Below are 47039 nucleotides of genomic sequence, written 5' to 3'. Positions count from 1 at the left end.
AATCCGCATCAATATCGAGAGTAAAAAAAACTCCATAAACTGTTAATTAAACCCATTGAAGATTTATTACCGACTAACCCAGATGAACGAGTGATTTTTGTTCCCACAGATGCTTTATTTTATCTACCTTTTGCTGCTTTGGTAGATGAAGAAGGAAAATTCTTAATTGAAAAACATACAATTTTAATGTCTCCTGCCATTACTGTGTTAGAAACAACTCACAAAAAACGGCAAAATTTATCTTCTTCTGCCCAAGATATTGTGATTGTGGGTAATCCGCAAATGCCGAAACTTGCACCGAGTCCAGGGGAAGAACCTAAACCGTTAGCCCCCCTTCACTATGCTGAAAAAGAAGCGATTGAGATTGCTAAAATGTTCAATACTTCGGCTTTAATTGGAGCCAATGCAACAGAATCAACGGTAGTTGAACGCTTGAAAACTGCTCGAATTATTCATTTTGCTACTCACGGATTTGTTGATAATATTCAACCTTTAAATAGTGGCGTAGCGTTAACTCCTGGGGGTTCGGAGGATGGATTATTAACGGCGGATGAAATTTTTGACTTAAAATTAAATGCAGAATTAGTGGTTTTAAGTGCCTGTGACACTGGACTTGGACAGTTAACCGGGGATGGGATGATTGGGTTATCTCGTTCGTTTTTGAATGCAGGAGTTCCGAGTTTAGTGATGTCGTTATGGGCTGTAGATGATCGAACAACCTCTCAATTGATGGTACAATTTTATCAGAACTTACAGACGACACCCAACAAAGCCCAAGCGTTACGACAAGCGATGTTAACGATGAAAAATCAATATCCTGATCCTTATTATTGGGCGGCGTTTACTTTAATAGGTGAAGCAGAATAGCAGAGAATGAAGATCGGTAAAGGGGGTAGATAAATCCCCGGGGGTTAAAACCCCTTTAACCGACTGTAGGGGTCAACGGCCGTTGACCCCTACGGGGATTTTAATCCCCGCAATCGTCGGTTAATTGCGGGGGTACATAAATCCCCGGGGGTTAAAACCCCTTTAACCGACTGTAGGGGTCAACGGCCGTTGACCCCTACGGGGATTTTAATCCCCGCAATCGTCGGTTAATTGCGGGGGTAGATAAATCCCCAGGGGTTAAAACCCCCGGCTAATAGCGCAAGTCGGTTAAAACCGACTCTGGATTATTTTGAAATTGGTAATATTTTTTAGATTAATATAACTTATCTAGGAGCGCAAGCATTGCGCCCAAAGAAGCAAATCAACAGATTATGTAGGGGCGCTACGTCCAAGCGCCCCTCGCTGCGGAAAAGATGAGGAGATTTTTTGGGCGATCGCAGAACAATTAAGGATTTAAGCGTTTAGCTACTTCTGGATTATAAAGTCTCAGATAATTCCAGTAATTGCCAAAGACGTGCTCGACATACCCTTTAGTTTCTGGAAAAGGGATTTTTTCGTGAAATTCATCGGGATCGTTCCAGCCAAATCGCTTTAACCAGTCGGCAACACTACCGGGACCAGCATTGTAACTGGCGACTGCCAACATAGAGTTATTTTGATATTCTCGATGGGTATAGTCTAAGTACCAAGTCCCGAATTTAATGTTGTCTTCTGGTTTTTCTAGGTTATATTCTTTAACGTTGATTTTGCTGGCAATCCATTCCCCAGTTTCGGGCATCACTTGCATTAGTCCGGTCGCCCCAACCCAGGATTTAATTTTGGGCATAAATCGAGATTCTTGGCGGATTAAGGCTGTCACCAGTAGGGGGTTGAGTTGTCGCTGGTTTGACCAGTTGAGAATTATATCCTGATAGGGAAATGGATAAAGGGCTTCTCCATAGAGGGTGGTTTTTCTGAGTTCCTGATATTGGGCAATTTCTTCCGGTTTAGTTCGCTGCGATAAACTAGAAAGCATGAACATCCCATCTAAGTTGTCGCCGATGCCGATCCGGATTACGCCATCGGTAAATTGTTCGGGAACAGTGGGGTTGATGCGGTTCTTAAATTCTTTTTGCCACAAAGTCCAGGCGTCTTGATCCAGACCGAGTTGATAGAGTTCATGTAAGACTTTAGACCCCGCAGGTAAAATCGATCGCTGATGGGGTTTGACCACTTCGGGGTTGTGCGATCGCACATTGGTAAAATCTCCCACATCCCAACCCAAATTCACCGCCGATCTCCAGGCATAGTAAGAATCTGGATATTTGGCTAAGACATATTCAAAAGCGGTTTTCGCTTCTTGGGCTTTGCCCAGGCGCTGCGCCCATTTTCCCACCCAGAAGCTCGCTTTGGGCGCGAGTTCGCTGTTTGGGTTTTCTTTGCCCAAAGCCACACCCCATTTCCAAGCACCGGCATAGTCACCGGCTTTGGCCAGGTTTTGGGCTTTTTGCCAACGCAATTCTGCCGCTTGGTTGGAGTTGCTATATTGGGTTAACACCGATTCTCGCGCTTGTTCCGCCGATTGACTGCTGCCCAGTTGCTCTAGTCGGTTGGCTCGGTCTAACAAGGCTTCCGCTGCCCGTTGGGGAAATTTAGCAATGACTTGATCTAAATAAGGAATGGCTTCTTTGGGCTCCAGGAGTCTAGCCAGTCGCAATAGCCCTAGGGCGTTGTCTTCACTGTCGGGGAATTCGGCGTTTAATTTTTTATATTCGGCGATCGCCTCTTTTTCTTTATTTCCCAGCCACAGTCCCCGCGCTGCCCGGTAAGCATTTTGCGGGGTGCGCGTGGCTTGGCGATAGGCGGCGCCACCTTTGCCATATTCTTGTTTTTCCCAATAGGCAAATCCAATCACTTCCCACTCTTCGGGGGTGAGCCTGGAGGCATATTTGCTGGTTAATTGATCCAGATAATTGACAATATCCGGCAAGTGCAGACCATATTGAGCAATCAAAAGTCGTAAGCTTTTATCCAGTTCCGGGGATAAGGATGGCTGTTTTAATAACTGAACCGCCATTTCTACGGTGCGCGGGTGACTGGGAAACTCGGCGATCGCTTGTTGCCAATATTCGGGATTAGTCTGACCTAGTTTATACAAGGCTTCGGCCACAACCGGCGAATTAGGATAATCTTTGACTAGGGTTTGCCAAGTTTTCTGGGCTGACTGACTGTTGCCGATCATTTCATAAGCAATGGCTCGTTGCTTCAAAATATAGGGGGCTAAAATTTGGTAACTTTTTTCTAGTTCATCCAGATATTTGAGTGCCGCTTCTCCTTGACCCAGTTGGATCTGGTCAACGGCAAGTAAATACCTAGCCCGACTGCGATCGAGTGAGTGGCCATTAGCCGCGATGCTGGCGAGTTCTGGCGATCTGTCTTGGGGCGACCACAGGGCTAGTTTCAGCACCGCCGAGTCTGCATCATGGATTTTCAAACTCTCAACTTTATGCTGCCCAAATCCTGTCCATTTAACCGTAGGCATCGCTGCGCCCAGTAATAGAGCGCCAACTCCTAGTCCAATTAATACAGATATCTTATTTTTCTTGTTATTCACAATTGGGTGATTGTTCTTTTCTGTTGCCATATTAATAATATTTTAGAGTCTAGATTTTCTTTTGAGGTACACGACCGCTCTCTAAAACTTACAGTACCAAGCTACTGAACCCTAATCAGGAGAAGCATCGCCAGCGTCTCCTCTGGGTCAAAACCTAGGACAAGCCTAGGACAACCCTCGTAAAACCCTCGTAAGATCCTTATAAAACTCTAGTAAAAGTCTAGTCAAACTCTAGTCAAACTTAAATAAAACTCTAGTAAAACCATAATTGTTTCCTCTGATTCCCATAGGGGGGTTCCAGTATTATCCCTGGAGACTAGGGCATACACCATTTCGGGAGGATGGTTGCTTAAATCCGATATTCTCCAGGCTCTATTTCTGCTTCCATCGGTGCTAACCGATGCCACCAGCCCGTTGCTATTTAATTGCTCACAATTGCTCAATATGAAAGAAAAAAAATTAGCTGTTTAAGGAGGTTATTTATGAAAAATAAACATTGGAATCGGCATCGGATAAATATTCAAAAAATCCAGAGTACCACTGGTTCATGCATAGTGATAGGGTTAATTTATTTTGGGGGCTTAATTATGAAAAAACATCCCCAGATTAATTCAGTGTATGCCAACCAGGGAAACGTTATATTATGGTTACAAAGTAATTCTGTCAATTTTTCCCAAGCAGCATTGGCGTCCGCACCGGAATCCCTGGAACCATCGTTATCAATATCAGAATCAATATCCGAATCAGAATCAGAATCTGATTTCAGCGAGGCTTCAGCGGATATCGAGGATTCAATTGATGCAAGTCCAGGGGATAGAATTATTAGATGGTTAAGTAATAATCAGAATAATTTATATTTGTTTATAGTTTATATGATTATATTATTTACTTGTGTGAATCTGGGAATATTGTTAATATTAGCTAGATTAAGCCGACTGAAAAACCATCAAAGAATAGCGATCGATCCACTGACTTTGGAAACGTTAACCGAATTAAAAAATTTGTTGGTGGAAACTCAAAATAGCTTATTCTGGCTACAAGACTATTTGGAAAATGAGACGAACAAAGCCAGTCAAAGTCGTGAGTCTTATGCCTCCGGCAGGCTCACGGAAACAGGTTGGAGTAGTTTTTCCCGCAGTATCCGAGATTCACAGGTTTTTGAACCGGATACAAGCCCCAGTTTATTGACTCAAAATCAAACAGAAGACTCGCTGATCAACTCCGAAAGTCAGTCGATTTCTAATTCTATGCGGGCTGGGGAGTTGTTGGAACAAGCCAATGCGCTGCTGGTAAAAGGTCTTTATGCCCAGGCGATCGCCAAAATTGAACAAAGTATTACCCTGAATCCTGGGTCGGGTCAAGCGTGGTTGAACCGAGGCTGTGCGCTATTTTATCTGAAAGAATATGAGATGGCGATCGCTTCTTATGACCAAGCTTTGCATCAAGGGGGAGACTGCCCCGATGCTTGGTATAACCGGGCTGGGGCGTTGGTGCAATTACAGCAATACACTGAGGCGATCGCCAGCTATGAACGGGCTACTCAAATAAATCCCAACTATTTAGCCGCGTGGCATGACCGAGGTTTGATATTAATGAGTTTGCAACGCTACTCCGAGGCGTTAACTTGTTTTAAGCTGGGGATTCAGTTAAAACCCAATTCCCCAGAATTTCGGGTTCACCTAGGTCAGGCGTTTAGCAAACTCGGTGAATATCCAGAGGCGATCGCCGCTTATGAACAAGCGATTCACCTCCAGCCCGACTATACCCCGGCTTGGGTGCAATTTGGCTGTGTCCTCGCGGCGATGCAACGGCACTCCGAGGCCGTCGCCGCCTACGATCGCGCCCTCAAACTAAGTCCCGATGATGCGATGGTTTGGAATTATCTCGGCATTGCCCTGGGCAACCTGGGAAACTACCCCGAAGCCTTAGCCGCATATAATCAAGCTTTGACATTAAAACCCAATTGGCCAATGGTGCAGTCAATAGTACAAAATAATCGGGCGGCTATGTTGATGAAACTACAGCGTTATTCCGAGGCGATCGCCGCTTGCGATCGGGCGATCGCCCTGGAACCGGATCAACCGGCTATTTGGTATAACAAAGCCTGTTGTTATGGTATTCAAGGAGATGTGGATCGGGCGATCGAAAACCTGCAACAGGCCATTTGCCGCCATCAAGCAACCTACTTAGACCTCGCCAAAGCTGACGCAGATTTTGACCCCATTCGCCAAGACCCGCGTTTTCAGCGGATAATACAACACAATGAGCAATCATCTTTCCTGCAATAGATTGGTTGTTCGTTATTCGTTATTCGTTATTCGTTATTCGTTATTCGTGTTAGGCAACTAGCAAATAACCAACAACCAATAACAAACAACCATATAAGTCCTGTGATTTCTCAATAGGTAAAATCAACATGACCCATAAGACTCATAAAAATTATCTGGTGAAAATGCTCTTGTATCCCGCCAGCCTTGGGTTGGTCACTGGGATCCTTTCGATTGCCACCGTCAGTGTCAATGCCAACCCAGAGTCGGTCACCCCACCCCCCCCACCAAAACCGCTTAACAGCAACAGTACAAGCACTTCGCCGCCGGCTACCCCGAAGGGTTCAATGACTGAACCCTTCATTAACTCTAATTCTACCTCCCCCGTCACTCCCAATGCGGCGCACTCAACCCAGGCAAACCCTGCCTCGGCTACTGCTGCGGCTGAGGCTTCACCGCAACCAGGACCAGAAGCCGTTCCCACTCAAACCCTTTCTCCAGAAACGGCTGCGGCAGAAACAGCACCAACCCCAACCACAGAACAACAGCAACTAGAAAGTTTAATTAGAACGGAAGTGAATCAGGCATTAGACCGCCGTAACAGCTTTTTTTATGCTTTGTTTGGGGCGATCCTGATTATGATTGGCGGCACTTGGCTTTTTCTGTGGCTATTACGTCAGAATTTAACCAAAATTGTGATTGGTGAACTCCAGCAAAAAATTAGTGGCCAGTTGAAGGCCGAAATTGGCGAGCAAATTAAAGCGGAAATTTCCGCAGAATTTGTGGAAAACTTGGCACAACAAAGGAATAGTTCTGCCTTGGCGATCGCCCAACCGCCCGCCAAAGCTATAGATAATAGCACGCAAATTAATGAACTCATTTCCATGGCCGTTGCTACCAACAATCTTTTGCAAGAAACTCGCAGCGCTTTAGAAGAATCCCGGAAATTACACGATCGGATTAATCAGCCAATTCAAGAAATTTTTGGCATTTATTTCAAGCAAGCTACTGAACTATTGCAGCAAGGTGAATATGAAGAAGCAATTGAGATGTATGACAAGACCTTGCAAACCAATCCCGATTTCTATGAAGCTTGGTTAGGAAGAGGCATTGCTTTCACTAGACTAAAACAATATGAAACCGCGATCGGTTGTTATAATAAAGCCCTCCAACTCAATTCGGAGCATCCCGAACCCTGGTATGAAAAAGCTCGTTGTTATGCCATCAAAAAAGACATTGATTTAGTCATTGATAACTTACAACGAGCCATTAATATTAACCCCAAAATTCGCAAAATCGTCCAGCAAGACCCTGACTTTGAAATCATTCTCGATCACGAAATGTTCACTCAAAGCAGTTAAAATAAGAATTGGCTATTAGTTATTGGTTATTGATGCTCGGTGGGCGAACCGCCAAATAACTAATAGCTATTAATTAATATTTGATAGCTATTAACTAATAGCTAATAACTAATATAAATCAATCAGGAGGTTAATATTTATGCGACCAGTACCCATTCCCCCAGGACCCGGACAAGAATCAGTTTGGGATTACCCGCGTCCCGCTCGTTGGGAAGACTTTGATAAGCATATTCAAGTGATTTTTAATGATGTGGTTATTGCGGACAGCCACCGCGCCAAAAGAGTCTTGGAAACCAGTCATCCGCCGGTCTATTATATCCCCCGTGAAGATATTAAAATCGAGCATTTAGCGGAAACCGATCGCCAAAGTTGGTGTGAGTGGAAAGGCTTGTGTGTGTATTGCGATGTGCAGGTGGGCGATCGGCGATCGCCCTCTGCCGCATGGCGCTATGTTAAACCCACGGCTAATTTTTTACCCATTCAAGAATGCTATGCCTTTTATGCCAGTTTAATGGATGCTTGTTATGTGGATGGTGAGCGAGTTCAGCCCCAACCCGGTGATTTCTATGGTGGCTGGATTACCAGCAATATTGTTGGCCCATTTAAAGGCAGCAAAGGCACAATGGGTTGGTAAATTTGGTTATTTGTTGTTAGTTATTGGGCAGGGATTCTTTGGTTGTTGCCCCCCTTTGACCGCCATCGGGTTGTTAGTTATTGCCCCCCCTTTGAAGGGGGGGTTGGGAGGTGAGTCCATAATTTCTGATATCGGTTGCGCTGGCGATCGGTCAGATTTGGCTCCCTCAGTTTTTGGTTATATTTATTAAATAAATTTTCATATCTTTCGGCTAACTATTTCTGATTGGCTAGTAAAGCTTCCTGGATCTCTATTTGTTGTTTATACTCCTCTGATAAAAAAGCAAATTGATGTCAAATTGATGCTTTTTTCGGGTAAATTATAATCATTTTTTAATTCTTTGGTTGGAGCAGATTCATCAAATTTATCAAGATCAACTATTTTGTCAAATAAATTATGATGATAACGCCGCAATTTGATAAATAAGCTTCTTTCAGAGAGAGAAACCGATGCTATTGGTTGAGCGATCGCCGATGCTTTTTTGTCCTTTGAGAAATTGAACCCTGGTAATCATCTAAATTTTTTTTCATATTATCTATACTCCAAGGTGTATTTTTTAGATCCAAATTAATTTTTCAGTTTAAATAAAGTACAGCAAAAGCATTTCTTTGAGATTTCTAGGATTTTCAATTATTTTCCCAAAAATCAGGATAACTTGCAGTTATGAATTGCTCAACGGCTCTGCCATCTTGAGGCAACTTGGCACAAATTACTCTTGACAGGCTCTGTGGATGCGGAAATCTGATTTTTTCAATGAAATTTTTATCACTCTATAGCTATAGATATATATCCTACGGAGAATTTAGGCAAGTTATCTCAGAAAATCTTTATATTTGTGGCTATCTGATTGGTTGTTGATTATTAGTTATTGGTTACTTTTTATTTAATCAAGCATCACCAATAACCAATAACTAATAATCAATTACGAAAAAGGTTTAACTGTCCATAACCAAAACCAATTTACCCGTTATGGAACCTTGCTCTAACAAAGTATGTGCCTGTGCTGCTTCTGCTAAGGGGAAAGTCTTGGTTAACTGAATTTTTAACGATCCTTTGTCGATCATGCGGGCACAATCTCGTAACATGGTCGCCTGATCTTGCTGGTAGTGAACATTATTTTCCAACATGGGGGTCAGCATCAGTTCTATGCTCATCCGCAGATTGCGATTTCTGGCAACAGTCCAGTTGGTGCTCGGATCCGGGGACAAAATTGTTACGATATCGCCATAAATTTTGACAGCGGGAAAGGTTTTTTCAAATAGTTCACCACCTACGGTGTCAAAGGCGATATCTACTCCTTCGCCGTGGGTCCATTCTAAGACCGCTTCGACAAAATCTTTCTGTTTGTAGTTGATGGCTAGGTCTGCCCCCATGTTGCGGACAAAGGCGGCTTTTTCCTCGGAGGAAACGGTGGTGCAGACTTCAGCCCCTTTGAGTTTGGCGAGTTGGATGGCAACGTGACCGACGCCCCCTGCCCCGGCATGAATTAAGACTTTTTGACCGGCATCGATTCGGGCGCGATCGTAGAGGGATTCCCAGGCGGTGATTAGGACTAAGGGCGCAGCGGCAGCTTGGGCAAAGCTGACGGTGGTCGGTTTTTTGGCGACAAACCGTTCATCGACTACGGCATATTCGGCATAGTTACCTTTTGACCCACCGAGTCCACCTTGGCAGAAGTAGATTTCGTCCCCGACTTGGAACCGTTCCACCGCTTCCCCAACGGCTTCGACGACTCCGGCCCCGTCACAGCCTAGAATAGTTGGGGTTTGGTCGGGGTAAAAGGTGCCGCGTTTGCGGAGTTTGGTGTCAATGGGGTTGATTCCGGCGGCATAGAGGCGCACTAATAGGTCGGTGTCTTTTTCTATTGTGGGGCGGGGCACTTCTTGCAGTTGCAGCACTTCTGGCCCCCCCGCTTCGGTCATTACCACAGCTTTCATGGTTGGTTGTTTCTTTTTTGCCATAGTTGTTTCTGGGGCTGGCTGATTTATGAGTTTATGGTACATTCATCAGCGATCGCCTCTGCGAGATTTTTTTTAGATATTTATTTTGAGGTATTTGTGTAGGGTGTCGCCCTTCGCCTGGCTCAGGGTAAGAGGTGTCGCCCTTCGGCAGGCTCAGGGTAAGAGGTGTCGGGTTTACAGCGCTTTTCTATTGAATAAACCACAAACACCTGTAGGGGCGAAGCATTCCGGCAGACAAATTATGACTTAGAATATTAACTGTAGGGGCGAATGGCCATTCGCCCCTACGCTTGGGCGCAGGCCTGATCGTGGTTTAGTAATCTGAAAACCGCTGTACAATTACACCTACATTTAATGAAAGTTTTGATTTCTGGCTTTGAGAATTAAATGAGATAAGATTTTGGCAATATTCCAAGCATCATCAATGCCTCGGTGGTGGGTTCCTTCTAAGGGGATATTGAGCATTTCTAGGGCTTGACTCATGCCTACCTCTTTGGGCAAATCATAAATAATGGCGAATAAGTTTTTGACATTGATATGTCGCGGGTTAAAGGGATATTTAACCCCAAAGGCTTGACATTGTTTGGTGAATTGGGTGCGATCGTATTCGCCGTAACTAGCCCAAATCCGGTCAGGGGCATGATATTTTTTCTGGAGAATTTGGCAAGCTTCCGCAAAGGGGATTCCTTGGTTGACTTGGGCTGGAGTTATGGTGGTTAATTGGGTGCAAAATTCACTGACCGTTGAGCGAGTGGGTTGGACTAAGATGCTATCTTTTTCTAAAGGTTGACCGGAAGTAATTTCTAGGGTGGCAATGCCAATTTCTATGATTTCACTTTCTTGTCCTGGGGGAATTTTTCCTGACCAACAAGTTACTTCAATGTCAATTACTAGGATGCGATCGCGTTTGATAGACATAATTAAGGCAGATTCCCTGCGACTAAAATATAAAAAAATTTATACCATTTGCCAAAATTTATGCATCAATAAGTATTGATATTGTAGGGTGGGCAAAATTACACGATCATATATGGTAGGGTAGGTAAAGGTTTTTGCCCACCCTACGAATTTTATGGGCTGATTTGCCACCCAATCCAGAACCCAATAAATCGGGTTTATTTGTGGCATTTCACCGTTAACTTTAATATTTACAACAGAAACCCGGTTTCTGAACTTCTCCCACTTGAACCAAGCGATCGCCCACACTTTGAGCAATAATTTCTGATAAAATCACGGGGACGGCATTGCCCAACTGACGCATAGATTCTGTCCAAGAACCTGCGATTAAATAATCATCGGGAAATGTTTGTAATCGAGCACTTTCTCTGACGGTAAAATATCGCAGTGAACCATCGGGGAGTCGCAGCATATTTTCACCACCAGGTACACCATGATCTCCCGCTTTGAGAGTTTTTGCCGGTTCATCAATTAAGCTACCCGTATGTCCGGGGTATGATTTCGCCCCCAGTCGCAAATCGTGATTAAAAATATTTGCTTTGTTCCCTTCTATTGTGGGATCGGGCAAATCACTAATGGCATCTCGGACTGTTTGCCAAGGACGGATCAACCGATCGCTAAAAAGCGGTGGAGATACTCTAATTTGCTCAATTTTTCGCTGATATTTTTCCGGTGGCTGTGGTCTTTTTGACCGAGGAATTTGGTGTTTTTCCCAATAGTCACCTGTAACCCATTGACTGCGTAATAATTCCTCATGGGAATGCGTCGGTTCGGGAAACGACCATTCAATTCCTAAATCACTTCTGAATCCCACAATAAATAGTCTTTCCCTGGTTTGGGGTACTCCATAATTTGCCGCATTGAGCGATCGCCATACCACATTATAAGTAAGCTCTTGACTAATGCCTCTTTTATGGATATTCTCTAATCTGGCTAAATGTTCTTGCCAAGATTCATCTTGCCCCCACATCGTGATAGGATAGGTTAATTGTAATAAAATATAGGCGAAATATTCCGCAAATGATTTTCTTAAAATTCCCTTGACATTTTCAAAAACGAATCCATCAGGTTTTAGTTCGCGAACTGCCCGGATTGCTTCAGGAAACATATCTCGGCGATCGGAATTGCCATGATGTTTTCCCCCGATAGAAAAAGGCTGACACGGTGGCCCGCCAGTAACTAAATGAATGGGACGGTTAATCTGGGCATAATCAAATGTTCTCACATCATCAGGATAAATTTGCCCATTGGCAATTAAGTGAATGTGATGGTTTTGGTTTCTGGTTAATGTTGCCAAAGCATGAGGATTCCATTCAATCAGAGTATGGTGGTTAAACCCGGCTTTACCAAAGCCTAAAGTCATCCCTCCTGCCCCGGCAAATAGTTCAACGACGTTGAAAAGTTTTTCGCTCATCAATTCCTCACTTTAAACTGGTACAGTAATTCTCAATTTTTATTAAAATATCATAAATGTTTGGGGATTGACCTCGGAGCCGTTTTGCCCAATTTCTGCCCGGATGAATTACGTCCCATTCCGATTTAGCTTGCTCATATCGTCCTTTTCCTGGGTCATGGTTCCCAAAACCGTCAATTACAGAATTCCACAAAGGCTTGTATAATCGGATCAATGCGGCTTCAACCGTGCCAATTAAATTACTTTCCTGGTCATTCAAAACCATAAATCGGCAGCTAAAGTCAGACAAAATTAAGTTTTCTCCTTGTTCAATACTCCGAGAATGTTCTCTGAGTCGAGCATATAAAGCCGGAGAATTATTATCTGTGATCCGACCTTAACGCCAACCAGCCGGAACAGCTTTTCCTATATAAATTGGTAAAATAAATTTCTCTCTATTTTGATCGGCGATCGCTTGATAAATTGGATGATTACCCGACAAATATAACCCATAAATTCCCGTACCATTGAATTGCTTTGTCGGAGGCAGGGGTTGCACGGGAGTTTCTTGAAAAAACGTGATTGACTCTTCAATTAACTTCTGAAAAGCCGGAGAGCGAAAAATATGATTTTCTAAATCAAAATTTTCATCCATAAATAAATAGTCTGTGAAAAAAAACAATAAACCGGGTTTCTGCATTCACGAATTTTAGCCAAGGTTTATTAAAGAAACCCGGTTTCTGAATTTCTGGTTTCTGATTTACTTTAATCTAGCTCTAATTTCTGCCCAAATAATTTATCTTGTAATTCGGCTTTGATTCGACCCATAATTGAGGTTTCATCGAGGGATTCAATAATCCGACTCACCACCGCTTTTGGTCCATCAGGCCCCCAGGATGCCCCATTCGCGAGATAGGCTTTTGTGACTTGACCGATACCGTAGGAGGACACCCCAGCTACTCCGGCTTGGGTGATGGCCACGGAAAGATAGGGGGCTAAGGAGGCGCCACCTGTGGCGGGGGCAGCAATGCCCAATAAGCCTTTGAGGGAGGATAGTCCCAGGTTGGCTAGGAGTTCGCTGGCGGTGATGCCACCCATGCTGAGGGCGATTTTTTGCAGCAGGTTGATGGCGCCCTGTTGGGTCATGGGAATGCCGTAAAGTCGGGATAAGGTGAGGATGGTGGTGACATCGATCGCCGCCCCACTGAGAAGATCGATGATGGTGACGGGGTTGAGGGCTACGGCTAGGGCTTTGGCGATCGCGGCATTCCAGATAACTCGGTTGGCGGCGGTTTCCCGAATTTTCATTTTTCTTTCGACTAATTGCTCATTCACTTCTCCCGCATACAGCATGGTATTTAAGGCGACCAAAGATTTACCTTCTCGGTCTAATATTTCTAATATTTTTAACTTTAATTCCTCAATTTGTGGCTGTCCCCGTTCCATTTTTACCCCAAAAGTGCCATCGGGTCTTTTAACCGCCGTGGCGACTAAAGGTGCGGCGGCAGCCATGACAATTTCATCGGGAGATAAGATTTCGCGGACTCGGCGATCGCGAATAGTTTCATAAATCGCTAATCGGTCAGCTTCCGGGTATTGGTCGATTTTATTAAAGACTAATAACATCGGTTTTCCCGCATCTCTGAGTTGGGAAAGGGCGCGATATTCGACTTTGGTAATATCCCCCGCACAAGCAAATAAAATTAAATCTGCTTTCGCGGCTAAGTTCCGTGCTAAAGTTTCGCGAGTTTCTCCGTCTACTTCATCAATTCCCGGAGTATCAATCAATTCTATTTGAGAATTCCCCACGCCAGAAAGGGTTAATTGAGTAATATTGCCGCGATCGCCAGAAAATCGATCTAGTCGCCAATTCACTCCTTGAATAGTGCGTGTCACCCCATGAATTGGCCCTGTTTCAAAGATATTTTCCCCGACTAAAGCATTCAGTAAAGAAGATTTTCCCCGTCCCACCATGCCAAATACTGCAATCTGAACTACGGTGCGTTCTAATTTATCCAGCATGGTTTCTAAGCCGCTAATTTCTGACTCTAACCCCTCCCGTTCTTTGGGGGTTAAATCAAGATGAATGACTAATTCTCTTAGGGAGTCTTTCGCTTGTTTATAGTTCAGGTCGGCTTGAATATCCGCAAAAGTTAAAATGGCTTCTTCCAGTTCCCGGTCTTCTGGATTTGTTTGGCCATTAATTGCACTATCAGAAAGTGGTTCAGAATTAGACATAGGATTCGTTTTTATATCTCCCCAAACCTCCCGATCGCTTGATAAGCTTAGAGATTTGTTTCTGGATTACAGGAAATTGGTATAATTTATTATAGCGTTTGATCGAGCAATTTAACCAATTGCCGTTAAAATCGTTGTATTTGCCTAGATGTAGTAGGGGCAAAGCATTCGCGCCTAAAACCATTGTATTTTTCGTATAAATATATCCGCGAATGCTTCGCCCTTCGGACTATATTTATATACAGCATAAAACCGTTGTATTTGCGTATATGTAGAGGCAAAGCATATAGCCTTTGGCATGGCGAAAGCTTACCGGAACGAAAACGATTGTATTTGTCGTAGAGGTATATCCGCGAATGCTTCGCCAGGACGGGTATATTTATATACAGCATAAAACCGTTGTATTTGTCGTAGAGGTATATCCGCGAATGCTTCGCCAGGACGGGTATATTTATATGTATATTTATATTATTTATATTATTTATATCCATTAGATATCCCAATTTGCTATTCCCTGGAAAAATCGGGCAATTTCTGACCCTTGAGGTTGCCCTGATCGCTCAAGTTATTTTAAAATGAAAGTAAATTACTCAAATTATATTGGAGAAATAATTATGAGCAGCGATCGCCTGCTAGAAATTATGCTAAAAGCCATTCATCTAGAAGTTGAATCGCGACTTCACCAAGCTTTACATCAGCGAATTTATCAAAGAAATATCGACCCAAAAACCAAACCTTGTCCTCTAGATATTCCTGGAAAAATTTACCGATATCGGGGAAATAAATCAGAAGCAACGCTGTTAAAATCAGCCAATATTGCCGAAATTTTGGTTGATTCGTCAATTCCCGAAAAAATTTTGATTCGGGGGGTGCAGGGTTCGGGTAAAACTACGTTACTTTTACAGTTAGCCAAGGAATTGCTCAACCGGGCAATGAACAATTCAGGTGTACCATTGCCAATTTTACTGGATATTTCCTCTTGGCAAAATAACCAACCGGCGATCGCCTCTTGGATTCTGTCTATGCTCAAACTAAAATATCACCTAAATCGGCAAACGGCCAAAAATTTACTTAAACCGGATCAAGTGATTATTTTATTTGATGGATTAGATGAACTAGACGACCATGCAGCGGATAAATTTATCCAACAAATAAATCACTTTTTATGCCATCATTGGTCAGGAAGCTTAGTGATTTGTGCGGGACTAAACCCGCAGCAAACTCAGCTATCTATTGTTAATATTGATCGTTGCATCGACTTACAGCCCCTCACCCTAAACTCGGTTTATCATTATTTAGTCCAAAGTGACTGTGAATATTTATGGAATGGCATTCACCCAAATCCTAATTTAACTCAAATTGCCGAAATACCACTATTTTTAAATTTAATCATTATCGCCGCTAGAGAAATTAATCTCCCAGAATGGCAAGCGGGTAAAAATCAGTCAGAAAGACTTAGCTATCTTTGGGATGCTTATGTAAGAACAGGTCTAAAAATTATGCATAAAAGTGATAATCACACCGAGGAAAAGTTATCAAAAAAAGATATGTTTCGATCGCTTTCTTGGTTAGCGCAAAAATCTCTTAACCAAAAGCAACCGGAATTTTATCATTTAGAAGATAGCTGGCTAGAAAACCCGTTAGAAAAAATTCTCAGTATCTTAATTATGGCGTTAATTGCTGGGGGAATTGCCGGGGTAATTTTTTGGGTAATCTTCGATCGCACCTTTGGATTTGTCTTTGGGGCAAGTCTGGGAGGCATCATGGGAGTCATTGCCGGGATTTTTAGGCAATATTTAATTCCCCCAAAACCGGCTTTTTCTTTTACTCAACAAAACTGCATCATAGCCGCAGTAGGAACCCTGGTATCTGCGGTAATTTGTGGCGTAATTTCCGGGAATATATTTGGGCAAATTTTAGGCAAAGATTCGGGACTAATTTATGGATTGCTATTTGCCGTCAATGGTGGGTTAATTTTTGCCCTTGTAAGCTTGTTTACCGGAGGATTTTCATCAACCGAATCACAGCTACTTTACCAAATTAGAGGCGGCGATCGCCCCGCAAAACAATGGCTAAAAAATTTACTGCCATACGGCACAATTACTCTGCCAATGGGCATATTTTGGTTATGGATTCTATGGATATTACAAGGGAAAAACTTTCAAGGGTGGCAACTGTGCATTGGTGGTATGGTCATCGGTATTTTATTAGCGATCGCCTTTGGGGGAATCGCAGAAATTCACCAATTTTCCCTACATCTAATTCTTTGGTTTAACCGGCGCATTCCTTGGCAATATCGGCAATTGCTCAACGATGGCAAAACCTGTTTATTTCTCCAACAAATTAAAGGAATCCCCAGCGGTCGTCAGCGGAGTTATAACCATTTTGCTTATCGCTTCATTCATCCACTTTTCTCTCAGCACCTTGCCCATAAACTGATGACCAATCAAAGAAAATAAGCCGCCAGTCTATTGCCATTCGACGATGTGCTTGCTGCGTTTAGAGCCAAAATATAGCAAAATTGTAGCAAAATCGTAACAAAATCTCCCTAAGCCTTGCAGATAGGGAGTTTCACTTTTTAAAAGTATAAAAACCGTAACAAAATCGTAGCATGGTGCGGGACAAAAAAATACCGCAAGGGCTGAAACCCTTGCGGTGTATATGGCTCAGGCGTGATTTGAACACGCGACCAAGGGCTTATGAGTCCCCTGCTCTACCACTGAGCTACTGAGCCTTGTTTTTTAGAACCTTAACTATACTAGCACATTTTTTCTAAATGTCTAGAGTTTTGCCAAAAATTTTTTAATTTTTTTTCAATCGCCTAAAATCCTATCCGGTTAATAGTTTCAGCCTTTACCAACCGCGATCGCCCCCCGGAAAACCTGGGATCCGAAACCAGATCAGATGTATTCGCCTTGATTGTGGGTCTGACCCCGCAACATGACATTCTTCGGTTTTGCACCAGAATCTGGTATCTTTGGGGACTGGTAGATGCAAAACCGTAAATTTTTAGATAAACTAAATTAATCTAAATAGATTGCCTAACAGTCCTCAAATTTTCATCCATGATATGAGATTCATGCAATTAAACTTAACAAATCTGATTGATTTAAACGATAGGGAATTTCTGGAGATTTGCCGAACGAACCCAAATTATAAATTTGAGCGCACCGTTGAAGGAAGCTTATTGATTTTTAATCAACCAGACCATCAAACTCAACAGTGGAGTTGGGCGATCGCCAGTCAAATTTGGACTTGGAATCAACAAACTCAGTACGGCGTCATTTTCGACGAAGTGACGGCTTTTAAATTGCCAAATGGCTCGATTCGTAGTCCTAATTTAGCGTGGATCAGCGCCGAAAGATTTTCTCAGTTCCCTAGAACAAACCGGGAAAAGCTGATTCAATTATGTCCTGATTTTGTCTTAGAGTTACTGGACTCTGATGCTAATTGGGCTAGACTTCAGCTAAAAATGCAGGAGTACCAAAATCAGGGGGTTAAGTTAGGCTGGTTAATCGATCCAATGCTGAAAAATATTGAAATTTATGCCCAGGGTAACTCAATTCAAAGAAAGCAAATGCCGGATTTTTTATCTGGCGATAATATTTTATCTGGCTTTGTTTTAAATATGAAGCAAGTTTTTTTGAGGTAATTATTTACCCATATAACAGGATAAAAATCATTATATAAAAAATAACTAGATTTAAAAATATGGCTATTATGGCTATTTATTGTTTAGATATAAAAAAATAAATTTGGAGTTTAACTATACATTTAATTAATGTTAAATTATCACAAAAAAGCTGCTTTTTATATTTGATATATATTGTGAAAAACTCTCCGTTAGATTGTTTGGCAATGTTTGGCAATATTCAGTCTGAGATTAGTCTGAGATTGGTCTGAGATTGGTCTGAGATTGGTCTGAGATTGGTCTGAGATTAGTCTGAGATTGGTTTGAGAATCGATCGTTGATCCGGTTTGCTGGATTGAGGGCAAGAAGTCTGCCCCATGACTGATAGAGAGTTGAGGAGTCCCATAGACTTGGAAACAATTCCTTTTCCTTTAGCGTTATCAGTTGGAAAATGCTACAGTTGATTCTGTTGAGCCGTTGCAAGCAGCCAGTTGGTTAGAATCGGATAGGGTGTTTAGTTGGGGGAAAGTCGCTTCTGATCAATGGACAATCTAGATGAAGTGGCTGATTTTGACGGCGATCGCTCCGTTGCGATCGGCAGATTAGCCTTTCGGCACTCTCGCTGATGCTCAAACTTTTCATCGTCATCGCCCCCGGTTTTAAGCTCAGACTTTTCAGCCGGGAAAGACCGCTGACATTTGCCTCAAAAACAGGGTGTAAATTGAATCAAGGACAAGCGGAGATTGCCCGGACACTTTCCTTTAACAAATCCCAAACAAAATATTCAGCAAATATTCAGCAAATATTCAGCAAATATTCAGCAAATATTCAGCAAATATTCAGCACTATGAAATATTTAATCACTAGGTTAGCGACAATTGTCGCTGGTTTACTCACCTTGACTTATCAACCCGGTTCAAGGGATAGTTTTCTGAGTTTTTCTGTAACCAGTAGTGAAGAAATTGCTTCAGAAATCAAAATGATCGATCCTGATGTGACTACAATTGCTGATGGCAATAATCGCTTTGCTCTTGACCTCTATCAGCACTTATCTCAAACCCAAGGAAACTTATTTTTTTCCCCTTATAGTTTGTCTACAGCTTTGGCCATGACTTACGCAGGCGCTGCCGGACAAACCGCCGAAGAAATGGCAGATTTGCTACATTTTCGTTTGCCATCACCGGCGATTCATTCTGCTTTCAGTCAATTGGCAAACCTGATTGCTTTGGACAAATCAGCCGGATATAAACTGCAAATTGCTAATCGACTTTGGGGGCAACAAAATTATGGTTTTTTAGCAAGTTTTATGAACTTGACCCAAGAATATTATGGATCACCTTTTGCTGAAGTAGATTTTCAACATCAGCCAGACCTGGCTCGCGATACGATTAATGAGTGGATTGCTCAAAAAACTGAAGAAAATATTAAAGATTTAATCCCGGAAGGGGTCTTGAATAATTCTACTCGCTTAGTGTTAACCAATGCTATCTATTTTGAGGGCAATTGGCTGTCACCTTTTCAGAGCCAATACACTGAAGAAAATTTATTTACAACCGAATCTGGTCAACAGGTTATTGTGCCGATGATGTATCAAAAAAATCGCTTTTGGTATGGGAGTTATGATGGAGTAGAAGTTTTACGATTGTTTTATGTAGACTATGGATTATCAATGTTGATTTTGTTACCAAATAGCCTAGAAAGATTGGGGCAATTAGAACAAAATCTCAGTGTAGAAACGTTACAGCCGTTTATTAACTGTGCGGATCAAGAGTACATGGTAGAGTTATGGCTACCCAAGTTCAAAATGACTGCTGAATTTGATCTGAAACAAACTCTTTTCCAAATGGGAATGGCAACTGCTTTTAACCCAGAAGCAGCGAATTTTGCTGGGATGAATGGCAACCCTGGCGACCTTTATTTGTCTACAGTTGTTCACAAAGCTTTCCTAAATGTTAATGAAGTGGGGACAGAAGCAGGAGGTGCATCAGGGGTGATTGCCGCTAGTCGGAGCACGGCTCCGACAACCACTTTTCGTGCTGACCATCCATTTATTTTTTTAATTCAAGATAATGAATCGGACAGTATTTTATTTATCGGTCGGTTAATGAATCCTTTAAATTAACATATGGCTTCCAGGGGACGATTCTCGCAGAAAATCACCGTTTATATTAAGAAATGATTACATAAGAGCCTGGGTTTTCAGGAATTGATTGCGAAACCGGAAAACGGATGCTAGTCTGACAAATATGCTAGTCTGACAATTTGAATTACAAGGGAGAGTCATCGGGTGATCAATCGTGTAGCAATGCCATTGGTTTGTATTTTAGGAATACAATCGGGATATGCGATCGCCCAAGCCCAACCCACTGAGGCACCAGGGGCAGTGCCAGTCCCGCCGTCGGTGACTCAAGTTTTGCCCGCGAACGTTACTGGGGTGATGCTGTTCAATAACCAGCCCCAAGCCTGGGAAAATGTGAGTCGGTTTTTACCCCTCCCCGCAGACTTTGCCCCTCCTGGCTTTGTCCCGCATCTCCCGCCGGAAATTAACTTTACGACACAGATTAAGCCCTGGTTAGGAGATTGGACGGCTCAGGTTTTGATGCCCAATTCCCAGAGTAGCGCCTCCCAGAGTGGCGCCGATAGTCGGGCTGACAGTCCAGCCAGTCATCGCACTTTGACCTTGGCGCCGGTGACTGATGCGAGCCCCTTGCCGCAATTTATCGAGCAAGTCAAGCAGCAGCGATCGGCACCCCCAATCGAGCAAGAATACCAGGGGGTGAAGATTTTGGTCTGGCCAGAAACAGTGATTCCTGCCCAGCAAACTAGGTCGCCGTTGCCCTCAGAATCCTCAGCATCTTCTGAATCGAATGAATCGAACTCTCCGGGTCACTCTGCGGGTCAGATTTTTTCTCGGAGTTTAGGGCCAAAGATGAATAAAGTTGGCCCCATTTTGTCTCACCCCATGTTCTCTCAATGGCCGTCTTGGGAAAAATTGCTCAAATCTCAGTCTCAGTCAATTCTTGGTCAGGGTTTAGCCCCGCAAACCGGGAGCAAGAGTCTGCCGATCGCCCCCTGGATGGCTAATCAGGAAAATAGCCTGCCAGAAGCGATTCCACCACAAGTGACTCCGGGCTTGGCGATCGCCGTGGTGCCTGGATATTTGGCAGCAGCGGCAAGTCCAGAGGCGATTAAACAGTGGTTGGACAGTCGCGATCGGGGAATGAAATTAGCGGAAAGTCCCAATTTCCAAAGAACTTTAGAAAATCCTGATTTTAACCGATCGCTCTTTGTTGGTTATGGGGAAATCTCTGGATTAGCAAAAAGTTTTTGGGATCAAACCTTTGACCCCACCGGCTTACCTTTTCCTGTAGCAATCCCCAATATCCAAGACTTACAAAATACCCTAGGATTACTCGAAGAAACTTATAGTAGTGCTGAAGTTCTGGCTTGGTTCCAACCGGAAGGATTTCGGGCTCAATATCGGGTTTATTATCAAAACCCCATTGCCACCAGTGAGATGAATTCCGTCGGCGATGATATTTATGGTCAAATCCCCGCAGCAACCTATTTTTCTTTATCGGGAAATAACTTAAACCAACTCTTTTTAAGGTTCTTTCGTGGCTTATTAAATCAACCAGCGATCGCTGAAGTTTGGTCAACCCTGAGAAATACAAGTGACTCGATGGCCACAAATATGGAAGGAAATATGATTCCTTGGTTAGATGGGGAATATGCGATCTTTTTATTTCCCTCAACCGGAGGATTATTTCCCGCCTTTGATCCCCGACTTCAGCTTGCCCTGGGGATAATTTTAGAAACAAAAGATCCAGCCGCTGCCCAAACAGCGTTACAAAGATTAGATCAATTGGTGGTGCGATCGTCTGAGCAAAATATTACCCTCAAACAGGAAATTATCAATGGTCAGACGGTTACAGAATGGCAAGTTTTTAACCCCCAAAGACAAGCAATGGAGAGCTTATTCTCCTATACTTGGTTAAATCAACAAACATTGCTGGTCGCCACGGGATTAACCCCTTTAAAAGAACTACATCCCCAACCATATTTAAGTCTGGATCGAGCCTTTAACTTTACCACCGCTACCAGCCCACTGCCTCGTCCGAATCATGGTTATTTATATCTAAATATTGGCTCTTTATTGTCATTAGTTAACAATTTTTTAGATTCGCAACAAATTAATAACGATATGCTGCTTAATTTAGGCACAAGCATTTTAGCAAATATTAGAAGTATTACCTTAAGCACTTCTTCAACAAATATCAGTACCCAATCCGATATTTTCATGGTATTGTCTCCGCGTCGCCGCTTTCCTTAACCCTTCCCTAAAAATTAACCCCCTGAATTTGATGTAGTCAACCTAATGCAGGGAACAACTAGATAGACCTAGGCGTCTTGATTTATCGTTATCTAAAGATTTATGGCGAATTGCAGCATTTTGTGTAGGAGTTTTCCCATCAGAAAATTGGGATTCTAGAACGCTATTCTAGAACCGCACAAAAAAATTATCTGTGTCCAGCAACTTTTTTTGAAATTTTTTGAAATTTTATGAAAAAAAGTTGACTCTAGAATGTTTCGTGGCACAATAGCAAGATAAACTGTATAGCTGGGATAGAGGAAATTTATTGTCCTACTATTTGGATTCACAGACAACCTGAGCCAGAACTGAGATGAGTGACCTTAATCCGTATCACACGAGATATTAACCTAATTTTGTGGTCAACGGAAAATTTGCATAAACTCTCGGTAAAACTGGCAAGTAAAACTGGCAAACAATTTGCAATAAACTCTCAGGAGTCTACCCATGAACATAAAATATCGGAGCGACTTCATGCAAAAGCTTCGTCCCAATACCCAATTTTTTCAAACAGTCGGAAAAAGATGTTTATCTTTGTTTCTGGCTTTTGTGGTTGCGATCGTTGCCACTTTTTCCTTTAATACTCAAAACGCTCTTGCGGCTAACGAAATCAATCTGATTTATCGAGGAGTCCGTGAAGTTATCACATTACAAGACCTCGAAAATTTCGTCCGCAGAGGTTCACTTCCTGATGCATTAAATCGCTTAAAACTCAGTGGTGATGAGATTAGCATTCTCCGTGAAGCTTTAGGCCAAGAAATTCCTCTGCCGAAGAAATTTGTTGAAAAATTTCTCAGCAGTTCTATCGGACAATTTATCCTTTCTCGCATCGATCCCGTGATTGGTGACGGCACGATGAACAGTGTAGAAAACTTGGCCGACGGTTTCTTGAATGCTGCCGGAAATGACCAAATCAATTTGTTAGAACTTTTTGAGTTTTATCCCGCCAGCCAGATTTCCGTTCAAGGAGAGCTTGTGAGCGATGCGGTTAACCGAGTTCGTTTGATTGCCGATACAGTGATTCCCCTGGCGGAAGTGGTCAGAGGTTATATGTACGACATCGTATGTACCGATGACTTGTTTGGCTATCAACCTGATACTCAAATCCCCGATATTCTCGCTGGCTCTCGTGCTGATAAGTTTAGTTGGCTCAAATAAGTCAGGCATTTGAAATCTCAAAAGTCGGGATATGGGAGAACCCAAACTCCCGACTTTTAAATCAGTGAAAACTTCGCTGAATTTAGTATCAGGAGTCTATTCATGAAGTTTCCTTTTAGTTTTCTTAAAAGGGTGGCGAACAAGTTGAGAAATTTACCGCAAAGACTCTATAAATTCGTTGCTCTCGGAATGGCAGTCTGTTTAGTTACAACTTCTTTGGTGTTTATTCAAAGTCCCCAGACTGTTGCTCAAACTGTGGTGCAACAAGTAACTTTGACTTATGGACCACAAAAATTGACCATCCCCATGTCTGAGTTAGAGACTTTTGCTGAAACTGGCGAAGCCTCGAAGGTGATTCGATTTATCTCTGGCTTTGTTAGTGATGATACAGAGATGTTTAGAACGGCACTGACTCAGAAAGTGACCGCTCCCAGTCCTATGTTTTTGAATCAAGCAATGGACTTCATTGTGGGAGAGTTGTTTCTTTTTGAAATTGGCCAGGTGATTCATACACCTTCTCGGAAAAATGTAATTGAGGCGTTGCGTTCTTCCATTGGTTTATCGGTTCTAGACGATCGCCAAGTTTCTTTGTTGGAGGTGATTGAAAAATATCCCGCTCAAGAACTGTTTATTGATGCCAAGAAGCTGAATCAAGCCTCTAAATATATCACATTCTTGGTGAATGGAGCCGAAAAAGGCTTAATGTTTGTCCGAGAAACTTTGGGCGACTTAATCTGTTAAGCGTTCAGCGGTTTCTAGTCTAAATTAAAAATCACCATTGTTAAGAAAAAAGCCGATTGTTTTTTATCAGCAGTCGGCTTTTTTTTATCCCATATTACGATTTCATATAATTTTATGAGGATGATTATTTTTGCGCCCAATGCCAATATTTATACGCGGCATAAGCTAGGGTGACAATTCCCGTGACGATCGCGGATTCATCAATAGGATCGAGATTAAATTGGGGGTGATGTAGGGGATGATTGGATCGCTCTGGATGACCTACTCCCAAGCGGAACATCATTCCCGGTGTATGTTGCAGATATACGGAAAAATCTTCTGCTCCTAAAGATGCTTCTGGTAATATCTCAATGCAAGAATTGCCCCACGCTTCTTCGGTGGCACTTTGTACTAACTGGGTCAAATTTGGGTCATTAAATACTGATGGCACTAGCCGTTTGTAGTTGACTTGATATTTGGCCCCGTAGGTTTGGCAAACATTGGCCACAATATTTTCAATCCAGTTAGGCAGTTCCGCATGGGTTTCTGGATGCAGCGATCGCACCGTTCCCAGCAACTGCACCCGATCGGCGATCACGTTCGGTGCCCGTCCACCGCCAATTTGTCCAATGGTCAGCACTACCGGACGCAGGGGGTTGTGAGTTCGGCTAATGGCTTGTTGTAGGGTGGTAATCACCTGGGCGGCAATCCAAATCGCATCGATCGCCTCATGGGGACGGGCGCCATGTCCCGACTCTCCGGTAATCACAATTTCCAAGTCATCCGCAGCAGCGGTTAATGCCCCATGCCGAATGCCAATTTTACCCGCCTGAATACTGGGGAAAACATGAACCCCCAAAATCCCACTCACATTGGCGATCGCCCCATCTTTGACCATCCATCCTGCTCCTTGAGCAATTTCTTCGGCAGGTTGAAACAAAAACCGCACCGTTCCTGGCAACGGTTTTTCCAGTTGGGACAAAATCATCGCCGTCCCCAGTCCCAAAGTGGAATGCAAATCATGGCCACAAGCGTGCATCACCCCAGGTTTTACAGAAGCATATTCTAACCCCGTGCGTTCGTTAATGGGCAGCGCGTCCATATCGGTTCTGATGGCTAGGATGCGATCGTCCGCACCAGTGCCGATCAGTTCTCCGACCACTCCGGTTTTCCCCACCCCCTCCTGCACAGACAACCCGCAAGAAGACAGCACCCCGGCAATATAGGCCGCCGTTTCATACTCTTGGCCACTTAACTCTGGATGACTGTGAAAATGTCGGCGAATCTCGATTAATCTTGGTGCGAGTTTTTTGGCTAAGTCTTTAATTTGTTGGAGCATTGGTATTGGTTGTTAGTTTTAGTTAGTTATTGCGTATTTGTGATTATGATAAGGATTTTTCTCTCTCTGACCTCTGTGGTTAATTTTTACCATAAAAGCAGTTTAGAAGGTAATTTTAGCCTGACGAGTAGGATAGGTCTACCTCTAGGTAAAATCTAGCTTAGACCAGAAAATACGGTCAAAATAAAAATATTTAAGCATAAATTATCTATCGCATTTCGTCTATGACTATACAGATTATTGCATATAAAAAAATTTTTTCATAAAAATATCTGAAATATATCTAACAATATATTGCTTTTAATTAGTTTAATTATTTTTAATTTTTTTTATTTTTGTGAGAATCTAGAGTTAGATAAATAGAGGTTAATCATAATGTCTAAAACCGCCATTGCCGCCGCGATCGCTTCTTATTTTACCAACTTAGCAGCCATGAATCCCCCAATCCCCCAGCTTGGTTAGAAAAGCCGCAGATGCCATTACTTAAGATCCAGTGGGTAAACCTGGAAACCCAGTGCATGAAACTTATGAGAAGTTTTTCGGGTTATTGTCTAACTTTTTTGCCCAGATGACAATTACTCAAGATTATGTGGCGATCGCGGCAAATCAGGCAGCAGTAAAATGGACAGGTATTAGCAAAAAATGGCAAAACTGCCCAAGCGGAAGGCATTAGTATTTTTGAATTTAACCAGGACGGTAAAATTCAAAAGCTAAAGCTATCCGCATACTGGGATGATGATGGGATGATGGCACAATTAAGATAGATGCGATCGCGGTCAAAAGTGCTTAGAAAAACTCAGGAAATAAAGCTGATGCGCGTAAATCGTACTCTTGTTGAATCCGCATTTTTGCCAGTTCATAATAATCTGGGTTAATTTCTGCACTATAGCAATAGCAGCGACGGTTCTTTTTCTGAGAAGCGATCGCCGCAGAACATAAACCCCCAAAAGGTTCCCAGACTACATCCATCGGATCGCTAGAAGCCACAATAATTTGCTCAATTAAACTCAGTGGCTTCTGGTTAGCATGGACACACTTGGCTTGGGTATTCTTAAGACGTTCTGTTCCCCGAACTGCGGGAACTGACCAAACATTTGTCACCCCGTGGATGTGGTTCCATTTTGCTCGCATTCGTGACCATTCTTGGGCGGTGACAAATGAATTACCATCTAAAGAAAAATACGGCCATTTTGTTGGCTGACCATGTTCATTTGCATAAATTGCAATACGTTCCATCATTTCTGGTGGGGGAAAATCCCACAGATGATCTTTGGTAAAATATTTGCGAGTTGCGGCGTTTTTCACCCCACAAGCTTCATTAGTTTTAGAAAAAGGTAATCCAGTTCTTTGCCATTCATAACGTAGCCATTGTTGCATCGGTAAGCATTGACCATCCCCATTGGCTAATGTCACATTGCGGATATATTGCACGCAGATTTCTGTGACAATTGGAAAACGACGAATCGTTTTACTATTAACATTTCCGGCAATATGGGCAACTCCTTTATCCCAAACATTCACAGAACGATATTCCCATCCGTTTTTGGCCAAAATTGGATGTACTGTTGCCCAGCCAATTTCGCTACACCAAAACCATAAGGTTGTTTCTGGTAAAGCATAGCGCGACCAAGCCTCAATATGAGGGGCATACCAGTCTGCCAGATGGGTGGCTGTGGGTGGATCTCCAGGAAAAAGACCTAATCCATAAGCCCCATCAGAAATAATTACTGTGGGGGAAGGCCATAATGCATAGCGGGCGATCGCGTCAGCCATCTCAATTTGGATTAAACCGATCGCTATTGTCGGCACTTCCCCTGGAGAGGGGAAACTACTGTGCGATCGCTTCTGATGCCGATCGGTAACAACTGTGCGAACAGATTGGCAGTTGGTCATCTCAGTCACAATAAGTTTTTCTCTTAGTTAATTTTATCCGGGGAAATAGTCGATTTTTGACTATTCTAAAATCGACTATATGATGTCCATCGAGGTGAATTTGATGGAAAAGTCAATTTTTACACAAGAGAATATGGCGTTTTTTTAATTCAGGCGATCGCCAAGTTTTACAGACTTTGATTCGCCATCACCGAACAGTCCACTCGATTAGTTGAACCCTGCGGATGAGAAAATTTTGCCCTAACAAGAAGGGACGACATGGCGATATTAAAATAGGGCTAATTTCTGGTTTAAGCAATAAAAAAACCGCAGAAGTAAATCTGCGGTTCACTGAAGCATTGAAGTTCTAGATTCACTCTCAGTAAACTGGTATTAACAAAAGATAAAATCAAATAACGGATGCTACAGTGTGTCTATTAATAAAAATGTTGCAGTTGAAAGATTTGATTCTTATTAATCACTAATGTAGCAAAAGCTACTTGGTCTGTCAAGCACTATCGCGATCGCCACATTTCCTCCCCTGCAAGCTCAACTCCGAGGCAGGATTAATTCGCGAAAAGTCTTGCGTTTAGTGGATTTCAGCTTTTAATTTACCCAAAAAATTCAGGCAGCGATCGCTGCCTACGGGCTTTTTTCCCCTCGTGAGTGGGCGATCACCGAAGGTACTTATTGGCAAAAATTGCCATAAGTTACGGGCTAAAACGCTTATGTAGCAATAATTACACGGTTTTTACTATCCTATCACAATACAGTTCGTTACGATATGATATAAGTTATGTAAAAATGTTAAGAAATATTAACGATGTTCATCGCACCGAGTTATATAGACAAGTTGAAACAATCCGTAAAACAATCAGTTAAGCAAAAACTCTTGTTTGGCAACGAACCCAGCCCGGAAGTCATCGCCATCTTGTTGGTGTATTTCGTCCAAGGCATCCTGGGTCTAGCGCGTTTGGCGGTCAGCTTCTTCCTCAAAGATGAACTGGGCTTGGGTCCAGCGGAGGTTTCGGCCTTAACCGGCATTGCCGCCTTACCTTGGGTGATCAAGCCCTTATTTGGGTTTATGTCCGACGGCTTACCGATATTCGGCTATCGGCGCCGACCCTACATCATTTTGTCGGGATTGATGGGAAGCGCTGCCTGGGTCACACTGGCTACGGTGGTACATACCCCTTGGGCTGCGACGGCGGTAATGTTACTCAGTTCCTTGTCTGTGGCGGTTAGTGACGTGATTGTGGACTCTCTGGTGGTCGAGCGATCGCGCCAGGAAACCGCACAAAATGCCGGTTCTTTGCAATCATTATCCTGGGGAATTTCTGCCCTGGGCGGTTTAATCACCGCGTATTTTAGCGGGTCTTTGTTAGAACACTTCAGCGTCCAAACCGTATTTTTCATCACCGCCTCTTTTCCTTTATTGGTTTCAGCGGTGGCTTGGTTAATTGCCGAAGAAAAAGTTACCAGCGGTTCTGGACTGCAAAATATTCAGCAACAAGTCAGCCAACTCAAAAGTGCGATCGGGCAAAAAGCCATCTGGATGCCCACTGCTTTCATCTTCCTATGGCAAGCCACCCCTTCCAGTGACTCCGCCTTTTTCTTTTTCACCACCAACGAACTGGGATTTCAACCAGAATTCTTGGGTAGAGTTCGCCTAGTCACCAGCCTTGCCTCTCTCGCGGGAATTTGGTTATTTCAGCGCTTTTTCCGCACCATTCCCTTTCGGAAAATTTTTATCTGGTCTACCATTCTTTCCACCGCCCTCGGTCTGACCACCTTGCTACTGGTGACTCATGCCAACCGGGCGATCGGCATTGATGACCAGTGGTTCAGCCTGGGGGACAGCTTAATCCTCACGGTCATGGGACAAATTGCCTATATGCCCGTACTCATTCTCGCCGCCCGACTTTGCCCCCCAGGAGTCGAAGCCACCTTATTTGCCTTACTCATGTCCGTCAACAACTTAGCCGGAATGTTGTCTTATCAATTCGGCGCCTTACTCACCCATTGGTTTGGCGTCACCGAAAGCAACTTCGATCGCCTCTGGTTATTAGTCATCGTCACCAACCTCAGCACTCTTTTACCCTTACCTTTGATCAATTGGCTACCAGAAACTCACAGTCAAAGTATCGATCTACCAATCGGTAAACCTGGAGAAAATTCCTCTGAATCGGCGATCGATGAATCAGCGATCGAAGCAAAAATTCCTGTCTCTACCTAATCCCCAACTCCTCGTTCCTAGCTTAATTATGGGAACGAGGAAAAACCGTTACACCTTGATTATTTTTACACAACATAACTCACAACCATGCAAACTCAAGACCGTTTAACCACCAGCCAAAACATCAAAACAGAAATTAAACCCTATAATCGCCAAGACTGGAAAAGAGGCTACGAATCCCAAACCCAAGAAACCGACTATTGGATTGAAAATATTGAGGGACAAATTCCCCCAGAACTCAACGGCACATTATTTAGAAATGGCCCAGGATTAAGTGATGTCAACGGTCAGCCTATTGCCCACCCCTTTGATGGGGATGGCATGATTGTCAAAATTGCCTTTAAAAATGGGCGAGCCTATTTTAGCAATCGCTTTGTTCGCACTGAAGGATTTGTCAAAGAACAAGCCGCCGGAAAAATTCTCTATCGCGGCGTATTTGGCACCCAAAAACCAGGGGGCTGGCTGGCGAATTTATTTGACTTAAAACTGAAAAATATTGCCAACACCAATATTATTTATTGGGGCAACAAACTGTTAGCCTTATGGGAAGCAGAAGGACCCCATCGCCTCGATCCAAATACGTTAGAAACCTTGGGCATTGATGACCTAGGGGGAATTTTACAACCAGGGGAACCTTTTGCCGCCCATCCTCGGTTTGACCCCAGTTGTGCAATGGATGGCGGCGCCCCTTGTTTGGTGAATTTCTCCGTCAAAGCAGGGCCATCCACCACGATTACCATTTATGAATTTAATCCGAACGGAAAATTACTCCGCCGTCAAGCTCATTCTCTGCCTGGATTTGCCTTTTTGCATGATATGGCGATTACGGAAAATTACTGTATCTTTTTCCAAAATCCAGTTAGCTTCAATCCCCTAAAATTTATCTTAGGCTGGTCGAGTGCAGGGGAATGTATTCAATTTAACCGGGAAGCCAAAACCAAAGTGATTTTAATTCCCCGCAATGGCCAAGGAGAAGTGAAAATACTGGAAACCGAGCCTTGTTTTGTCTTCCATCATGGCAATGCTTGGGAAGAAGGCGAGCGGCTATTTATTGACTCGATTTGTTATGACTCTTACCCATCCTTAGACCCGGATATTGATTTTCGGGAAGTGGATTTTGAGCAATATCCTCCAGGACAGTTATGGCGTTTCCAAGCCAACTTAGAAACTAGCCAAGTAGAGCATCAAGTAGAGCATCAAATCTTAACCACTCGCGCCTGTGAATTTCCGCAAATTAATCCTAATAATGTGGGACGTTCCTATCGGTATCTGTATATTGGCACCACTCACAATCATAGTGGCAATGCCCCATTTCAAGCAATTCTGAAACTTGACCAAAAAACCGGAGAACAGCAAGTTTGGAGTGCTGCCCCCCGTGGGTTTGTCGGTGAACCTGTATTTGTCCCCCGTCCTGGCAGCAGTAAAGAAGATGATGGCTGGCTGTTAGTATTAGTCTATGATGCCGCCCATCATCGTTCCGATTTAGTGATTTTGGATGCGCGGAATTTGCATAAAGAACCTGTAGCCCGCTTGCATTTGAATTATCATATTCCTTACGGATTGCACGGCAATTTTACCTCGGAGTATTTTGGGCCTTTGGATTAATTCCTGGATTAATTGCTGGATTAATTGCTGGATTAATTGCTGGATTAATTTAATTCCCTAAGTCACTCAGCCAAGAAACTAAGAAACTAAGAAACTAAGAAACCGGGTTGAAAGCGATCTCGCACGAAGAGAAAACCCGGTTTTTTCACAAATACTTGGCTATGCTAAAATAATCGAAGAATCGCAGAAAATTGATGCAATTATGTTTTACTACTACGGACGTAAAAAGCAAATTGCCAAGCATTATCCGGCACCGAACTACTCAGTTATTGTCGAACCATTTGCCGGATCTGCTGCCTATTCCTTATCTGGCGATCGCTGGAAAAAAAGATGTGATTTTAGTAGAAAAAGATCCAAAAGTAGCGGAAATTTGGCAATGGCTAATCAATCAAGCTACTCCTGAGCGCATTCTGGCAATGCCAGACTTAAAAATTGGCGAAAAAAGTTCTGAATTTTTACAGATTATTCATGCCGCCACCAAAATGGCATTTCATTACAAAACTATTAAAGTAACCCCGGTACTCGCGAGAAATTGGCAAATCAGCAAAAAATATATGGCTGATAACTTATATAAAATTAAGCATTGGCAGATAATTTGTGCCGATTATTCAGAGGCTCCTGACATTGAAGCCACATGGTTTATCGACCCTCCTTATAAAGAAGATTCCGGCAAAGGCTATCGTTATAGCAGTGACCTAATTGATTATGAACATTTAGCACATTGGGCAAAAAATCGCCAGGGGGAAATTATCTTTTGCGAAGGTTCGCACGGAAATTATTTACCATTTCAGCCTTTATTAGAGTTGAAAGGAGTTGCCGGAAAAACCAGCAAAGAAGTGGTTTATTATCAGTCTTCTCATCTATGTAAACAACTTGATATAGCTATACTATTTGCTTGGGTTAAGGTGGCGATGATATGTTCACTGTTAACCTCAAACCCACAGTCAATTATAAAATGCGAATTAAGTTTATAAATCATGCTCGGTTTTGCCATATTTGTAACTTTAGGAATTATCCCTCATCTTTAATCAATTGACCGTGGGTTAAGCTAACCAAAGCTAAAGTTATCTAAGTATTATTTTTCTCATACTTCAACACTTGTTCTACTATGGATTTAAGCTCTATTATTGGTAGGGGTTGCTGTCGATGAGCACCAATTAAATAATAAGTTACTCCATAATAAACATTGGTTAGAAAATCTTTTAGTTGAATATAGTCACCATGATTCTTTTGTATATTTTCTCTGTCATCATAGTTAGCATCCCAACATACGAGAATATCAATATGACTTAAATCTTTTTTGTTATTTTTTATATCTAGATAAATATCTTTTAGGTTTTTCTTAAACTCTACCATAACGTCTGATCTGGCGACAACACCATCATATCTATGAAAAACTTGTTTTTGTATTCCTAATATATTGTCTGTAGAATATTCAGTCTTTTCATCTTGTTTTAAAGTATAACTAAATAGTCCATCATATACTTGGTAGCCGGAAATTATCTTAGGTTTATAGCCGATTAAAATATCTCGACTTAATAGTTCTATAAATAAGCTAATCACCTCTGATTCTTCTATGGGAGGGAAATATTGATGTTTTAGCTCAATATTAAATTCTTTTTTTTCGCTGAATTTATTCCGCAGTTCATCTCTAGCATTGTAGAGAGGATTGCTAATGCGAGTATCTACAGCACCCACAACATATCTTCGATACTTGATAAAGTTATGTTCACGAAGTAAATCATAGACTTTTTCTTTAATTTGTTTCATTCGATATGTACTTATCCCTTTTCTTCCAGCATCTAATTCACGCCGAACCCATTCATCTTGAACATCAACAATTACGGTATAAGGTAGATAATCACTATCTTCAAATGGATCTAGACATACACCAATAGGCATTCCTAGAATTGCCAACCACAAGCCATGTTCGACAGAAAAATCAAAAGAGTTACCATCTTTACCTCTAAATTTTTCATTGTACTCATTAATATGAGACTTGCTAGTTGCAGAAATCAATATTCTAGTATTTAAAGGTTGATTGCTTCCGATTGGTACATTTTGGATATGCTCATCTATTAAAACAGCTTTTCTCGCTGTATTTTGAGCATTATTGTCTAGTTTTTCAGTCGCTGTAATGAATTTTTCATATTCTTTTTTATCATAAAAAGCCTGGGAATACGGCACGATTTCACGGACAATTTCTCTCGTAGTTAAGTATCCTGTTTTAATTGTTATATTTTGCTGATTTATACTTAACCTAAAATTAAAACATTTGCTCAAATTAAAAATTGGATCCAAAAAACCTATAATAGTTTTTGTCCGTAGTACAGCCTTAATAGTTTCTTCTGATTCAGCTATGCGAAATGTTGCAGCCAAGCTTTCTTCAATCGTTTCATCAGGAAACTCAAGAGGAAATCTTGCTGTAATGACTGTTCTGCTTTCTTCCGTAACTTCTTCCGATTCTATATGATTTTCTTCCTCACAAGAGTTAGGAATGTCTGCTTGTTCATAAATAAATTTATATAAATCTTTATAAGTTCTAGAGGCTTTTCTCTTATTTCTGATACTTTCTATTTTTAAAAAATTTGTTTGAAATGCAACAAAAGTAAAACCAAATCCCATAAATCCAAACTTTCCAGAATTGCGTTCTCTTTTTAAGGATTTTCCTGTGACTAAAATTTTTGAAATTTCCTGTTCATCTATACCAATTCCATTATCATAAATGATAATTTCTCTACTGTCCGTATTAATTTCTAGTTGAATTATACCTTGGTCTATATGCTCTCCATATTTCTCTAAAATTGCATCAGCACTATTTTGCAGAAGTTCCGTATAAATATCCCATACGTGACGATAGCTTGATATGATTCGTTCTATGTTCGAGCGAATTTGACAATCTTCTTGTCTTGATAATTCTTCTTTCAGTATGTTACTCATATTTATCATCCTTGGCTTAATTAACGAGATAACCTTAAGTCTCGACAACCAGTATTTAGGCGTCAGTCGTTAATCATAAAACAAACAACTCTGATCAAGTCTAACAGTAGCACAAAAAGGATCATTAAAAAATTAAGAAAATCTTTAATTTCTGAGAACTGGAATGATAAGTCTAATGGAAAATAAAGATCAGGATATAGAAAAAACATCTAAAAAAGAAGTTTTTCCGGCTCCATTGGCGCCAATCATCACGGTGATATTTCTCATCTCAATGTTAAGATTTTGCAGACGGCGAAATCCCTTTACTGATATATTTTCCAATTTATTCATATTCCACCCGAACGCGAAATTATCATGGATTCTTCAGATATGGTAGCTTTTTTTCCATTATATTATACAATATTGCCACTAAATCAAAAACTGCCATAAACCGCCATAAACCGGGTTTCTTACGTTAACTATTGGTTATTTTGCTTGTGGCAAAAACCCGGTTTTTTATATGCTAAGAAACCAGGTTTTCTTGGTTCCTGACTCATCTTTCTGTTCGGGCGAGTTCCTCCCTCAAAACCCGACGCAATGTATCCTCTAGCGGTTCGCAGGTTTGCCGCTGAATATACTCGCGTAAAGCTTGATTAATTAAACTTTGATAGTTGCCACCACCGGCTGCGTGAACCTGCGCTCGAAACCATGTTAAAATATCATCATCTAAGCGAATAGTAATGCGAGTTTTGCCCGGAGATGTGGGTTCAAGTGCTCCTCGCTTGCCTTGACTAAAATCATATTCGGCTTTCATTTTTAGTCCTCATCATACTGATTTTGTTCCCGTTGAGTCGCTTTACGCGCAGATATTAGACGAATTTCATCATCTCGCCAAGTAAATACAACCACCAAAATTCTACCCAACGCATCCATTCCAATGGTAATGAAACGTTCTTCATCAAATCTCTCATCTGTAATTGTGATAGCGAAATCGTCACAAAAGACAGAAACCGCATCAGCAAAATCAATTCCATGCTTACGCAGATTGGATTTCGCTTTGTTTGGATCCCATTGATATGTCATTCAATTATAGTATGTACATTTGTACATATATAAAACAATAAATCATGGTGCCATAAAGGTGAAAAATTTTTTAAATTTCTGAAGCACAGCGATCGCGCCCCTTTACGTCAGACACCGGCTTTCTTCCGTTAACGTTCGGTTATATTGCTTGATTTGCCGCAGAAACTCGGTTTCTTTTTTTCGTTATAATGCCAAAGTTATTACAAAAACCCGGTTTTTTCTTGGTATTAAACAATGGTACGTTTCAAACTTTGGCAGTGGGTGGTTTTAGCCCTTCCTGTAGTCCTCATTATTACGTTTCTCCTAGTAGCAGCAGGAACCCAAATTAGCGAATGGGGGATTAATTGGATTTGGGGGGTTGTCACTCTGGTTTTAGTGGGGTGGCGATCGCTTATAGTTCGCTGGACGCGATCGCAAATTGACGAGGTAGAAGCGGCGATCGCTTCTATGAATGAAAAAATAGAAATAATCAATGAGGAAACTAAACAAAAACTAGGGGCGGATGATGCTGCCAAAAAAGCAGAAGTGGCATTACAAAAAATATTAAAAGAGTCTCAAAGCGATCGCCCGATATGGGATGATTGGCAAAATTTTTGGCAAGAATGTCAAGACATGGTGATAGCGGTTGCCCATATTTATCACCCCACAGTAAAATACCCGTTGCTGAATATTTATGTGCCTCAAGCTTATGGTTTAATTCGGGGCACCGTAGACGATATGGATCGGTGGATGCAGCAATTATCCCCGGTACTGAATCAAGTCACTGTGGGGCAAGCGTATCAAGCTTATGAAATTTATCGCAAATTAGAACCTTCGGCCCGCAAATTAATGCAAGCGTGGGGGTGGGTACAATGGTTGGTGAACCCAGCAGCAGCGGCAGCGCGAGTAGCTAGTAAGAAATATAGCGAACAAGCTAATCAGCAATTATTGGCAAATTTGAGTTTTATGGTGCGGGAAGCAGCCCTGCGAAACCTCTGTCGGCAGGCGATCGCACTCTACGGAGGCAACCAAATCCCAGGGGAAACTTTGGCGGTATCTACTCCTAGTTTGCCGAAAGCAAAAACGCAGACTTTACAAGAAATTTTGGCGGCAGCAGATCCCCCGGAAAAAGTGGAGCAAAAGCCGGTGAATATTTTATTAGTAGGCAGAACTGGGGCGGGGAAAAGTAGTCTAATTAATACCATATTTCAGGCAGAATTAGCCGCAGTGGATGTGTTGCCGAGTACCGATCGCATTCAAAGTTACCATTGGCAAACGGACACCGGAGAAACTCTGACTCTTTGGGATAGTCCCGGTTATGAACAAGTGAATAAATCCGACTTGCGTGACCAAGTATTAGAATATGCTAATAATGCGGATTTATTATTACTGGTGACTCCGGCATTAGATCCCGCTTTGCAAATGGATGTGGATTTTCTTAAGGATATTAAAAAAGAGGTGCAAGATTTACCCGCGATCGCAATTGTCACTCAGGTCGATCGCCTGCGTCCAATTCGCGAATGGCAACCCCCTTATGATTGGGTTTGGGGCGATCGCCCGAAGGAAAAATCGATCCGAGAAGCCACAGAATATCGCACGGAAATGTTAGGAGAATTCTGCGATCGGGTGTTGCCCGTGGTCAGTTTTGACCCGAAAAGCGATCGGCAAGGGTGGAATATTGACAGCCTATCTTTAAGTTTGATAGAGGCGATCGCGCCGGTCAAACAATTACGGTTAGCCCGGTTTTTCCGAGACTTAGAAACTCGTACCATTGCCGCCGCCAAAATCATCGATCGCTACACATTTCAAATGTCCACCACCCAAGGGCTAACCGCTTTATTAAAAAGTCCGGTATTGCAATTTATTTCGACATTAACTACCGGAAATCCCACCTTAGCCTATTTATTAGCAGAAAAAATTCCCATTGAACAGTTGCCGATGGTAATTGGTAAATTACAAATGGCTTATGACTTGTTTACGTTATTAAGTAACGACAATAATCAGGTCAATTTTGAATTACTGGCAATTTGGCCATTGTTATTAGAAAATCCGGCCTCTCCTGACCGGAATGCTTGGGCATTTGGTCATGGTTTAGTGGAATATTGGACAAAAAAATTAACCGTGGATCAATTGCGGGAAAGAGTGGCGTATTATTTGCAACAACAGGTGGTGGTTTTGGCAGAAACATAAATGAGATTATCCGTAGGTGCGAAGCATTTGCGCGGATAATTTTTGGGATTGGCATCAATATTTAGCCGCAAATGCTTCGCCCTAATTTATTAATTGCGCGGATAATTTTTGGGATTGGCATCAATATAGCAATTGTCATATTTATGAATTACAAAACAACTGTCATTCCCGCCCCACGCCTTCGCGGGGGTAAACTCCGGCGGGAATCCATAAAACCTCTGTAATTAGGACAATAACCGCTGTATTTGGCCGCAAATGCTTCAAGCTAATTTATTAATTGCGCGGATATTTTTTGGGATTGGCATCAATATTTGGCCATAGAAGGGCGAAGCATGACCGCAGTCAAATCCATATTTTCATCATAAATATCGGCGGTCATGCGATCGCCCCTACAAACCCAGGCAACCCCGACAAACATGGAATGCACCTGTTCTAAATTCATGTCCGATCTGAACTTTTATCAGACAGCAATTCACTAAAACTATTAATGGTGACTTCGCGATCGGGAAACTTCGCTTTAATAATTAATTCACCGCCCATGAGTGCAATAACTTCTCGCAAATGATTTATATAAATATCTGTTTGCTTTTGTAAAAAGGCTTGCTGTAATTCATTTAACGCCATCTCTTGCTGAATCCGGGCGTTTTTCTGGGCAATCCTCGCTTTTCTCTCTGGTGAAATGTTTTCGATTAATTGATTAAATTTATGATGTCCGCTCATAATAATCCCTCTTGCTGTAGTTCTTTAAGGTATTCATCGTATAGCCTATCGGCGATTAGCACATACTTTTCATAAAATCGGTTATCCCCAGTTTTATCACCTCCGATTAATAATATTTCAGTGCGTCGCGGATCGAAAGCGTAAAAAATTCTTAAAGGCTTGCCTCCACTTTGAATGCGTAATTCTCTTAAATGAGAATGTTTTGAGCCATTCACCCCAGAAGAATACGGGAAAGGTAAATTTGGCCCTTTTTCTTCTAGTAATTGGACAATCACAATAATATCATCCTGCTGTGTTTATTGCAGAATTTACCACCACCCTTGAAATTCATCAGTATATTCTATTTCCCAAGTCACGGTAGTAATTTATCCTTGTAATTTTTTGACATAAGATTTGCTACAAGTCATTGAATAATCTTTAAAAATATGGCGATCGCTCTTCTTCATATTCCATTACAAGCTCATCCCCTTGGGGAATTGCTTGCCCATAAGCAAGGACTTCCTCAAAGGCTGGTTCATCCTTGAAAAATCCGGTAATTTGTTCTAGCCAATTGGTTGGTTCAGGGGTCGCAATTTGTTTCTGAAATTCAATAATTGCTGCCTTGACTGCGGCGATTTGTTCTTCTAAAGAAATGTTGCTTGCCATTGGAAGTTCTCCTTGAGAGACTAGGGCAGATATTAGTGAGATTGATATGATGAAGGCGATTATAACAAGAAACCCATGAGGGACAGAGTAAAAAAACGTCATTCCCGCGTGGGAATCCATCCAATCCAGTTTCTCAATAAATGAAACCAAACTATATTAGTAGATTCCATCATGGCAAATTTTTTACAGGTCAAAGGTGACGACTGCCCCCACCAAAACGTGAACCCTACCATAATGGTTTAGATCCCTTGGCTGACGAAGGATAATTTTTGATTTCTCGTTGCTAAAATAGCAGTGGCAACCTTCGCCATAGGGATTCCACCTCCGACAAACTGAGAAAACACCATGAAAGCCAAGGAACTATTACGACGCTATGCAGATGGTCGAAGAGATTTTCGGGGGGAAAACCTCCGGGGTCAGTCGTTCAAAGGCAAAGACCTCTCTGGGGCAGATTTCAGCAAGGCGGATATTCGAGGGGCTAACTTCACCAATGCGACTTTGAAAAATACTAAATTCAATCATGCTCAAGCTGGCTTAGACCATCCTACAAAAATCTTTTTACTGATAGGATTGTTTTTGATTTCAGCTTTGATAGGATTTATGTTTGTATTTTGTAATGCTTTACTAGGATCATTTTTCATATCTTATCTGAAGTCATAGACAAAAATACTTTTATTCCAATGTTGTTCGTTATCGGGGTTACTCTTTTTATATTCTACGTTAGTGACTTAGGTTTCAAGGCTGATTTAATAGCTTTGATTCTTGGTAGCACACTAATTTTAATCGCTTTGGCATTTGTTTTAGTTCTATCGAATATTGGTTTTGCTTTGGATAGAGATGAAGTTGCTGCTTTAACTATACCTGGAACGGCTCTACTTCTTTTAGAAGGTACAGCATCTTTTACAATAGTTGCGTCAGATATTATAATAGTCGCGTCAGATATTCTGGATAATAAAGTTTGGAAAAAAATCATGGCTTGGCTTTGTTCTTTAATCGGAAATTTTGTGGGAATTTTTCTAGGTATATCGAATAAAGGAATAGAGAATGCAATCAGTATGGCTAAAGCATCAATTATACCAGAAATCACAATCAATAGTTATATTTACTTAGTGATTACTATAGGTATATTTTTATCGTTATTAGCCTCAATAAATATAGCCAAAAGTACGTTATCAGGCAAAAAAAACAATGGTCTAATTCTTCAATTGGCTATAGATTTTGCCGCTATAGGGGGTACAAGTTTTCGAGGGGCAGACCTCACCGATGCAGATTTTACCAATGCTACCCTGAAAAACTCAGACTTCAGGGGAGCTAATTTGAAACGTACTTGGTGGCGAGGTGCAAAAAAGCTCAAGTTTGCTCGTCCTGGAGACACTTATTTAAGTCAACCACAAATTATAGAACTGGTGACAACCGGAGATGGTGAAAATAAAACTTATGATCGCTTAAATCTTCAAGGGATTAATCTTCACAAATCCAAATTACAAAACGCCAGTTTTATCGAAACGAATCTTGATGATGCCAACTTGCAAGATGCAAACCTCACCGATGCTCGATTAGTTCATGCTCAACTTGATGATGCAGACCTCACCGGAGCCACTCTCACTGGTGCATATATTGAGGAATGGAACATTACCACCACCACCAAACTGAACGGCATTCGCTGCAATTATGTATTTATGCGTTTACCCCCCAAAGACCGCCCCGCATTTATCGCCTTGCCACCGGAAGAAAGCAGCAACCTTAACCCACAACGCAAACCCGACGATTGGCAGAAAAACTTTGAAGATGGGGAATTTACGGACTTTATCGCCCCCATGCGGCAGACTCTGGACTTGTATCATAATCGGTCCGTTGATATGCGACTGGTGGCGATCGCGCTGCAACAACTGAAAGACGACAACCCAGAGGCAGAAATCGAAGTAGTCTCGATGGAGAAAAAGGGTAAAAATAAAGATAAGTTGCTGATTCGAGCCGAAACCTCACCCCAAAGCGATCATGCTGCTTTGAATCAGGGTTATTTTGCTAACCTAGAATATGTGCAGTCATTACCCCCGGAAGCTTTACAAGCATTAGTCGCAGATAGAGGCAAAATCATTCAATTATTAGCCGGAATTTTAGAAACTAAGCATCAAAGCCCTGATATCAATATTTATAATCAAAACCAAGGAGATCAGAATATGTCTGGCGATCGTCATATCACCACTAACAGCTATCACGAAGATAACCGAAATATCACAGACAACCAAGGCACTATCATTGAAAATGTTGGCCGAGATGTGAATCAATACGCCCCGGAACAAAAGCAAGATTTAGCGACAGCCGCCGCCGAAATTCAAAAATTACTAGAACAGTTGGAAAAAACTTATCCAACAGATACCACGACGGGCAAAATGACGATCGCAACTAAGGCAATTGAAGCAATCGAAAATAACCCCACTTTAATGCAACGAATTCTCAGCGCCTTAAAATCCGGGGGAACTGCGGCATTAGAACAATTGTTAAGTCATCCAGCCGCCAGTTTTGCGATCGCGGCTTTAGAAGATTGGCAAAAATCAAAAACAGATTAGATAATTTAGATAATATCAGATAATAATGTAGGGGCGAATGGCCATTCGCCCCTACCCAATATAGACCCAATATAGAAGATTAATAGAAGCGATCGCATCTTTTTAACCGCAACTAACCCAAAGGGCGATCGCCTTTTTTTAAACTTATGTCCATGTTGGGTTTCATGCTTCAACCCAACCTACATTACTATGGATTCCTGCATACGCGGGAATGACAGAAACAAACTATGGTGATTTAGCTATTGGTTAATTCATAAATACCTTTAAGCTGCTCTAAACTTCGCAGAAATTGACGGGCTAAGAAACTTTCTGGGAAGCGTTCAGAATATATCGCTGCCAAAGATTCGCCAAACCAAATTAATTCTGCTTTGCGTTTCATAGGTGTCTTACTGAAGCCTTCCCGTAAATAACCATTGGTATAGTTATCGTATTTATCCGCCAAACTTACCAAGACAATGCTATCAGAACCAGAGGCAACTTGCTCAATATATTCTTGCTTTCTTTCCTGCCAAGGAAGACTGCGATCGCATTCCGTACAACCCCGGACAATAGCCGCCACTTCAGACCCAAAGTTATCGGTAATTTTGGCAAAAGCTTGGTCAACGGTTAGCCCCTGTTTTGGGGCGGCATCTTCCACATAATCATGTAACCAAGCCGCGATCGCCTCCGCTTCGGTGCCCCCCTCCAACCATACATAACTAGACACCGCTTGTAAGTGGAGAATATAGGGTTTGCCGCTATATTTGCGCTGTTGATAGCGATGGGCGGCTAGGGCAAATTGCACGGCGAGATCGTACCGTTCAGAATATTGGGGAACTGGGGAAAATTCAGCCATAATAACTTAATAAATCCTTGGAAAATCACCTAAATAAAATTAATCGAGCATCTAATCATAATCAAAACAGCGAAAAAGCCTTATTTTCGATCCAGGTAAGTTTTTTGCTCGGAGTTTACCCTGGGGACAGTTCTCAGTAGTTCTCACCAGAGGCAAGCCTGGATTAATTTTGTCTTAACCTGGGTTATTGTCTCCTTTTCTCTATTTTTGCCAGATTTTTTTGGCCAAGATGATTAAGATAGATCCAGGAACGTACAATCCGCCGATTATTTAATCCATGATATCAACGCTGCTCAAATCTCCTATCGTCAATCGCCTTAACTCACCGACCATTCATCGATTACCCAATGGTTTGACAATTGTGGTCGAACAAATGCCCGTAGAAGCGGTCAATCTTAACCTCTGGAACCCCATTGGTTCAGCCATAGAAGCCAATGAAATCAATGGCATGGCGCATTTTCTGGAACACATGATTTTTAAAGGCACGGAACAACTGGTTAGTGGAGAGTTTGAGCGTAAAATCGAAGAGCGCGGTGCTGTCACCAATGCCGCCACCAGTCAAGATTACACTCACTACTACATTACCACTGCGCCGAAAGATTTTGCGGAACTCGCGCCGTTACAAATGGATGTGGTACTCAACCCGACTATTCCCGATGAAGCTTTTGAAAAAGAGCGTTTGGTGGTGCTTGAAGAAATTCGTCGATCGCAAGATAATCCTCGTCGTCGCACCTATTACCGGGCAATGAAACTGGCATTTAACCACTTACCATACCGCCGTCCCGTACTCGGTCCTGTAGAGGTGATTTCTAGCCTCACCCCACAGCAAATGCGGGATTTTCACGCCCAATGGTATCAACCGGAGTCCTTGACCGCAGTGGCGGTGGGGAATTTGCCCGTGGAGGAGATGATAGAAATTATTGCGGAAGGATTAACACAGATTAAGCCTCAGTGGAGCGAAAAAAGCGATCGCTCCCCTAGGTATCACCACCTGGAAATGCTCACCCCAGAAGCAAATTTTGAGCAAATTATTCGGGAAGAAATTGTCGATGAAGCCCTGCAACAAGCGCGACTGGTAATGATGTGGCGAGTCCCCGGTTTGCTGGACTTGGAGCAAACTTATCCCTTGGATATACTAGCCTCTATTTTAGGCTCAGGTCGGACATCCCGCATGGTTCAAGATTTACGAGAAGACCGGGGATTAATCTCTAGTATTTCTGTGAGCAATATCAACCACCGAGTTCAAGGACTTTTTTATATTTCCGTGGATTTACCCACAGAAAATATAGCAATCGTCGAAGCTGCGATCGCCCAACATATTCGCACCTTACATCAGGAATTTGTCACCGAAGCGGAAATTACTCGCATTCGGACTCAAGTGGCGAATCGGTTTATTTTTGGCAATGAAACCCCCAGCGATCGAGCCAACTTATATGGCTATTATCAATCAATGATTGCCGAATTAGCCCCGGCATTAAATTATCCTCAACACATTCAATCGGTGCAACCAGTGGATATCCTAGAAGCGACCCAAAAATATCTTTCTCCTGATGCTTATGGGGTTTTGGTCGTTCGCCCTAAAGCCAATTAATCAAATTGATAGTGGCTGGTTGGTTGTGAGTTGTTTGAGGAAAATTCCATCAGTCTCTCATAGATAAAAAATATCTGCTTGGGTGACGGCCAAGTTAAGCCAATTTAAGCCAATTTAAGCCAAGTTAAGCCAAGTTAGTGGCGGTTTTTTTCTCAGCAGCGATTACCGATTCAACCCCTACCATTTGGTAATGTTTAAACTCAAAATTTTTAGGGGCGATCGCCCCCTCTGCTGCCTAAAAATTGCCATCAGCTAGAGAGGGCATTAGATACCCAAGATTCGCTCTGACTCTACGGGGTCAGTGCGATCGCAATTATTCTAAATCATCTTCTAGTTTAGCTTGCACAAAATGAACGATAATCGGCAAAAAAGAAACCAGAATAATTACCAGAACAATCGGCAGGATATACTTATCAGGGTCGGGGATTTTCGTGCCTAAATAATAACCTGAAATCGTCATCCCGATCGCCCAAATAAAACCCCCCACCAAATTATATTTGATAAAAGTGCGATAACGCATCGCGGCGATCCCGGCAATAATCGGCGCAAAGGTTCTGACAATGGGGACAAAGCGGGCGAGAATAATCGCTTTAGACCCATGTTTGCCATAAAATTTTTCGGTTTTCACCAAATGTTTTTTCTTGAAAAACCAACCATCTTCTTTATCAAAGAGTTTACGTCCAAAACGATATCCGGTTGCATAACCAACATTATCACCTAATACGGCACAGACAAAACAGCCAAAACCCAACGTAAAAATATTGAAAATCCCTTGAGAAGAGAGCAGTCCAGCAGTAAACAGTAAACTATCTCCAGGCAAGCAAAATCCGATGAATAATCCCGATTCAGCAAAGACGACCGCCCAAATCCCTAAATATCCGATTTTGATGATAATTTCTTCTAAGTTAAAATGCATTTTTTTTCTCATGTATTTGGCGTGATTGTTAGATAAAAAACCTTTACATTTTTATTTTAGTAAAAAGATTTATCTAAAAGCGATATGGGATAATGATTATCCCTGTAGCGAAGTTTAGCATAGCCGCTGATTTTTGGCAAATATTCAAGCACAAAAATCAACAAATATTGACTTGTTTTATATTTCGTCAAGGAAAACAGCAACGAAAAAATTTTATCTTATTGATAAAAAATCCCCTGAATAGGAGTGAAGCTGCTTAGATTATCCCTGGAGAACTTAGTATATTTTTGCATGGTCGGGGGAAAATGGTTCTCAAAGGCAAAGGCTTGATCAATACTTATTGGCTGACCAGCCGAAAAAATCCTGTTCCATGAAGCTTTAAGTAAAAAAAGTAAAAAAATGCTATGATCATGCTATGATAATGCTATAATAGCGAAACAATATAACTGTCTCAGCTTACCGATCAACCGCTAATGTTTAGAAATCTTCCTTATCAACCTTTGTTACTCCGGCTTTTACACGGGATCAATGGATGCTTAATCATCGGGTCAATCATCACGGGATTTTGGGTTTACAATACATTTGATGGTCGTTGGGGCAAACTGCCCCTGCCTAACCTATCATCCATTCAAGACATTCACGGCACCATCGCTGTCTCTTTTTTTCTGATTATCCCCGCATTTGCTCTTTATAGTTTTCATCCAGGAGAAAAACGCCTATTACAACCGGATTCTTTAAAAAATCTTACCAACCTCAATCAGAAGATTGGCTGGTATAGTTGGCATCGCTTAGTCAATACTTTAATGCTTTTAGCTGCCATCTTAGCCGCTTTTTCCGGACGAACCATGAAAGAAGAATGGCTGCCCAATGGCGAATTAAATCATCCTTGGTATTATCTGCATTTATTCGCTTGGCTGGTCATGGTGCTATGTTTAGTATTACATTTACTCATGGTGGCAAAAGTAGGAGGAATACCCCTGATTTTATCCATGTTTAATTGGCAGGTACGTCCCCAAGACAGTCCCCGTGATTGGAAAGCAAATACCCTCAATTGGTTGAAACAGCAAAAATCAAAGTTGACTCAAAAATAATGTTCAAATTTACCAAGACTTTGTTAAATAAAATTGAAATTCTGGTATTTTTAGGCTGGTTTATGGCATTGATTATTCCACTTTTTCTGTAAATCCAGCGATCGCAACTGCCAATCATTTACCGAGAATCACCTAGAATTACCGAGAATCACCTAGAATCACCGATAATTACCGATGTATTTGGTTGCCAGCAGAAAAGCCTCTATAATTAATTTATCTCATTCATTGCTTGATTGACCACGCTCGTCCAGCAAAGTAATACAGCCGATAATTTCAATTAACTAATAGTTTTACGTTCAGGAAAAAGCAATGGTTAAGTACACAATTCCCCAATCTCCAGAAATCGTTATTGATGTTCGCGGGAAAGATTCTCCGAAAAATCGCGATAAAGCGATGGATCAACTAATGGAATTGATGGATGAGGGCAAGTTGAAAACGAAATTAGCTGATGGGTTTGGCCCTGATCAGTTTGTGGAAGTGAAAGATACCAATACCAATTTAGATGGTGAAGAAATTGACGATCCAGTCACCGAAGCGGTGCAAATTCTCAATAGTTTGGCTTCTTTAAAGTTAAAAATGACTCAGACTAAGGAAGAAGCTCTGCAAATTCGTCAACAAATCGATATCTTATTTAATGATGATCCGGTGACGGAAGAACAAATTAACCAGTTGAAAGACGGATTTAAGGTGCTGAAAAATTTTGCTCAAGCCAATCAGCGTTATTTATTGGCCAGAAGCCAAGCTGAAGAAGCTCGAAAAATCTTAGATCGGGCATTAAGCTCTTTAGAGTAATTCTGCGGGTGACAGAAACCGGGTTTCTTATCTTGGGTAGAAATTACCGCAACCCGGTTTCTGACGATCGCCCAATCAGCAAACCAATCAGCAAACCAATTACAAGGGAATCGTTAAAATTTCTAACATTTAACCATTTCCCTAGGCATTTACCAGAAAAAGGTTCATAATATTATTATTTAAGATTAAATCGTCTGATTGCTTTGAGTCAGTGGATCTCCACTAATCGACTTTGATATTGACTGGCGATATTGACTGGCTACTGCCAGAAAAATTAAACTGATTACCACATTAATTTTCAAGTGTCAAGGGGATCGTTGATGATTTGCTGTCCCAGGAAGTCATATTCCTGAGATGGGATTGGCGCAGATCCATTCCCCATCAGGGTTTTCGATCGCTATTATTTCAGGAAAAATTTAAGGAAAAGTGATGGCGATCGCTGAAGTTAGGGGAAAGTTCTAAGATGTGGGAGCCAGATGTGGG

38 protein-coding genes, 1 tRNA gene and 1 pseudogene are annotated in these 47039 nt (G+C 42.0%); 20 read left to right on the top strand and 20 right to left on the bottom strand.

Annotation, left to right across the window (positions count from 1 at the left end; translation table 11 throughout):
- Positions 1 to 39: 39 nt before the first annotated feature.
- Entirely contained in the window at positions 40 to 867 is an 828-nt protein-coding gene (locus AM228_RS16215) for a CHAT domain-containing protein (RefSeq protein WP_255353208.1), read from the top strand.
- 466 nt (positions 868 to 1333) lie between these two features.
- Here AM228_RS16215 and AM228_RS16210 read toward each other — a convergent pair whose 3' ends face one another.
- Positions 1334 to 3511 carry a transglycosylase SLT domain-containing protein gene (locus AM228_RS16210; protein ID WP_190880870.1) on the bottom strand — a complete coding sequence of 726 codons (2178 nt, stop codon included), beginning with the start codon at positions 3509 to 3511 and terminating at the stop codon, positions 1334 to 1336.
- Between the two features lie 452 nt (positions 3512 to 3963).
- Between AM228_RS16210 and AM228_RS16205 the strand changes: the two genes are divergently transcribed.
- The 3 genes from AM228_RS16205 (at position 3964) to AM228_RS16195 (ending at position 7743) form a co-directional block, all read left to right on the top strand.
- A complete protein-coding gene (locus AM228_RS16205) occupies positions 3964 to 5769 on the top strand; it encodes a tetratricopeptide repeat protein (protein WP_054467132.1) in 1806 nt (601 codons plus the stop codon).
- A gap of 128 nt (positions 5770 to 5897) precedes the next feature.
- Positions 5898 to 7109 (top strand): tetratricopeptide repeat protein, encoded by a 1212-nt coding sequence (locus AM228_RS16200; protein WP_054467131.1) that lies wholly within the window; start codon positions 5898 to 5900, stop codon positions 7107 to 7109.
- Positions 7110 to 7248: 139 nt separating this feature from the next.
- Positions 7249 to 7743 carry a DUF427 domain-containing protein gene (locus AM228_RS16195; RefSeq protein ID WP_054467130.1) on the top strand — a complete coding sequence of 165 codons (495 nt, stop codon included), beginning with the start codon at positions 7249 to 7251 and terminating at the stop codon, positions 7741 to 7743.
- A gap of 935 nt (positions 7744 to 8678) precedes the next feature.
- Here AM228_RS16195 and AM228_RS16185 read toward each other — a convergent pair.
- The 5 genes and pseudogenes from AM228_RS16185 to AM228_RS16165 all read right to left on the bottom strand — a co-directional run bounded on the left by AM228_RS16185 (position 8679) and on the right by AM228_RS16165 (position 14292).
- Complete coding sequence (locus AM228_RS16185) at positions 8679 to 9680, bottom strand: zinc-dependent alcohol dehydrogenase family protein (protein ID WP_054467137.1); 1002 nt, start codon at positions 9678 to 9680, stop codon at positions 8679 to 8681.
- A gap of 375 nt (positions 9681 to 10055) precedes the next feature.
- Positions 10056 to 10622, bottom strand: coding sequence for a 3'-5' exonuclease (locus AM228_RS16180; RefSeq protein WP_054467128.1), 567 nt, complete (start codon positions 10620 to 10622; stop codon positions 10056 to 10058).
- A gap of 223 nt (positions 10623 to 10845) precedes the next feature.
- A complete protein-coding gene (locus AM228_RS16175; RefSeq protein WP_054467127.1) occupies positions 10846 to 12075 on the bottom strand; it encodes a DNA cytosine methyltransferase in 1230 nt (409 codons plus the stop codon).
- Between the two features lie 7 nt (positions 12076 to 12082).
- Positions 12083 to 12709 (bottom strand): annotated as a pseudogene (locus AM228_RS35330) (Eco29kI family restriction endonuclease).
- A gap of 110 nt (positions 12710 to 12819) precedes the next feature.
- On the bottom strand, positions 12820 to 14292 hold the full coding sequence (locus AM228_RS16165) for a GTP-binding protein (RefSeq protein WP_054467126.1): 1473 nt from the start codon (positions 14290 to 14292) through the stop codon (positions 12820 to 12822).
- 575 nt (positions 14293 to 14867) lie between these two features.
- Here AM228_RS16165 and AM228_RS16155 point away from each other — a divergent pair.
- Positions 14868 to 16751: an NACHT domain-containing NTPase gene (locus tag AM228_RS16155; protein ID WP_054467124.1), complete on the top strand. Its 1884-nt coding sequence runs from the start codon at positions 14868 to 14870 to the stop codon at positions 16749 to 16751.
- Positions 16752 to 16954: 203 nt separating this feature from the next.
- Here the strand turns inward: AM228_RS16155 and AM228_RS16150 are convergent.
- Positions 16955 to 17026 (bottom strand) — tRNA-Met (locus AM228_RS16150).
- Between the two features lie 345 nt (positions 17027 to 17371).
- Between AM228_RS16150 and AM228_RS16145 the strand changes: the two genes are divergently transcribed.
- The 5 genes from AM228_RS16145 (at position 17372) to AM228_RS16125 (ending at position 24194) form a co-directional block, all read left to right on the top strand.
- Positions 17372 to 17944, top strand: coding sequence for a Uma2 family endonuclease (locus AM228_RS16145; RefSeq protein WP_054467123.1), 573 nt, complete (start codon positions 17372 to 17374; stop codon positions 17942 to 17944).
- Positions 17945 to 18770: 826 nt separating this feature from the next.
- Positions 18771 to 20045 (top strand): serpin family protein, encoded by a 1275-nt coding sequence (locus tag AM228_RS16140; RefSeq protein ID WP_072160798.1) that lies wholly within the window; start codon positions 18771 to 18773, stop codon positions 20043 to 20045.
- A 183-nt stretch (positions 20046 to 20228) separates the two neighbouring features.
- The gene (locus AM228_RS16135) at positions 20229 to 22256 is read left to right on the top strand and encodes a DUF3352 domain-containing protein (protein ID WP_054467121.1); all 2028 of its coding nucleotides are present in this window, start codon (positions 20229 to 20231) and stop codon (positions 22254 to 22256) included.
- Between the two features lie 486 nt (positions 22257 to 22742).
- Positions 22743 to 23453 carry an alpha/beta hydrolase gene (locus tag AM228_RS16130; RefSeq protein ID WP_082348913.1) on the top strand — a complete coding sequence of 237 codons (711 nt, stop codon included), beginning with the start codon at positions 22743 to 22745 and terminating at the stop codon, positions 23451 to 23453.
- Between the two features lie 102 nt (positions 23454 to 23555).
- Positions 23556 to 24194 (top strand): alpha/beta hydrolase, encoded by a 639-nt coding sequence (locus tag AM228_RS16125; protein ID WP_082348912.1) that lies wholly within the window; start codon positions 23556 to 23558, stop codon positions 24192 to 24194.
- A 124-nt stretch (positions 24195 to 24318) separates the two neighbouring features.
- Here AM228_RS16125 and AM228_RS16120 read toward each other — a convergent pair whose 3' ends face one another.
- The gene (locus tag AM228_RS16120) at positions 24319 to 25512 is read right to left on the bottom strand and encodes a M20 family metallopeptidase (protein WP_054467118.1); all 1194 of its coding nucleotides are present in this window, start codon (positions 25510 to 25512) and stop codon (positions 24319 to 24321) included.
- Between the two features lie 493 nt (positions 25513 to 26005).
- Here AM228_RS16120 and AM228_RS35325 point away from each other — a divergent pair, with 493 nt between their 5' ends.
- Positions 26006 to 26185, top strand: coding sequence for a hypothetical protein (locus AM228_RS35325; RefSeq protein WP_231636825.1), 180 nt, complete (start codon positions 26006 to 26008; stop codon positions 26183 to 26185).
- A 113-nt stretch (positions 26186 to 26298) separates the two neighbouring features.
- Here the strand turns inward: AM228_RS35325 and AM228_RS16115 are convergent, their stop codons facing one another.
- Entirely contained in the window at positions 26299 to 27405 is a 1107-nt protein-coding gene (locus AM228_RS16115; RefSeq protein ID WP_197285317.1) for a DNA methyltransferase, read from the bottom strand.
- 802 nt (positions 27406 to 28207) lie between these two features.
- On the opposite strand from AM228_RS16115, the gene AM228_RS16110 reads away from it, so the two are divergent.
- The 3 genes from AM228_RS16110 (at position 28208) to AM228_RS35320 (ending at position 32199) form a co-directional block, all read left to right on the top strand.
- Positions 28208 to 29620, top strand: coding sequence for a folate/biopterin family MFS transporter (locus AM228_RS16110; RefSeq protein ID WP_054467117.1), 1413 nt, complete (start codon positions 28208 to 28210; stop codon positions 29618 to 29620).
- Between the two features lie 87 nt (positions 29621 to 29707).
- On the top strand, positions 29708 to 31225 hold the full coding sequence (locus AM228_RS16105) for a carotenoid oxygenase family protein (RefSeq protein ID WP_054467116.1): 1518 nt from the start codon (positions 29708 to 29710) through the stop codon (positions 31223 to 31225).
- Between the two features lie 194 nt (positions 31226 to 31419).
- Positions 31420 to 32199, top strand: coding sequence for a hypothetical protein (locus tag AM228_RS35320; protein WP_231636824.1), 780 nt, complete (start codon positions 31420 to 31422; stop codon positions 32197 to 32199).
- Between the two features lie 94 nt (positions 32200 to 32293).
- On the opposite strand, the gene AM228_RS16095 is transcribed toward AM228_RS35320, so the two are convergent.
- From AM228_RS16095 to AM228_RS16085, 4 genes are all read right to left on the bottom strand, one after another.
- A complete protein-coding gene (locus AM228_RS16095) occupies positions 32294 to 34165 on the bottom strand; it encodes an ATP-binding protein (protein WP_231636823.1) in 1872 nt (623 codons plus the stop codon).
- 189 nt (positions 34166 to 34354) lie between these two features.
- Positions 34355 to 34495, bottom strand: coding sequence for an AAA family ATPase (locus AM228_RS36225; protein WP_082348911.1), 141 nt, complete (start codon positions 34493 to 34495; stop codon positions 34355 to 34357).
- A 202-nt stretch (positions 34496 to 34697) separates the two neighbouring features.
- Positions 34698 to 34958 (bottom strand): BrnA antitoxin family protein, encoded by a 261-nt coding sequence (locus tag AM228_RS16090; protein WP_054467114.1) that lies wholly within the window; start codon positions 34956 to 34958, stop codon positions 34698 to 34700.
- A gap of 2 nt (positions 34959 to 34960) precedes the next feature.
- Positions 34961 to 35227 (bottom strand): BrnT family toxin, encoded by a 267-nt coding sequence (locus tag AM228_RS16085; protein ID WP_054467113.1) that lies wholly within the window; start codon positions 35225 to 35227, stop codon positions 34961 to 34963.
- Positions 35228 to 35461: 234 nt separating this feature from the next.
- On the opposite strand from AM228_RS16085, the gene AM228_RS16080 reads away from it, so the two are divergent.
- The gene (locus AM228_RS16080; protein ID WP_054467112.1) at positions 35462 to 37396 is read left to right on the top strand and encodes a GTPase family protein; all 1935 of its coding nucleotides are present in this window, start codon (positions 35462 to 35464) and stop codon (positions 37394 to 37396) included.
- 304 nt (positions 37397 to 37700) lie between these two features.
- On the opposite strand, the gene AM228_RS32825 is transcribed toward AM228_RS16080, so the two are convergent.
- The 4 genes from AM228_RS32825 to AM228_RS16065 all read right to left on the bottom strand — a co-directional run bounded on the left by AM228_RS32825 (position 37701) and on the right by AM228_RS16065 (position 38761).
- The gene (locus AM228_RS32825; RefSeq protein ID WP_156331833.1) at positions 37701 to 37838 is read right to left on the bottom strand and encodes a hypothetical protein; all 138 of its coding nucleotides are present in this window, start codon (positions 37836 to 37838) and stop codon (positions 37701 to 37703) included.
- The gene (locus AM228_RS16075) at positions 37835 to 38116 is read right to left on the bottom strand and encodes a hypothetical protein (RefSeq protein ID WP_054467111.1); all 282 of its coding nucleotides are present in this window, start codon (positions 38114 to 38116) and stop codon (positions 37835 to 37837) included. The genes AM228_RS32825 and AM228_RS16075 overlap by 4 nt, the downstream gene beginning before the upstream one ends.
- A complete protein-coding gene (locus AM228_RS16070) occupies positions 38113 to 38397 on the bottom strand; it encodes a type II toxin-antitoxin system RelE/ParE family toxin (RefSeq protein WP_304437844.1) in 285 nt (94 codons plus the stop codon). The genes AM228_RS16075 and AM228_RS16070 overlap by 4 nt, the downstream gene beginning before the upstream one ends.
- A 136-nt stretch (positions 38398 to 38533) precedes the next feature.
- Positions 38534 to 38761 (bottom strand): hypothetical protein, encoded by a 228-nt coding sequence (locus AM228_RS16065; protein WP_054467110.1) that lies wholly within the window; start codon positions 38759 to 38761, stop codon positions 38534 to 38536.
- A 345-nt stretch (positions 38762 to 39106) separates the two neighbouring features.
- On the opposite strand from AM228_RS16065, the gene AM228_RS16060 reads away from it, so the two are divergent.
- On the top strand, positions 39107 to 39421 hold the full coding sequence (locus AM228_RS16060; RefSeq protein WP_054467109.1) for a pentapeptide repeat-containing protein: 315 nt from the start codon (positions 39107 to 39109) through the stop codon (positions 39419 to 39421).
- Between the two features lie 55 nt (positions 39422 to 39476).
- On the opposite strand, the gene AM228_RS34300 is transcribed toward AM228_RS16060, so the two are convergent.
- Positions 39477 to 39854, bottom strand: coding sequence for a hypothetical protein (locus AM228_RS34300; protein ID WP_197285316.1), 378 nt, complete (start codon positions 39852 to 39854; stop codon positions 39477 to 39479).
- A 112-nt stretch (positions 39855 to 39966) separates the two neighbouring features.
- Here AM228_RS34300 and AM228_RS16050 point away from each other — a divergent pair, with 112 nt between their 5' ends.
- Positions 39967 to 41331, top strand: coding sequence for a pentapeptide repeat-containing protein (locus AM228_RS16050; protein WP_197285315.1), 1365 nt, complete (start codon positions 39967 to 39969; stop codon positions 41329 to 41331).
- Between the two features lie 235 nt (positions 41332 to 41566).
- Here the strand turns inward: AM228_RS16050 and AM228_RS16045 are convergent, their stop codons facing one another.
- Positions 41567 to 42166, bottom strand: a complete 600-nt coding sequence (locus AM228_RS16045) for an HD domain-containing protein (RefSeq protein ID WP_054467106.1) — start codon at positions 42164 to 42166, stop codon at positions 41567 to 41569.
- 277 nt (positions 42167 to 42443) lie between these two features.
- On the opposite strand from AM228_RS16045, the gene AM228_RS16040 reads away from it, so the two are divergent.
- Complete coding sequence (locus AM228_RS16040) at positions 42444 to 43757, top strand: pitrilysin family protein (RefSeq protein ID WP_054467105.1); 1314 nt, start codon at positions 42444 to 42446, stop codon at positions 43755 to 43757.
- Between the two features lie 313 nt (positions 43758 to 44070).
- Here the strand turns inward: AM228_RS16040 and AM228_RS16035 are convergent, their stop codons facing one another.
- A complete protein-coding gene (locus AM228_RS16035) occupies positions 44071 to 44673 on the bottom strand; it encodes a DedA family protein (protein WP_054467135.1) in 603 nt (200 codons plus the stop codon).
- A gap of 473 nt (positions 44674 to 45146) precedes the next feature.
- Here AM228_RS16035 and AM228_RS16030 point away from each other — a divergent pair, with 473 nt between their 5' ends.
- Both AM228_RS16030 and AM228_RS16025 read left to right on the top strand, forming a co-directional pair.
- Positions 45147 to 45764 carry a cytochrome b/b6 domain-containing protein gene (locus AM228_RS16030; RefSeq protein ID WP_156331832.1) on the top strand — a complete coding sequence of 206 codons (618 nt, stop codon included), beginning with the start codon at positions 45147 to 45149 and terminating at the stop codon, positions 45762 to 45764.
- A gap of 309 nt (positions 45765 to 46073) precedes the next feature.
- Positions 46074 to 46556 carry a hypothetical protein gene (locus AM228_RS16025; protein WP_054467104.1) on the top strand — a complete coding sequence of 161 codons (483 nt, stop codon included), beginning with the start codon at positions 46074 to 46076 and terminating at the stop codon, positions 46554 to 46556.
- Positions 46557 to 47039 lie beyond the last annotated feature (483 nt).

The sequence above is a fragment of the Planktothricoides sp. SR001 genome (assembly GCF_001276715.1).
Classification (GTDB): domain Bacteria; phylum Cyanobacteriota; class Cyanobacteriia; order Cyanobacteriales; family Laspinemataceae; genus Planktothricoides; species Planktothricoides raciborskii.
This window is presented reverse-complemented; position numbering and strand designations above follow the sequence as displayed.

Excerpts from the sequence above, each read along its gene's own strand:
- AM228_RS16210 (WP_190880870.1), bottom strand. The coding sequence starts at position 3,511 with ATGGCAACAGAAAAGAACAATCACCCAATTGTGAATAACAAGAAAAAT.
- AM228_RS16205 (WP_054467132.1), top strand. The coding sequence starts at position 3,964 with ATGAAAAATAAACATTGGAATCGGCATCGGATAAATATTCAAAAAATC.
- AM228_RS16200 (WP_054467131.1), top strand. The coding sequence starts at position 5,898 with ATGACCCATAAGACTCATAAAAATTATCTGGTGAAAATGCTCTTGTAT.
- AM228_RS16195 (WP_054467130.1), top strand. The coding sequence starts at position 7,249 with ATGCGACCAGTACCCATTCCCCCAGGACCCGGACAAGAATCAGTTTGG.
- AM228_RS16185 (WP_054467137.1), bottom strand. The coding sequence starts at position 9,680 with ATGAAAGCTGTGGTAATGACCGAAGCGGGGGGGCCAGAAGTGCTGCAA.
- AM228_RS16180 (WP_054467128.1), bottom strand. The coding sequence starts at position 10,622 with ATGTCTATCAAACGCGATCGCATCCTAGTAATTGACATTGAAGTAACT.
- AM228_RS16175 (WP_054467127.1), bottom strand. The coding sequence starts at position 12,075 with ATGAGCGAAAAACTTTTCAACGTCGTTGAACTATTTGCCGGGGCAGGA.
- AM228_RS16165 (WP_054467126.1), bottom strand. The coding sequence starts at position 14,292 with ATGTCTAATTCTGAACCACTTTCTGATAGTGCAATTAATGGCCAAACA.
- AM228_RS16155 (WP_054467124.1), top strand. The coding sequence starts at position 14,868 with ATGAAAGTAAATTACTCAAATTATATTGGAGAAATAATTATGAGCAGC.
- AM228_RS16145 (WP_054467123.1), top strand. The coding sequence starts at position 17,372 with ATGCAATTAAACTTAACAAATCTGATTGATTTAAACGATAGGGAATTT.
- AM228_RS16140 (WP_072160798.1), top strand. The coding sequence starts at position 18,771 with ATGAAATATTTAATCACTAGGTTAGCGACAATTGTCGCTGGTTTACTC.
- AM228_RS16135 (WP_054467121.1), top strand. The coding sequence starts at position 20,229 with ATGCCATTGGTTTGTATTTTAGGAATACAATCGGGATATGCGATCGCC.
- AM228_RS16130 (WP_082348913.1), top strand. The coding sequence starts at position 22,743 with ATGAACATAAAATATCGGAGCGACTTCATGCAAAAGCTTCGTCCCAAT.
- AM228_RS16125 (WP_082348912.1), top strand. The coding sequence starts at position 23,556 with ATGAAGTTTCCTTTTAGTTTTCTTAAAAGGGTGGCGAACAAGTTGAGA.
- AM228_RS16120 (WP_054467118.1), bottom strand. The coding sequence starts at position 25,512 with ATGCTCCAACAAATTAAAGACTTAGCCAAAAAACTCGCACCAAGATTA.
- AM228_RS16115 (WP_197285317.1), bottom strand. The coding sequence starts at position 27,405 with ATGACCAACTGCCAATCTGTTCGCACAGTTGTTACCGATCGGCATCAG.
- AM228_RS16110 (WP_054467117.1), top strand. The coding sequence starts at position 28,208 with ATGTTCATCGCACCGAGTTATATAGACAAGTTGAAACAATCCGTAAAA.
- AM228_RS16105 (WP_054467116.1), top strand. The coding sequence starts at position 29,708 with ATGCAAACTCAAGACCGTTTAACCACCAGCCAAAACATCAAAACAGAA.
- AM228_RS35320 (WP_231636824.1), top strand. The coding sequence starts at position 31,420 with ATGCAATTATGTTTTACTACTACGGACGTAAAAAGCAAATTGCCAAGC.
- AM228_RS16095 (WP_231636823.1), bottom strand. The coding sequence starts at position 34,165 with ATGAGTAACATACTGAAAGAAGAATTATCAAGACAAGAAGATTGTCAA.
- AM228_RS36225 (WP_082348911.1), bottom strand. The coding sequence starts at position 34,495 with ATGAATAAATTGGAAAATATATCAGTAAAGGGATTTCGCCGTCTGCAA.
- AM228_RS16090 (WP_054467114.1), bottom strand. The coding sequence starts at position 34,958 with ATGAAAGCCGAATATGATTTTAGTCAAGGCAAGCGAGGAGCACTTGAA.
- AM228_RS16085 (WP_054467113.1), bottom strand. The coding sequence starts at position 35,227 with ATGACATATCAATGGGATCCAAACAAAGCGAAATCCAATCTGCGTAAG.
- AM228_RS16080 (WP_054467112.1), top strand. The coding sequence starts at position 35,462 with ATGGTACGTTTCAAACTTTGGCAGTGGGTGGTTTTAGCCCTTCCTGTA.
- AM228_RS32825 (WP_156331833.1), bottom strand. The coding sequence starts at position 37,838 with ATGAATTTAGAACAGGTGCATTCCATGTTTGTCGGGGTTGCCTGGGTT.
- AM228_RS16075 (WP_054467111.1), bottom strand. The coding sequence starts at position 38,116 with ATGAGCGGACATCATAAATTTAATCAATTAATCGAAAACATTTCACCA.
- AM228_RS16065 (WP_054467110.1), bottom strand. The coding sequence starts at position 38,761 with ATGGCAAGCAACATTTCTTTAGAAGAACAAATCGCCGCAGTCAAGGCA.
- AM228_RS16060 (WP_054467109.1), top strand. The coding sequence starts at position 39,107 with ATGAAAGCCAAGGAACTATTACGACGCTATGCAGATGGTCGAAGAGAT.
- AM228_RS16045 (WP_054467106.1), bottom strand. The coding sequence starts at position 42,166 with ATGGCTGAATTTTCCCCAGTTCCCCAATATTCTGAACGGTACGATCTC.
- AM228_RS16040 (WP_054467105.1), top strand. The coding sequence starts at position 42,444 with ATGATATCAACGCTGCTCAAATCTCCTATCGTCAATCGCCTTAACTCA.
- AM228_RS16035 (WP_054467135.1), bottom strand. The coding sequence starts at position 44,673 with ATGCATTTTAACTTAGAAGAAATTATCATCAAAATCGGATATTTAGGG.
- AM228_RS16030 (WP_156331832.1), top strand. The coding sequence starts at position 45,147 with ATGTTTAGAAATCTTCCTTATCAACCTTTGTTACTCCGGCTTTTACAC.
- AM228_RS16025 (WP_054467104.1), top strand. The coding sequence starts at position 46,074 with ATGGTTAAGTACACAATTCCCCAATCTCCAGAAATCGTTATTGATGTT.